This is a genomic window from Symbiobacterium ostreiconchae, from assembly GCF_055396975.1.
This window is the reverse complement of the sequence record NZ_AP042454.1, coordinates 735712-793382: the sequence shown is the minus strand read 5'-3', so window position 1 is coordinate 793382 and position 57671 is coordinate 735712. Positions and strand designations below refer to the sequence as shown.

Below are 57671 nucleotides of genomic sequence, written 5' to 3'. Positions count from 1 at the left end.
TGACCCGAGCGGACCCGTCCGGGTCCATGCGCGCAGACCCCCATTTGGTGCTACGCCGCCACCCCCCCGCGCCCGATGGCTGGGGTGCCGGATTCCGGGTATGATGAACCTGACGCAAACTCGGGAGGCGAAGTGTCTGATGACGGCCAGTCCCCCTGTGCTCTCGATCGTGGGATGCGGGAAGTGCGGCAAGACCACCCTGGTGGAGCGGCTGGTCGCGGAGCTGACCCGCCGCGGGTGGCAGGTGGGAACGCTGAAGCACGATGTTCACGGCTTCCAGATGGACCATGAAGGAAAGGACACCTGGAGGCACCGGCAGGCCGGCGCCAAGGCTGTGTGCATCGTCGGCCCCGGGCAGATCGGGCTGGTGCGGTCGGTGCCGGACGGGGGCTTCACCACCGCGGATGCCATCGCGCTCCTGGGCCCGGTGGATCTGGTGATCACCGAGGGTTTCAAGCGGGAGCGGTTCCCCAAGATCGAGATTTTCAGCAGCGTCCGGAACGAGGGCCGGCTGCTCTGCGGGGACGATCCCACCCTGATGGCCGTTGCGGGGGACCTGCCTGTGGAGACCAGCCTGCCCCGGTTTGACTGGAACGACATCGCAGCGATCGCGGATTTCGTGGAGGAGCGGTTGCTCCGCCGGCAGGAGGGGTAGCGCATGCTGCAGCGAATCGGGCCGAAGGAACCGCTGAGGGGGGACCGCCATGCTTCGGGTTGAGGAGGCCTTGGCGCTTCTGCTGCACCGCGCGCCGCCCCGGCGGGTGGAGCGGGTCCCGCTGGAAGACGCGCTCGGGCTGATTCTGGCGGAGGACCTGCGGGCGCCCGAACCGCTGCCCGCCTTCCGCCGGTCGGGCATGGATGGCTACGCCGTCCGCTCCGAGGACACCCGGGGCGCGACGCGCGAGCATCCGGTGACCCTCCGGCTGGCCGGGGTGATTCCGGCCGGGCACCCCCAGGAGGCCGAACTGGCCCCGGGCACCACGGCGGCCATTATGACCGGTGGTGCGGTGCCGCCCGGCGCCGACGCGGTCATCCGGCTCGAGGAGGTGCGGGTGACCCCCGAGGGTGTCCGGATCTTCCGCCACGTGCCGCCCATGGAGAACGTCGCGCCGATCGGGGAGGATGTGCGGGAAGGGGAGCTCATCCTGGAGGCCGGCCACCCGGTCCGGCCGCCGGAGATCAACCTCCTGGCCGCCCTGGGCATCCTGGAAGTGCCCGTCTTCGCCCGCCCGAGGGTCGCCATTCTGAGTACGGGCGATGAGCTGGTGCCGCCGCACGAGACACCGGGCCCGGGACAGATCCGCAACTCCAACAGCCCCGGCGTCGCCGCGCTGGTGCGCGCCGCAGGCGGCATCCCCATCCTGCTCGGGGTCGCCCGCGACGCGACGGAGGTCATCGCGGGTACGCTGCGGGAGTCTGCGGGCTGCGACCTGATCCTGACCACCGGCGGCGTGTCGGTGGGCCAGTTCGACGTGGTGCGGGAGGCGCTGACCATCATGGGGGCGGAGCAGCTCTTCTGGCGGGTCAGCATCAAGCCCGGCACCCCGGTGTGCGCCGGCGTGGTGGACGGCCGGCTGCTCATCGGGCTCTCCGGCAACCCGGCGGCGGCGATCACGGACTTCGACCTGCTGGTGCGCCCCCTGCTGGACCACCTGCTGGGCCGGCGCCGCCTGGGCCTGCGGGCCGCGGAAGGCATTCTGGACCAGCCGGTGCTGAAGAAGGCGGGGATCACCCGGTACCTGCGGGCCCGGGCGTACAACGGGCCTGACGGGGAGATCCGGCTCGACACGAGCATGGCCCAGCGGGCCGGCGTGCTGAGCTCGATGACCCGGGCGAACGCCTACGCGGTCATCCCGGCGCACGCGGAGCCCATGCCGGCCGGCACCCGGGTGCGCGCGCTGCTGCAGGACGATGCGGACGTGTTTGTGCCGCCGCCCAGGGGAGACGTCTGAATGCGGGAACCGCTGGAATAAGCCGACTACTTGACGCCGTGCCGCATTCTTTGATAAGCTAAGCTAGCCTCAGATGTTGACCCCATCGTCTAGAGGCCTAGGACACCACCCTTTCACGGTGGCGGCACGGGTTCGAATCCCGTTGGGGTCGCCATTCGGAAGGCGCCCGGCGCTGGCAGCGGCCAGTGCCGGGTGTTCTTCGCGCGCGGGATGGAAAATGTGGGCGGGACTTACAAAATTCTACAGATTCCGACAAGCCCATTGCGCTACACTGGATGCTGCAACATCGCCTGCAGAGGGTGATCGCGTGGCATTCCCATCATCGCCTGACCGTACCGATCCCGCCGGCAGGGGGTGGAGGCGCCTCCCGGAGCGGCTGAAGGGCCGCCTCTCCGGGCTCTGGCATCCGCTGCCCTGGGCCGGGCTGCTCCTTGCGTTTCTGCTGGGCCGGGCGCAGCCCGTCAGCCCCGTGGCTCCGTTCGCCATCGCGTTCTACACGGCGGTCCGGGCAGCCGGGTTCGGCGGATTCGCGTCCGTTCCCGTCGCCCTCGCGCTCCTGGGCGGCGCAGCCCTGGTGCAGCCGCTCTCCGTGTTCGCCACCACGGCCGCGGCCGTCGGCGCGGTCCACGCGCTGGCCGGGTTCACGCAGGTGAGCCGGCCGCACAGTGCGCTCATCGCGGCCGTGCTCGCGGCAGCCGCGGCCGCGGGGCAGGGGCTGTTCCAGGACCCCGCGGTCAGCACCGTGCAGCTGACGTTCTGGGCCAGCCTCACCGGTGTGCTGGCGCTTATCTACACGCTGGCCGTTACGGACCTTGCCCAGGGGCGCTGGAAGGAGAGCACGGCGCTGGATCTGCCGGTCCCCGCCATCATTCTGCTGGCCTCGGCCCTGACCGGCCTGCAGGACCTGACCCTGTGGGGGCGGGTCTCCCTCCACGGCGCCTTCGCCGGGCTGGCCGTGCTGCTCTGCGCCCACGCGGGCGGCATGGGCTGGGGCGCGGCCGCCGGAGCGGTAATCGGCATGTCGTCGTTTCTCGCCGTGCTGGCCAATCCACCCGTCCCGGCGATGTGGACCGGCTCGGCGCTGGCCGACAGCCAGGCGATGGCCTACGTGGTGGCCGGGTTCCTGGGCGGGGCGTTCCGCGACCTGAAGAAGGCGGGCGTGGGCCTGGCGTACGCGCTGGGGTTCCTTTCGTACAGCATGGCGACCCAGGGCCAGGGGGCCGTCCTGGAGGCGCTGGTCCTCTCCGCGGGCGCCGCGACGCTGCTGTTCTGGCTAGTCCCCTCCGCCTGGGTCGAGCGGCTGGCTGCGTCCCTGCAGAGCGGGCGTCCTGAGCCACAGGCCAGGGAGGCCGCTCCGCAGGACGAGGGCGCCGCGGCCGGCGCGCGAGAGCGGCTGTCCGCCATGGCGCAGGTGCTCAGGGAGATCCAGCGCACGTATACCCAGGTCGCCGCGGTGCGCACCGGGCCCGAGCCGGCGGTGGAGCGGCGACTGCGCTCGCTGACCGGGCAGGTCTGCCAGTCATGCTCGATGCGGGCGCAGTGCTGGGAGAAGGATGCGGAGGCGACCCGGGAGCTGATGGGCGAACTCTGGCGGCAGATTGAGGATCAGGGGCCCCTGCCGCTGGCCCCGCTGCCGCCTGCCCTGGAGCAGCGGTGCATCCACCCCGTCCAGGTCGCCGTGACCCTAAACCACCTGTACGACCTGGACCGGACCGACCGTGCGCTCGCCCGCCGCCTGGAGGAGGGCAGGGCCATCGCCGGCGAGTACATCCACAACGTCGCGCGCATGCTGGACCGGATGGCGGAGGAAATCGCGGAGGGGGGGCGGAACCGCCCCGCCCTGCCCGCGGTCTTCCGGGTCACTTCTGCCGTGGCGCGCCTGCCCAAGCGCGGGGGCCACATCTCGGGCGACTCGGCCGTCGCCTGCTCGCTCTCGGGCGGGCGGTACCTGCTGGCCCTGAGCGACGGGATGGGCGTGGGCCGGGAGGCGGCGGTGCAGTCCGGCGAGTCCGTCCGCCTGCTGCAGCAGTTGCTGGACGCCGGGTTCAACGCGGAAGTGGCCGTGAGGACGGTGAACTCTGTCCTCCTGTTGCGGGGGCCGGGAGACACGTTCGCCACCCTGGACCTGGCCCTGCTGGACCTGGCCACGGGCCAGGCCGAGTTCGTCAAGGTCGGGGCAGCGCCCAGCTTCATCAAGCGCGGCCGCGACGTCACGGTCGTGCGGGTCTCCGCCGTGCCCGCGGGCATCGTCACGGAGGTGGAGGTGGATCCCGAGCGGCGCACGCTGGGGGACGGCGACCTGGTCGTGATGGTCAGCGACGGCATCCTGGACGCGGCCCGCGACGATCCGGACAAGGAACGCTGGCTGCTGGATTTCCTGAGCCGGGAGCAGAGCACAGATCCCGAGGAGGTGGCCGAGCGGGTGCTGGCCCGCGCCCTCACGCTGACGCCGGCGCCGGAGGACGACCTTACCGTGGTGGTCGCGCGGATCGCGGTGGCGGACGGCGCGCAGCCGCAGCCGCGGCCGAAGCCGACCGGCGAGTGGGTGCCGGCGCAGCCCGCGCCGCGCGGCGGCGCCGCCGGCAGCCGCTCCAGACGCATGCAGAGGCGGTGAAGGAGGGGCGCGGCCCGGACAGGCCCCGGCGCCTGCGGGCCGCACTCCGCCCGGCCATGGCCGGGCGCGGGGGCAGCAGAAGGGAATCCCCGGCCGGTGTCGAAACGGGAATCGGCACCGGGGCCGGGGATTGGCGTGGGAAGGGGGTGGCCGCATGCCGCTTCTGGATCGGGTGCGCGACTATGTGGTCCGGCACGGAATGCTTGAGCCGGGAGACCGGGTGATCATCGCCGTCTCCGGGGGCGCGGACTCGCTGGCCCTCACCCACGTGCTGCACCGCCTCGCCCCGGAGTGGAGGCTTTCCCTGCACCTGTTCCACATGGAACACGGCCTGCGCGGCGACGCCTCGCGGGCCGACGCGGCGTTCGTGGCCGACCTGGCCCGGGCGCTGTCGCTGCCCCTGACCACGGTGGCGCTGCAGCCGGGCGAGCTGGAGCGCCTGCCGGGGTCGCTGGAGGCCAACGCCCGCCGGAGGCGGTATGCGGAGATGGCGCGCCTGGCGCGCACCATCGGGGCGCAGCGGGCCGCTACAGGCCACAACCGGAACGATCAGGCCGAAACGGTGCTGATGCGGCTCCTCCGCGGCAGCGGCACGACCGGCCTCGCCGGGATTCCGCCGGTGCGGCGGGACGGTGGGCTCGTCATCATCCGGCCGCTGCTCGGGGTTTCCCGGCAGGAGATCCTGGCGTACTGCCGCGCCCACGGGCTCACCCCCCGGCTCGATGCCACGAACCTGGAACCCGACTTCACGCGCAACCGGATCCGGCTGGAGCTGCTGCCCCTCCTGACGGAGCGGTTCGGGGAGGCGGTGGTGGACAACCTCGCCCAGGCGGCCGATGTGCTGCGGGAAGAGGACCGCCTGCTGACGGACCTCGCACGGGAGGCCGCCGCCCGCTGCCGCTGGCAGGAGGTCGAGGCGGCGCCAGGGAATCTGGTGATTGAACTGGACGGGCCGCGGCTGCTGCAGGAGCCGCCGGCCCTGGCCCGGCGGGTGGTCCGCATGGCCGTGCAGCGGGTGAGCGGCTCGCCCTACGGCCCCGGCCTCTCCGCCGTGCTCCGCGCCCTGGAGCTGGCCGGCCGGACGGACGGCACGCACGCACTGGACCTTCCGCAGGGGGTTCGGCTTACCGTGGCCTACGGCCGCTGCCGTTTCGCCCGGGCTTCGGCGCCGGCGGACGCATCGGGCGAGGCGCTGGGGACGCAGGTCTGGCCCGTGGCCGCGCCAGGTGTCACGCCGATTCCCGCCCTGGGATTGACGGTGTCTGTGGAGGTCGCGCCGGCGTCTGCCATGCCCGCACACCTGCCGCCCGACGAGGAATGGTTTGACCGGGACCGGCTGCCGGGGCCGCTCGCGGTGCGCACGCGGCGGCCGGGCGACCGGCTCTGGCCCGTGGGCATGGAGGGTTCGAAGAAACTTCAGGACATCCTGGTAGACGCCAAGGTCCCGCGGGACCAGCGGGATGGTCTGCCGCTCCTCCTCGCGGGCGATACTGTAATCTGGGTGCCCGGAGTGAGGCGGGACCGCCGGTTCAGGGCCGGCGCAAGGACGCGCGCCGCGCTGCGGGTGGTCGTGCGGCGGCCTTCGGCGCCTCCTCATGACGGCTGAACCCCGCTTGCGCAGGTTGCTCCGGTCAGTTGAATATGGTACACTGAACAAGTATCTTTTTCGGCCTTACAGCCGACTCAATGCATGGAAGAGGAGTATCTCTCTTCGCCCTGTGGCGATAGCCCTGCGGAAGGAGGGGCCCGGCAGACTTGAACAAGCTATTTCGCAGTCTTGCCTTTTATATGCTGATTCTGGTCGTCTCGGTGGCGATCGCCGTCCAGCTGGGGGCGACCGGTCAGCAGACCACCCGCCTGGTGTATTCTGACCTGGTCAGCTACATCCAGAGGGGGGAAGTCAAGAGCATAACCCTGAGCGGCTCTTACGCTGAGGGTGAGCTCGTCACTGGCGAGAAGTTCACCGTCGACCTGCCCCAGGGGTCCACGCAGGCGCCGCTGGTGGAGATGCTGCAGGAGCGTCCCGAAATCAAGGTGGACTTCCGGCAGGACAACACGGCAGGCATCTGGTCGCTTCTCCTGCAGACCCTGGTGCCCGTCGTGCTGGTGCTGCTCGCGTTCTTCTTCATCATGCAGCAGACTCAGGGGTCCGGGAACCGGGTGATGCAGTTCGGCAAGAGCCGGGCGCGCCTGGTGACCGACGACCGGAAGCGGGTTACGTTTGACGACGTGGCCGGCATCGAAGAGGTGAAGGAGGAGCTCGCGGAGATCGTCGACTTCCTCAAGCACCCGAAGCGGTACCTGGAGCTGGGCGCCCGCATTCCCAAGGGCGTGCTGCTCTACGGGCCGCCTGGCACCGGCAAGACCCTGCTGGCCAAGGCGGTCGCCGGCGAGGCGGGCGTTCCGTTCTTCTCCATCTCCGGCTCCGACTTCGTGGAGATGTTCGTCGGCGTCGGCGCCAGCCGCGTGCGGGATCTGTTTGAGCAGGCGAAGAAGAACTCGCCGTGCATCGTGTTCATCGACGAGATCGACGCCGTGGGCCGCCAGCGGGGCGCGGGGTACGGCGGCGGGCACGACGAGCGGGAGCAGACGCTGAACCAGCTGCTCGTGGAGATGGATGGGTTCTCGGCCAACGAGGGCATCATCATCATCGCCGCCACCAACCGCCCTGACGTGCTCGATCCGGCCCTGCTCCGGCCGGGCCGCTTCGACCGGCAGATCGTCATCGACCGGCCTGACCTGAAGGGGCGGCTGGCGATCTTCCAGGTGCACGCCAAGGGCAAGCCGCTGGAGCCCGACGTCGACCTGGAGGTCCTGGCCAAGCGCACCCCGGGCTTCACCGGCGCGGACATCGCCAACGTGATGAACGAGGCGGCGCTTCTGGCCGCACGGCGGCGCAAGAAGAAGATCTCCATGCAGGACGTGGAGGACGCCATCGACCGGGTGCTGGCCGGCGGGCCGGAGAAGAAATCCCGGGTCATCTCCGAGAAGGAGAAGCGGGTCACGGCCTATCACGAGGCCGGGCACGCCATCGTCGGCCACATGCTCCCCCACATGGATCCGCTCCACAAGATCACGATCATCCCCCGCGGCCGGGCCATGGGATACACCATGTTCCTGCCGGTGGAGGACCGCTACAATATCTCCAAGTCGGAGGTTCTCGACCGCATGACCATGGCCCTGGGTGGCCGGGCCGCGGAGGAGATCACCTTCGGCGAGATCACCAGCGGTGCGCAGGATGACATCGAGCGCACGACCCAGATGGCCCGCCGGATGGTGACCGAGTGGGGCATGAGCGAGAAGCTCGGCCCGCTCACCTACGGCATGAAGCAGGACGAGGTCTTCCTCGCCCGTGACATGACCCGGCTGCGCAACTACTCCGAGGAAGTCGCCGGGCTGATCGACGAAGAGGTGCGCAAGTTCGTCCACATGGCCTATCAGCGGGCGCTGGACATCCTCACCGAGCACCGGGAAGCCCTGGACAAGGTCTCCGAGGTCCTGATGGAGAAGGAGACCCTGGAGGGAAAGGAGCTGCAGGAACTGCTGGAGCAGGTGCTGCCGCCCCGTCCCAAGCCCGAGCCGGTGAAGCCGCGGGTGGTCGGCGGCGGTACCTCTCAGGTGGCCCCGGCGTTCTGAATGACGCCCCATGCCCCCGCCATGCAGATGGCGGGGGTTTTTCGCAGGAAAGGGGATGAACGATGGGTCGTGCATATGCTGGCTACCCGATGCCTTCCTGCCACGCCCTTATCCGGGAGGGAGACCGGCTGCTCCTGGTGAAGCGCGCCACGCCGCCGCTGAAGGGGTACTGGGGACTGCCGGGCGGCCGGGTGGAGCTGGGCGAGACGGTGGAGCAGGCCCTCCTGCGGGAGGTGCGGGAGGAGACCGGGCTGGAGGTGGCCGTCGAGCGCTACCTGGGCTACATCGACGCGATCGATCGGGACGAGGCCGGGCGGGTGCGCTATCACTATGTCGTGCACTACTTTGCCGCAAGTCCCGCCGGGGGCCGGCTCGCCGCGGCGGACGATGCGGCCGACGCCCGCTGGGTGGCGCTGTCGGAGCTGGGCGGGCTGCCCGTCACCGATGCGGTGCAGCGCTGCCTGGAATGGGACCGGCAGGAAGCGCCGCCCCGCGCCGGGGCAGACTAGGGTGTGGAAGGAGGGTTCCCTTTGGCGGATCACTTCACCCGCTTCCCCCTGCAGGACGGTGTGAACCTCTACGTGCAGCCGACGACGAAGTTCAAGACCACCACGGTCTACATCTACTTCCACATGCCCCTGGAGCCGGTGACGGCCACCTACAACGCGCTGCTGCCGATGGTGCTGGCGCGGGCCTCGTCCGACTTCCCCAGCACGGCGGCGCTTTCCCGGCACCTGGACGAGCTTTACGGCGCCGCCTTCAGTGTGGACGTCGCCCGCCGGGGGGAGGTCCAGTCGATCGTCTTCCGGCTGGAGGTAGCGGCCGACCAGCACATCCCGGGGGAGGACGGGCTGCTGCTGCGCGGCCTGGACGTGCTGGCCAGCGTCATCACCCGCCCGCTGGTCGTCGGCGATGGGTTCCGGCCCGACTACGTCGAGCAGGAGCGGACCAACCTGCGGCAGATGATCGAGGGCCTGATCAATGACAAGCGGCGCTACGCGATGGTGCGCTGCACGGCCGAGATGTGCGCGGGCGAGCCCTTCGCCCTGCACCGGCTCGGGCGGGTGGAGGACCTCGAAGGGGTCACGCCGCAGCGCCTCCTCGACCACCACCGGCGGGTCCTGACGGAGGCGCCGGTGGACATCTTCATCCTGGGCAACGTCGATCCCGCGCAGCTGGCGGAGGAGGTGCCCCGGCGGCTCCCGATTCCGGCCGGGGAGCGCCGGTTCCCCGACACCCTGGTGAAGCGGCGGCCGGCCGGGCCGGTGCGGGAGGTGGTCGACCGGATGGACGTCAACCAGGGGGTCGTGGTCATCGGGTTCCGCACCGGGATCACGCTGCGGGACGAACTCTACTTCCCCATGCTGGTGGCCAACGGCGTGCTCGGCGGCTTCTCCCACTCCAAGCTCTTCCAGGAGGTGCGGGAGAAGCACTCGCTGGCCTACTTCGCGTACTCGGCCATCGAGACGGTCAAGGGCGTCGGGTACATGTACGCCGGCGTGGAGTTCGCTGATGCCGAGCGCTGCCGGGCGATCATGCTGGAGCAGCTGAAGGCGCTTCAGGAAGGGGCGCTGACGGAGGCGGAGCTGGAGATGACCAAGGCCACGCTGGTGAACGACATGCTGAGCGCGGCGGACAGCCCCGGGGCCATGGCAGAGCTGGCGGTGGACCAGGTCTTCTCCGGCCGCGATCTCTCCATCGACGAGCGGGTGGCGCGGTACCGGCAGGTCACGCGGGAGCAGGTGGCGGAGGCAGCCCGCCACTTCACGCCCGACACGGTCTACCTGCTCACCAGGAAGGAAGGGGGCGAGTAAGCGGTGGAGAAGCAGTTCGACCCCATCCTGCAGGACGAGCTGTACATCGAGCGGCTGGAGAACGGCCTCACCGTCGCTGTGCTCGTGAAGCCCGGTTTCCGGCAGTCCACCGCCCGGGCAGCGGTGCACTACGGCTCCGTCGACAGCTGTTTCGTCGATCCGCAGTCGGGCCGTCAGGTGCAGGTGCCGGATGGCATCGCGCACTTCCTGGAGCACAAGCTCTTCGAAGGGCCGGAAGGCAACGTGGCCGACCGGTTCGCGGAGCTGGGGGCGGACGTCAACGCCTACACGACGCACACCCACACCGTGTACTACTTCACGACGACCGGCCACTTCGAGGCCTGCCTCGACCTGCTGCTGAACTTCGTGCAGGAGCCCTGGTTCACCCCGGAGTCGGTGGCCCGGGAGCAGGGGATCATCGAACAGGAGATCCGGATGTACCTGGACGATCCCGGCTGGCGCTCCAGCGCCAACCTGATGGAGGCCCTGTACGTCCGGCACCCGGTGCGGCTCGACATTGCCGGCACGGTGGCGTCGATCCGCCAGATCAACCCGGAGCTGCTCTACCTGTGCCACCGGATCTTCTACCACCCCTCCAACATGGTGCTCTTCGCCGCCGGCGACCTGGACCCCCGGGCGGTGGTCGACCAGGTCCGCGCGGCCTGCGCCCGCCGCGACTACCCCGTCCAGCCGGCGATCGTGCGCTGCCTGCCCGAGGAGCCCCAGGCCATCGCCGCGCGGCGGCGGGTTCAGGAGCTGGTGGTCAGCCAGCCGATCTTCCGCCTGGGGTTCAAGGAGAAGGAGGTCGGCTTGACGGGGCGGCCCTTGCTGGAGCGGGATCTGCTGACCGCCATGCTGCTGGACATCCTGGTGGGCAGGGGTTCGCCGCTCTATACCCGGCTCTACGAAAGCGGGCTGATCGACCAGCGCTTCGGATTCGGACACGCGCCGGAGGTCACGTTCGGCTACACCTACCTGGCGGGACCCACGCCGGACCCGGAGCGGCTGGAGGCCGAACTCCTGGCCGGGCTGGCCGAGGCGCAGGCGGCGGGCGTGGATGAGGCCGACTTCGAGCGCGCGCGCCGCAAGCTGATGGGCCGCCTCCTCAACCTGATGAACGACCTGGAGGGGATCTCCTACCTGTTCATCGACGGGTTCTTCAAGGACATCGCGTTCTTCGACGGGATCCCTGTCCTCCAGTCGCTGACGCCGGACGCGGCCAACCGCCGCCTCCGTGAGCATTTCGATCCTGCCCTGGCGGCGACTTCGATCATCGCACCGCGCCAGTAGGCGGGCTCCGCGGCGGGCGGGGATGTAGAGCACAGACGGGGGATGGTCGGCTGTGCCGCGTAGTCCCAGGCGTAGACTATTAGAGTCCGAAGGTTGGATTTTCAATTGTTTGCTTGTGGGGTATTCTCTAAGCGTAGGCGATCACTTGGGTCGGCTGAGGCCAAGTTCAGCGGTTGACCCCCCAATCAGCCGCTGGCGACGCAGTAGTCGACCTGGATAGATTGCAGCTACCGATTCAGTCGGTCGACCCGAGGATCACCCACCGCTCACCCTCCTTTGTTCCGGTCCTCAGCCTGCCCCCACGGGTTGAGGACAACCCTCCCCTTTGCCGTAGCCAGCGTCCTCCCCCCACGGGACGCTGGCTCCCTTTTTTGTTGTCCTTGACTGGTTTAAAGCGACAGCGTAGTCGTTTGCCTCCCGGGATTAGCGGTTCCTATAATGAGAGCAGGCTAATGCGGGAGGTTCACTGCATGGATACGGTTGAACTCGGCGCCCACTTGACCCTCCCGGAAGTCGTGGCTGTCGCCCGGCACGGCGCGCGCGTCGCGCTTCCGCCGGAGGTGCGGCAGCAGGTAGCCAGGGGGAGCGAGATGGTGGAGCGGCTGGCGCGCGAGCGCCGGCCGGTTTATGGCATCACCACTGGCTTTGGGAAGTTCAGTGATGTTCCCATTTCGGCTGAACAGACAGCGGCCCTCCAGCGCAATCTACTGATGAGCCACGCCTGCGCCGTCGGCGAGCCGCTCGCGCCCGAAGTGGTGCGGGCCATGCTTCTGCTGCGCGCGCAGGCGCTTGCGCGCGGCCACTCGGGCATCCGGGTGGAGACGCTGGAGATGCTGGTCGCCTTCCTCAACCTGGGCCTCATCCCCGTCGTGCCGCAGCAGGGCTCCCTGGGCGCGAGCGGCGACCTCGCGCCGCTCGCGCATATGTGTCTTCCGCTGATCGGCCTGGGCGAGGCGATCGTGGGGGGCGAGCGGCTGCCGGGGGCGGAGGCCCTGCAGCGGGTGGGGCTGCGCCCGCTCACGCTGACGGCCAAAGAAGGGCTCGCCCTGATCAACGGCACGCAGGCGATGACCGCCCTGGGCAGCCTCGGCCTGCACGACGCACAGGTGCTGCTGAAGACGGCCGACATCGCCGCGGCCATGACGGCCGAGGCGCTCGGAGCCATTCCGTCGGCCTGGGACCCGCGCGTGCAGTCGCTGCGGCTGCACCCGGGGCAGCAGGCCGCGGCCCGCAACCTGCGCCGCCTGACCCAGGGCTCCCGCCTCACCACCCGGCCCGGGCAGATGCGCACCCAGGATCCGTACACCCTGCGCTGCCTTCCGCAGGTGCACGGCGCCAGCCGCACCGCGATCGAACACGTCGCCCAGGTGCTGGACTGGGAGATGAACGCCGTAACCGACAACCCGCTGCTGTTCCCCGAGGATGACGAGGTGATCTCCGGCGGCAACTTCCACGGGCAGCCGGTCGCGCTGGCCATGGACTACCTGGCGATCGCCGTCGCCGAGCTGGGCGACATCGCGGAGCGGCGCATCGAGCGGCTGGTCAACCCGCAGCTTTCCGGGCTGCCGGCCTTCCTCACCCGCAACGGCGGGGTCCACTCGGGGCTGATGATCACCCAGTACACGGCGGCGTCGCTGGTGAGCGAGAACAAGGTGCTCGCGCACCCGGCCAGCGTGGATTCCATTCCGTCCAGCGCCAACCAGGAGGACCACGTCTCGATGGGAACCACGGCCGCCCGCAAGGCGCGGCAGGTGGTGACCAACGTGCGCCGTGTGCTGGCCATCGAACTGCTCTGCGCCGCCCAGGCGCTGGAGTTCGTCGGCCCGGACCGGCTGGCCCCGGCCACCCGCGCCGCCTACGACGCGGTGCGTGAGCGCGTGGCGCCGCTCAGCGGCGACCGGGTGCTGGCGCCGGACATTGAGGCCCTCGCGGACCTTGTGCACAGCGGGGAACTGGTCGCCGCCGTGGAGGCGGTGGTGGGAACCCTGGAGTAGAGCAGTCATCGAGCAACGAGGGGGTATGGAGATGACCCGGACGGTTCGCGCCCCGCGCGGCACGCAGCTCTCGTGCAAGGGGTGGCAGCAGGAGGCCGCCCTGCGGATGCTCATGAACAACCTGGACCCTGAGGTGGCGGAGCGGCCGGAGGATCTGGTGGTGTACGGCGGCCGCGGCAAGGCCGCCCGCTCCTGGGAAGCCTTCGACGCCATCGTCAGGGCGCTGCGCAGCCTGGAGGACGACGAGACGCTCCTGATTCAGTCCGGCAAACCCGTCGCGATCTTCCGCACCCACCGCATGGCCCCGCGCGTCCTGATCGCCAACTCCAACCTGGTCGGCCGCTGGGCCACCTGGGAGCATTTCTGGGAGCTGGAGCGCAAGGGGCTGATGATGTTCGGCCAGATGACCGCCGGCTCGTGGATCTACATCGGGACGCAGGGCATCCTGCAGGGCACCTACGAGACGTTCGCCGAGGCCGCCCGGCAGCACTTCGGCGGCAGCCTGAAGGGACGGCTGGCCCTCACCGCGGGCCTGGGCGGCATGGGCGGCGCCCAGCCGCTGGCGGTGACGATGAACGAGGGCGTCGCCATCATCGTGGAGGTGGACGAGGCGCGCATCCAGCGCCGTCTGGATCACCGCTACCTGGACCGCATGACCCGCAGCCTGGACGAGGCCCTGACGTGGGCCCGGGAAGCGCAGGCCAAGGGCGAGCCGCTCTCCATCGGCCTGCTGGGCAACGCCGCGGAGGTCTACCCGGAGCTGGTCCGCCGCGGGGTGATCCCCGATGTGGTGACCGACCAGACATCGGCCCACGACCCCCTGAACGGCTACGTCCCGGAGGGGCTCTCGGTGCAGGAGGCGGCTGAGCTGCGCAAGACCGATCCGAAGGCGTACATCCGGCGGGCCAAGGCCAGCATCGTGAAGCACGTGCAGGCGATGCTGGACATGCAGAAGGCGGGGGCCGTGGTGTTCGACTACGGCAACAACATCCGGCAGCAGGCGTACGAGGAAGGGCTGAAGGACGCCTTCGCCTTCCCGGGCTTTGTGCCGGCCTTCATCCGGCCGCTGTTCTGCGAGGGCAAGGGCCCCTTCCGGTGGGTGGCGCTCTCCGGCGACCCGGAGGACATCTACAAGACCGACCGGGCGATCATGGAGCTCTTCCCCGAGAACCAGTCGCTGCGCCGGTGGCTGGAGATGGCGCAGAAGAAGGTCCACTTCCAGGGGCTGCCCGCCCGCATCTGCTGGCTCGGGTACGGCGAGCGGGTCAAGGCGGGCCTGAAGTTCAACGAGATGGTCGCGAGCGGCGAGCTGAAGGCGCCCATCGTGATCGGGCGCGACCACCTGGACGCCGGATCGGTGGCCTCGCCCAACCGGGAGACCGAGGCGATGAAGGACGGTTCCGACGCGGTCGCCGACTGGCCGCTGCTGAATGCGCTGGTGAACACGGCCGCGGGCGCGACCTGGGTCTCGATCCACCACGGCGGCGGCGTGGGCATCGGCTACAGCCAGCACGCCGGCATGGTGGTCGTCGCGGACGGCACCGAGGAGGCGCGGACGCGTCTGGAGCGGGTGCTGACCACCGACCCGGGCATGGGCGTGGTGCGCCACGTGGACGCCGGGTACGAGAAGGCGCTCCAGGTCGCCCGGGAGCGGGGCATCCGGCTGCCCATGAACGAGTGACCGTGAGTCCATCCGGGGGAGGAGGCGTTTCCTTGAATCCGAACGCGCTCGTCCAGTGTGTGCCCAACTTCAGCGAGGGACGCCGGCCCGAGGTCATCGAGGCCATTGCCGGGGCCATCGCGGCCCAGGGGGTGAAGGTGCTCTCGGTCTCGGCCGATGCCGACCACAACCGCTGCGTCGTCACCTTCATCGGTTCGCCGGAGGCGGTGGCCCGGGCCGCCCTCCGGGGGGCCGAGGCGGCCATCCGGCTCATCGACCTGAACCACCACAAGGGCAGCCACCCGCGCATGGGCGCGGTGGACGTGATCCCCTTCGTGCCGGTCTCGGGCTGCACCATGGAGGACTGCGTCGCCCTGGCCCGGCAGGTGGGCGAGGCTCTGGGCAACATGGGGGTGCCGGTCTTCCTCTACGAGGAGGCGGCGGCCCGCCCCGAGCGGCGCAACCTCGCCGACGTGCGCCGCGGGGAGTTCGAGGGGCTGCGCGAGCTGATCGGCGCCGACCCGGCGAAAGACCCGGACTTCGGCCCGAAGCGGATCCACCCCACCGCGGGATGCACCGCCGTGGGGGCCCGCATGCCGCTCATCGCCTTCAACGTCAACCTGGGCACCTCCGACCTTTCCATCGCGAGGAAGATCGCCAGGGCCGTACGCGGCTCCAGCGGCGGCCTGGTGCACTGCAAGGCGATCGCCGTGCCCCTCGCCGACCGCAATCAGGTGCAGGTGAGCATGAACATGGTCAACTACAAGGAGACGCCGCTGCACCGGGCGTTTGAGCTGATCAGGCTGGAGGCGGAGCGGTACGGGGTGCCGGTGGTGGGCTCGGAGATCGTCGGGCTGGTGCCCGTCGACGCCCTGGTGGGCGTGGCCCGCCATTACCTGCGGCTCGAGGGTTTCAAGACCGACCAGGTGCTGGAGAAGCGGCTGGTCGAGTGAGGGCGGCTGGCCGGACAAGCGGCCGGGCCCGTGAGCGCCGCCGTCACGGCGACGGCGGCCGTCGGAGCGAAAGCGCGGGGGTGAAATGGCCATGACGCCGGTGGATCTCCTGATCGTGGGCGCAGGCGAGCTGGTGACGATGGCCGGGGGGCCGCGCCGGGGCGACCGGATGAAGGATGCGGGGGTCATCCCCGGCGGCGCGCTGGCCGCACGGGACGGCCGCATCGTCGCCGTGGGGCCGGCGGATGAGGTGCTGGCTGCGGTGGAGACCGGTCCCGGCACCCAGGTGATCGACGCCCGGGGGCGGGCGGTCATCCCGGGCTTCGTCGACCCGCACACGCACCTCTGCTTCGCCGGCGACCGGGCGGAGGAGTTCGCCCTGCGCCTGGGCGGTGCCACCTACCAGGAGCTGGCGGCGCGGGGCGGCGGCATCCTGAAGACCGTGCGGGCCACGCGGGCCGCCAGCCAGGGGGAGCTCGTGGATCTGGGCCTCAGGCGGCTGGATCAGCTGGCCCTGAACGGGACCACCACGGTCGAGGTGAAGTCCGGCTACGGGCTGAACACCGACGACGAGCTGAAGCAGCTGCGGGCGATCCGCGAAATGGGCCGCCGCCATCCGCTGACTGTCGTGCCGACCTTCATGGGCGCGCACGAGGTGCCGCCGGAGTACCGCAGCCGCCGGGAGGGCTACGTCGACCTGCTGGTGGAGGAGATGCTGCCGGCAGTGGCCGCGCAGCCCGGCCTGGCGAGGTACGTCGACGTCTTCACCGAGCAGGGGGTCTTCTCGGTGGCGGAGTCCCGCCGCATCCTGGAGAAGGCGAAAGCGCTGGGGTTCGGCGTGAAGGTGCATGCCGACGAGCTCTCGGACCTGGGCGGGGCCGCGCTGGCGGCGGAGCTCGGGGCCATCAGCGCCGAGCACCTGCTCCACACCACGGACGAGGGGCTTGCCCGGCTGGCCGAGGCGGGGACCGTGGCGGTGTGCCTGCCCGGCACCTCGTTCTGCCTGATGAACGCGCCGTACGCCCGGGCCCGGCGCATGATCGAGCTGGGCTGCACCGTGGCCCTGGCCAGCGACTTCAACCCGGGTTCGTGCCCGGCCTACGCGATGCCGTTCATCATCACGCTGGCGTGCATGCACATGGGGCTGGATCCCAGCGAGGCGCTGGCGGCGGCGACCATCAACGCCGCGGCCGCCATCGGCCTGGAGGCGGAGGTGGGCTCGCTGGAAGTGGGCAAACTGGCTGATGTGGTCATCCTGTCGACGCCGACCCACTGGCACATTCCCTACCACATGGGCATGGGCGTGGTGGAGAAGGTCGTCAAGCAGGGAAAGCTCATCGTGGACGAGGGAAGGGTAGTCAGGAGGTAGTGGCGACGAATGCGCACAGCTGAACAGACGATCGGGGCGTTCTGCGAACAGGTGGCCGCTTCGACCCCGGCCCCCGGCGGCGGGGCGGTGTCCGCGGTGGCCGGGGCGCTGGGCGCCAGCCTGGTCTCGATGGTGGCCGGCCTGACCCGGGGGCGGGAGAAGTACCGGGAGGTGGAGGCCGACATGGCCGCGGCCCAGGAGGCCGGCGGGCGGGAGTCCGCGGCGCTGCTGGACCTGGCGGACCGGGACCAGGCGGCGTTCAACCAGGTGATGGCGGCCTTCGCCCTGCCCAAGGCGACGGCGGAGGAGAAGGCGGAGCGGCGGAAGGCCGTGCAGGCGGCCTACCTGGAGGCCACCCGCACGCCGCTGGAGACGATGGAACGCTGCCTGGAGGTCATGCGGCACGCGCTGGCGGTGGTGGCCAAGGGCAACCCCAACGCCGCCAGCGATGCAGTGGTGGGGCTCCTGATGGCCTCAGCGGGCTTCGAGGGGGCCCTGTGGAACGTGGCGATCAACCTGGGCTCCATCCAGGACGAAGCTTTCCGGCAGGAGGCGACGGCGGCGGTGGAGCGCATGCGCAGAGAGCGGGAGGAGGTGCTGCAGGCCTTTCGCAGCCTGATTCCGGATCCGGTGGTTCGGTTCATGAAGCAGCAGTAGGCAGTGTGGCGACCAGTGGAGGAGGAAGGGACCTTGCTCTCTGACATCGCAATCGCACAGCGTGCACGGCTGGAACCGATTACGAAGGTGGCTGAGCAGATCGGACTGGGCCCCGATGACCTGGAGCTGTACGGCCGTTACAAGGCCAAGGTGGCCGCACACGTGTGGCCGCGCGTGCGGTCCAACCCCGACGGCAAGCTGATTCTGGTCACCGCCATCAGCCCGACCCCCGCAGGCGAGGGCAAGACCACGGTGACAGTGGGGCTGGGCCAGGCGATGTCCCGCATCGGCAAGAAGGCGGTGATCGCCCTGCGGGAGCCCTCCCTGGGACCGGCCTTCGGGGTCAAGGGCGGTGCGGCCGGGGGCGGCTATTCGCAGGTCGTTCCCATGGACGAGATCAACCTGCACTTCACCGGCGACTTCCACGCCGTGACCAGCGCCAACAACCTCCTGGCGGCGATGATCGACAACCACCTGCACCAGGGGAACAAGCTGGGCATCGACCCGCGGCAGATCACGTTCAAGCGGGTGCTGGACATGAACGACCGGGCCCTGCGCTCGGTGGTGGTCGGCCTGGGCGGCAAGAACGGCGGCGTGCCCCGGCAGGAGGAGTTCATGATCACCCCGGCCTCCGAGGTGATGGCCACGCTCTGCCTGGCCGAGGACTTGGCCGACCTGAAGCGGCGCTGCGGCGAGATCATCGTCGGGTATACCTACGAAGGGGACCCGGTGCGCGCGCGGGACCTGAAGGCGGAAGGCGCGATGGCGACGCTGCTGAAGGAGGCCATCAAGCCGAACCTGGTCCAGACGCTGGAAAACACCCCGGCCTTCGTGCACGGCGGGCCCTTCGCGAACATCGCCCACGGCTGCAACACCGTCACGGCGACCCGCCTGGCCCTGAAGCTGGCGGACTACGTGATCACGGAGGCGGGCTTCGGCGCCGACCTGGGGGCGGAGAAGTTCATCGACATCAAGTGCCGGCTCGCGGGGCTGCGGCCTGATGCCGTGGTCATCGTGGCCACCATTCGCTCGCTGAAGATGCACGGCGGGCTGAAGAAGGACGAGCTGGGCCGCGAGGATCTGGAGGCGCTGCGGAAGGGCAGCAGCAACCTGATGCGCCACCTCCACAACGTCACGAAGGTGTTCGGCCTGCCCGCGGTGGTGGCGATCAACCGCTTTGCCGCCGACACCGAGGCGGAGATCGGCCTGCTGCGCGAGCTGGTCGAAGAGGCCGGCGCCACGGCCGTGGTGGCGGACGTCCACGCCCGCGGCGGCGAGGGCGGCGTGGAGCTTGCACACCGGGTGGTGGAGCTGGTCGAGGAACCGAACCGCTTCAGCTTTGTCTACGACGACGACGACAGCCTGAAGACCAAGATCGAGAAGGTCGCCACCCGCATCTACGGGGCCGACGGGGTGGACTTCACCCGGGAGGCCAGCCGCATGCTGCGGAAGCTGGAGAACGAGGGGTTCGGGCGTGCGCCGGTCTGCATCGCGAAGACGCAGTACTCGTTCTCCGACGACCCGAAGAGGTTGGGGGCGCCGACGGGCTGGCGGCTGACGGTGCGGGAGGTGCGGCCCAGCGCCGGCGCGGGCTTCGTGGTGGCGCTCACCGGCGAGATCATGACGATGCCAGGGCTGCCCCCGATTCCCGCCGCGGAGCAGATCGACGTCTCCGAGGACGGGGAGATCGTCGGGCTGTTCTAGGCGAGCCGGGGCGATACGGGCTCCCGCGTGCAGGGAGAAGCGGAGGCCGGGGCGAATCACTCCCCGGCCTTCGTACAGTTTCGATACGAGGTGACTGAGGCGGTGTGGCGGATATCCTGCAGGGGCCGAACGCTGGAACTGGGAAAGCGGTCCGTGATCATGGGCATTCTGAATGTGACGCCGGATTCGTTCTCCGACGGCGGCCGCTGGGCGGAGCCGGAGCAGGCGGTGGCCCGCGCCCTGGAGATGCTGCGGGAGGGCGCGGACATTATCGACATCGGCGGCGAATCCACCCGGCCCGGTTATGCGCCCGTGCCGGCTGAGGAGGAGATGCGCCGGATTCTGCCGGTGGTCGCGGCCCTGCGCAGAGCGGCGCCGGATGCCTTCATCTCCGTGGACACGCAGAAGGCCGCGGTGGCCGAGGCGGCCCTGGAGGCCGGGGCGGACATCCTCAACGACATCTGGGGGCTGCAGGGCGACCCGGACATGGCGCGGGTCGCCGCCCGTCACCAGTGCCCGGTCGTGGTGATGCACAACCAGCACGGCACCGAATACCGGGAGCTGATCGGCGACATCCTGGCCTTCTTCCGCCGGTCCCTGCAGCTGGCCGCGGAGGCGGGGCTGCCTGAGGAACAGGTGATCCTGGATCCGGGCATCGGTTTCGGCAAGACGCCCCTGCAAAACCTGGAGGTCCTCCGGCGGCTGGGCGAGCTGCGGGTCCTGAACCGGCCCCTGCTCCTGGGCGTCAGCCGCAAGTCGACCATCGGGAAGGTGCTGGGCGGCCTGCCGCCGGAGGAGCGGCTGGAGGGGACGGCGGCGGCGGTGGCGATCGGCATCGCGGGCGGCGCCGACATCCTGCGGGTACACGACGTGCGGGCGATGAAGCGGGTGGCGCAGGTGGCTGACGCCATCGTGCGGCCCGGCCGCGGCGGCTTTGAGGGGTGAAACGGGACGTGGATCGGATCGTCATCACGGGCATGCGCTTCTACGCCTACCACGGCGTGCTGCCCGAGGAGACGCGCCTGGGGCAGGAGTTCCTGGTGGACGCGGAGCTCTACCTGGACCTGCAGGGCGCCGGCAGGGACGACGACATACGGCAGACGGTGAACTACGGGAAGGTCTACCGCACGGTGAAGGCGATCGTGGAGGGCAGCACCTTCAAGCTGATCGAGGCCGTGGCGGAGCGGGTGGCCGCCGAGGTCCTGGCCCAGTATGCGAACGTGCAGGCCGTGACCATCCGGGTGCACAAGCCGCGCGCGCCGATTCCCGGCGCCCTGGGCGGCGTGATGGTGGAGATTCAGCGGAGGCGGGAAGCGTGACCCGTGCCTACCTGTCGCTCGGGGCGAACATCGGCGATCCGGAGGGGCAGCTCATCGAGGCCCTGAGGCGGCTGGCCGCCAGCCCGGGAAACCGGCTGCTCGCGGTGAGCAGCCTGTACCGCACGGCCCCGCAGGGGCTCACGGATCAGCCGGACTTCCTCAACTGCGCGGCCCTGCTGGAGACGGACCTGGACCCATACGCCCTGCTGGCGCTGACCCAGTCCATCGAGACGGCCCTTGGGCGGGTGCGGTTGGTGCGCTGGGGGCCGCGCACCATCGACATCGACATCCTGCTCCACGGCGAGACGAGGCTGGACGAGCCGCGCCTCACGCTGCCGCACCCGCGCATGTTCGAGCGCGCCTTCGTGCTGGCGCCGCTCCTGGAGATCTGGCCGGCGGAGGAGGCCGTGGCCGGGATCCGCCGCGGGCGGCTGCAGGCCCGGCTCGACGGCCTGCCGGACCAGGCGGTGCTCCGGGTTCGGGACGGGGCCTCTTTGCTCAAGCAGATTCAAGGGGTACAATAAGACAGATGGGCAAGACACGCCGGCGCAGCCGGAACGTGAAGACGAGGAGGTCTGCTGAATGACCCTGAACCCAATTGCCGTCGAGGAATTGGTGCGCAGGGCCCTCATGGAGGACGTGGGTCCCGGCGACCTGACCACGTCTGCCGTCGTGCCGGCAGATGCCAGGTGTACCGCTCGGATCGTCGCAGGGGCGGCGGGCATTCTGTGCGGGCACCCTGTGGCCCGGGTGGCCTTCCTGGCACTTGACCCGACGCTGGTCTACGAGCCCCTGGCGCCCGAGGGAAGCGAGATCGAGGCCGGCGCGCCGGTCGCGACGATCTCCGGTCTGGCGCGGCCGATCCTGACCGCGGAGCGCATGGCGCTCAACCTGCTGCAGAGGATGAGCGGCATCGCGAGCGAGACCCGGCGCCTGGCGGACGCGATCAAGTACTACCACGCGCGCCTGGTGGCCGGCTGGGAGACGACCCCAGGCCTCAGGCTGATCGAGCAGTATGCCGTGCGGACCGGGGGTGGGCAGAATCTGCCCCACGGGCTGGCTGACGCCATCCTGATCCGGTCCGGCCACCTGGCCCTGGCGGGCGGCGTGCGCGAGGCGGTGGTCGCCGCCCGGAAGAGCGCGCCGCCGACCAGCCGCGTCGCGGTACAGGTGGACTCGCTGCAGCAGGTGCAGGAGGCGCTCGATGCCGGCGCGGACATCCTCAGGCTGGTCGGCATGGACCCCGACACGCTGAAAAAGGCCGTGGAACTGGCCTCCGGGAAGGCCGTGACCGAGGCCTGCGGCTCCGCGGACACCGCTCACCTCATCGAGATCGCGAAGACGGGCGTGGACATCATCAGCGTGTGCGACCTCACCCATACGGCAAGACCCCTGCCCTTCGGTCTAGCGGTGGGCGACTAAAGTGCTGGAAGAAGAAACCTGAAGATTGAGTGGTCAGTGGGGCTGACCATCGATTATAATAAAGGCACAGGAAGGGACCGAACCCCCAGGCGGGACGGCGGCGGGCCTTACCCGCAGAGAATCAGACGGGCCGCCAGGGGGGAGGAGGGGACTTCCGAGTCGGTTCCCGTGGAGGTGCTGGGGTTATCGACTCCGAACTGCATAGCGGTTGGCATGCGGCCCGGGTCGTTGACCCGGGCCGCACGCAGTCGTGCTATAATCGTGCATGAGTTTTTGTAGGGCTGGACCCGCGCAGTGCGGGCCGGCCACTGAGGAGGTCTTGCACGGTTGCTGCTCACCGTCGACGTCGGGAACACGTTCATGGTGGCGGGCGTGTTCGAGGGGCAGGATCTGCTCGCGGAGTGGACCCTCACCACTGACCCGAACCGGACCCAGGACGAATACGGCATGCTGTTCACTCAGCTCATGGTGCGCGCCGGCTTCTCACCCGGACAGGTCGCCGCTGCCGCGATCGCGTCGTCCGTCCCGCCGCTGATCCCGACACTGGAGTGGATGTGTCAGAAGTACTTCAACCTGAAGCCGCTGGTGGTCGGGCCGGGTGTCCGGACGGGCATGATGATCCGGTACGACAACCCGCGGGAGGTCGGGGCGGACCGGATCGTCGGCGCGGTGGCCGCGTTCGAGAAGTACGGCGGCCCGCTGATCGTGGTGGACTTCGGCACCGCGATCATCCTCGACGCCATCTCCGCCCGGGGGGAATACCTGGGCGGCGTCATCGCGCCCGGCATCGTGGTCTCGGCGGACGCGCTCTTCCAGTTTGCCGCGAAGCTGCCCCGGGTCGAGCTGGTGCGGCCGCGGAGCGCCCTGGCCCGGAACACGGTCCACGCCATGCAGTCGGGCATCATCTTCGGTTTTGCCAGCCTGGTGGACGAGCTGGTGGCGCGCATGGCCCGTGAGCTGGATCCGAAAGGGCAGGGGTGCAAGGTCGTCGCGACCGGCGAGCAGGCCGAACTCCTCCTTGGTGAGTGCGAGAGCATCCAGCACTACGACCCGTTCCTCACGCTGAACGGACTGCGGATCATCTACGAGCGGCATCAGGCCCACGCGCGGGGAGGAAGGTAGCGCCATGCTCCTGGCTGTCGACATCGGGAACACGAACGTCACCGCGGGCCTTTTCCTGGAAGACGAGCTGATCGCCACGTGGCGCATGGCCTCCGACCGGTCCGCGACATCGGATGAGTACGGACTGCGCCTGATCCAGATGCTGGAGCGGGACGGCTACACGCCGGCGGACATTACCTGCGCGGCCATGGCCTCGGTGGTGCCGCCCCTCAACCCGATTCTCGGCCGCGCGGTCCAGCAGTACCTGAAGGTGGAGCTGAAGGAGCTGACCAGCGATCTGCGCAGCCTCCCGGCGATTCGGTACGACAACCCCTCCGCCCTGGGGACCGACCGCCTGGTGAACGCCGTGGCGGGGTGGGAGATCTACGGGCGCCCCCAGGGACGGCCAGTCATCGTCGTGGACTTCGGCACGGCGACCAAGCTGGAATGCGTGAGCGACCGGGGCGAGTACCTCGGCGGCGTCATCGCGCCCGGCATCCGCACGGCCGCGGAGGCGCTGACCCGCCGCACCGCGCTCCTGCAGCGGGTCGAGATCCAGCGGCCGAAGGCGGTGATCGGGCGGAACGTGGTCGTCAGCATGCAGTCGGGCATCGTGTTCGGCTTCGCCGGGCTGGCGGACGGCCTGGTGCGCCGGCTGTCCCGGGAGATGGCGCCGGAGGGTCAGACCCCGGTCGTGGTGGCGACGGGCGGGCTCGCCGCGATGGTGGCGGCGGAGAGCCGGACCATTGAGCTGGTCGACCCCCATCTGACCCTGCAGGGGATCCGGCGGATGTACGAGCTGAACTGGCCGGATGCCTCGGCGGAGGCGTAGGGCCGCCGGGCAGGAATGGGCGAGCGCTCGGGCGAAACAGTGGCGTAGCGGTACACAACGCCATCCTGTCATCGGAGGTACCCCATGATCAAGTTGCGAACGCGGGCGGCCTGTGTGCTCGTCGCCCTGATGCTCATGCTGACCGGCTGTGCCAACAAGACGGCGCCGCAGGAGGAGGCCCCCACGCTGGACAAGCTGCGCGAGCGTGCTGCGGCGGCCTTCGACGGCACCGCTTCGAGCGCACAGCGCCGCACGGCCGCCGAGAACGCCGTGCGCGCGCTGCTGGATCTGCTCAGCCGGCCTGAGTCGTTCGAGATCCCGGATGAGGAGTGGGCGGCCTCCCCGCGGCCGGGCGTGGACGCGATGGTCCGCCATACGGACCTGGGCGCCGGCATCCACCTGTACGCGCTGGCTCTGCCGGGGCGGACCCTGGTGGATGAGATCGACCGGATCGCCGTCCAGGTGCGGTCCGGCAGCACGGCGCGCGCCTTTGAGCTTTCGCCGCTACCCGCCGGCCGGCTGATCGCCGCGCACCTGTACGATGTCCCGGGCACGCGGCAGATCACCCTCGTCCTGCAGGAGGACGAGCGGACCGGCTACCTCGTGCATTTCGCAGGCCCCGCCGGGGGCCCCTTTGAGCTGGTGGCCGACGCCTTCGCCGGAATGGAAGGGACTTACGGCCCGGTCCGGCTCGCGGCGGCGGACGGCGCGCTGCAGGCCACGGTGGAGCAGGGTCGCCTCGAGCCCGTTTTCCATGCGGAGGACGGTTCGCTGCACCTGGCCCCGGAGGTCTTCCTGAAGTGGGACGGCGGGTTCAGGCTGGTGGATGAATCGCGCTTCGACGCGTTTGCGCTCCTGGACATCGCCGCGGATCCGCTGCGGCGGTGCCAGCGGGAGGGCGACTGCCCCGAGGCGGTGACGGCGCTGGTGGGCACCTCCCGCCAGCAGGCGGCGGAGGCGGCGTGGAACCTGGCGAAGGCGAAGCTGACCCGCCAGCTGGAGGCGGGCTGGTCCGAGAGCTTCACCGCGCGCCTTCCGGCCGGTTCCCGGACCCTCGGGGACGAGGGGCGCGGGCTCTCCGTACAGGTGCTGACCCTGCCTGCGCCGGGCGAGTATCTGAAGGGGCGCGTCTTCAACCTGGTCCAGTTCCGGACCGGCGGCGTGCCCATGACCCGGGCCCTGGCCCTGCCGGGCGCGGTGGAAGCGGTGCGGGCCATGGCGCACCGCGGGATTCCGGCGATGCTGCTGGTGGTGGACGAGTCGCTCGGCGAGGAGGAACAGGAGACGGCGAGCCGCACCGTCTACCTGCTCCGGCTGGACGCGGGGAACGACTGGCAGTACGCCGCGGACTGGGTGGGCTACGTGACCCGGGCGCCGTATTGGAACATTGGCGAGGTGGGGCCCGACCGCATCACGATCTCCTGGGAGCGGGAGCTGCACCCGGAGTTTGCCGTCCGGCTGGAGGACGGCGAGGAGCCGCACGTGGCGGTGTGCCAGTCCCCCGACCGGTGCTACCACCTGACGTGGGTGGACGACCGGCTCCACGCACTGCCGCTGCTCACCCATTACATGGGCGAGCTCCGCCGGCCGCACGCGGAGGAGGATCTGGTGTGGGCCGCGGGCCAGCTGGGCGAGTTTCTCAGGCAGGTCGACCCGGCCTCCCTGCCGGGCGGACGCCTGGGCCAGCTGATTGATCCCGACGGGTCGCTGGGCATTCAGGTGTTCGACGTCGGGGAGAACACCCGGCTGATCGCCCTGCCGGCGAGCCCCAACGGCATGCACCTGGCGATGATCCACGCCCCGGGACAGGCCGAGCTGGTGAAGACCTACGACGGGCTTGTGACGCGGTGGGAGGGCGCCCAGATCGTCCAGGCCGGGCAGGAGAAGCGGCTCCTGCTGCTGGGCCGCTCCGACCGGGCGGCGGTGCTGATCGCCTACCGCCAGGAGGGCGGCCGGTGGGTGCCGGTCGACGCGCTGGATGAGCCCGTCAGCCGCAACATGTTCCTGACGCTGCGGGTGACGTACACGCCGGGCGCCGAGCGGCCGGCCCGCGGCCTCGTCGTCCAGAGCGCCGTGGGGCTTTCCGCCTCGCTGACCGGCGGCGGTGCGTCCTTCTGCGAGACGGGGCTCCTCTGCGTCCACTACCGCTACGACGGCGGGTGGACGCTGCGGTAGCGACAAGACAGCCTGCACCGTGCGTGCAGGCTGTTTCTTATCGGTGCGCTATTTTCCCTCGCCGCCGTGCATCCAGTCCGGCCCTTGCTGGCTGCCGACCCAGGCCTCGCCGTCTTCCCAGACCTCTTTCTTCCAGATCGGGACGATCTGCTTCAGCCGCTCGATGGCGTGCCTGCAGGCCTCGAAGGCGTCGGCCCGGTGGGGGGTGGCCACCGCGATCACGACGCTGGCCTCCCCGATGGCCAGCCTGCCGACCCTGTGCACGATCGCGACCCTGGCGCCGGGCCAGCGCTCTGCGATCTCCCGGCCGATCTGCTCCATCTGGGCCACGGCCATTTCGGGATAGGCCTCGTACTCCAGGTGGATCGTTCGCCGGCCCCGGGTCCATTCCCGCACGGTGCCGACGAACACCAGGGTGGCGCCCGAGTGCGGGTTGGTCACCCGGGCGGCGATTTCGTCGGCGGAGAGAGGCTCGGAGGTGATCTCGAACAGCGGGCGTCCGGCTTCCTGGGCGCCGCCGCTGACCGGGGGGATGAGCGCCACCTCGTCGCCGTCGGCTAGCACGCGGTCGGGGGTGGCATACTCACGGTTGACCGCCACGGAGAGCACCGGGACGAGACGGGCCAGGTTCGGGTACTGCTGCGTGAGGAGCTCGAGAAGCTGCGCGGGCGTGAGGCCGGCCCACTCGCCCTCCAGGGTCCGCCGGCCTACGGCATCGGCCGCTGCCGCGAAGAGTTTTACCGTTACCACTGGGAACCCTCCCGGGAATCGCGATGACTTGCCTACAGTATAGACCAGGGGGGAGAGCCCGTCCACCCGGTCGGGGCCCGTACCGGGACCTGCGCTTTCCACGGGAGAGCCGGTGGCGTATACTTGACCTTGGGAAGGGGGGCAGTCCATATGGTTGGCGTGGACCTCATGAGTGTGGCCATGATCGAGGAGACCGCAACCGTCATCCTGGTTCTGCGCGCGGCGGCCCTCAAGCGCCTCCTGGTGATGGAAGTGGGTCTGCTGGAGGGCCGGGCCATCGCGCTGGAAGTCGAAGGGGTCAGGACGCCCCGCCCGCTGACCCACGAGCTCACCCTGCGGGTGATGGAGGCCCTGGGGGCAACGCTGACCCGGGTGGTCATCCGGGACTACCGCGACCGGACGTTTTTCGCCAACCTGGAGCTGCACACTGCAGACGGCCGGGAACTCGTCATTGACGCCCGCCCCAGCGACGCCCTGGCCCTGGCGCTCCGGCTGAAAGTGCCCATCCTGGCCGAAGAGCGGGTACTGGAGGAGGCGGGCCTTGATGAGAACGAACTGTCAGAGCGGGAAGGGCGCCTGCGGCTGCCCGAGGACGATGGTGAAGGAAGCGAGCCCGTCCTGCATTAGCAGGGCGGACCTTCTGTGAAACGAGCCACTTGCGAGGAGGGACCTGGATTGCAACGTATGCTCGGAGAACTGAACCCGCCCGCGCGCCTTCTGATGGGCCCCGGCCCTTCCAACGTGGATCCGCGGATCCTGCGGGCGATGGCCACGCCGGTCATCGGCCATCTGGATCCTGCTTTCCTGGCGATCATGGACGAGACCATGGGCTGGCTGCGGGAGCTTTACGAGACGAAGAACCACCACACGGTGCCCATCTCGGCCACGGGTTCGGCCGGCGTCGAGACGATGATGGTCAACCTGCTGGAGCCGGGCGATGATGTGGTGGTGGGCATCATCGGCTACTTCGGCCAGCGGATGGCCGACGTGGCCTCGCGCACGGGGGCGAACGTGCGGGTGATCGAGGCGCCCTACGGCGAGGCGATTCCCCCCGAGCGGTTCGAGGAGGAGCTGCGGCGCAAGCCTGCCAAGCTGGTGGCCCTGGTGCACGCGGAGACCTCGACCGGAGTGGAGCAGGAGATCGCGCCGGTGGCCGAGATTGCCCACCGGTACGGCGCGCTCATTGCCATCGACTGCGTGACGTCGCTGGGCGGCATGCCGGTGAAGATCGACGAATGGGACGTGGACGCGGCGGCGTCCTGCTCGCAGAAGTGCCTGGGCGCCCCGCCCGGACTCTCGCCGGTCACCTTCAGCCCCCGGGCCATGGAGGTCGTCACCAGCCGGAAGACCAAGTGCCAGTCCTGGTACCTGGATCTGAACCTGCTCTTCGCCTACTGGGGCGACGGCAAGGCCAACACCCGGGTGTTCCATCACACCGGGCCGATCACGATGATCTACGCCATGCGGGAGGCCCTGCGGATCGCCCTGGAGGAGGGGCTGGAGGCCCGCTTCGCCCGGCACCGCAAGGCGCACGAGGCGTTCGTCGCCGGCCTGGAGGCGATGGGGCTCACGCTCTTTGCCCGTGGGAAGCAGCTGCCCATGCTGAACGTGATCAACATCCCCGAGGGCATCGACGACCTGGCGGTTCGCCGCCGGCTGCTGGAGCAGAACATCGAGATCTCCGGCGGCTTCGGCCCGCTGGCCGGCAAGGCGTGGCGCGTGGGCCTGATGGGTGTGAACGCCAACCCTGCGCCGGTCCTGACGCTCCTGGGCGCCCTGGAGGCGGCCCTGGCGGAGCAGGGGTACCGCTGTGAGCGGGGCGCGGCGGTGGCGGCTGCGCGCGAGGTGTACAAGCGGTAGCGCCGGTCCGGAAGGGGTCCACCTTAAGTACTGGTTGTAAACCAAGTCGCGCGTGTCCGGATGATGACGGCTGCGGCTGCTGCCCGTGCGGAACGGGCAGCAGCCGCATTTTTCGCGTGTTTGTCCCTTGGGCGGTTCGTCCCCCCTGACCGAAGACCCCACCGGAACGCGCACAGGCACTTCCTTCGTCCTCCGCCAATCCACCTCTCGGCCCATGCGAAGAATGCTCCCAAATATCCGCAGGATTCCCGGGGCCCTCGAGGGAACCATGCCGAGTAGAAGAACGGCGTGCCGCGGAGAGGAACGAAAGGAGGCGGGAATCCCCAGGACACTGGCGAGTGAACTGTTCCGGCGACACTGAACGGACCCACCAGGAGTCGAGTCCCAAGCAGCTGCAACTCACGTTTGCGAAAGGGAGGTACCAGCATGGCCGCGTCGGTTCAGAAGGACAAGACGCCTGCCTCGACCGGGTCAAGCTCGACGTTCGATCTGAAGAAGGTGTTGATCCTCCTCGCAGCAGTCGCTGTCTACCTGATCATCAGCAACCTCCCCCGACCCGAAGGCCTTTCCCATGAAGCACTGAAATCCATCGCCTTTATCATCTCCGCCGTGATCTTGTGGGTTACGGAAGTTATTCCCTCTGCAGTGGTGACCTGTGCCGCCATCATGCTGATGGGCCTCCTGAAGATCGTCCCGACGAAGGAAGCCCTGTCCAACTTCATGATCGCCACGGTGGTCTTCGTTTTTGCGGCCTTCATCCTGGCGACCGGATTCGTCCAGACGGGCCTCGGCCGGCGCGTGGCGCTGAAGGTCAGCGGCATGTTCGGTACCCGTTCCGACCGGGTGCTGCTCAGCTACATGCTGCCGACCAGCATCATCTCGGCGGTTCTGGCTGACATCCCGACGGCGATCATCTTCGCCGGCATCGCCCATCCGATTCTCCAGCAGAACCACTGCGAACCCGGCAAGTCCAACTTCGGCCGCGCCGTGATGATGGGCATCCCCATCGCGGCGGCGATCGGCGGGTTTGCCACGCCGGCCGGCAGTGGCCTGAACGTGCTGACCATCTCGCTCCTGAAGAGTACGGCCAACGTCGACATTAACTTCCTGCAGTGGACCGCGATCGGGTTCCCTGTGGCGCTGATCCTCACGTTCATCGCCTGGTGGATCGTGCTGAAGTTCTGCCCGCCCGAGATCGACACGGTGAAGGGGCTCGAAGACGTGGCGAAGCAGCGGGACGAGCTCGGCCCGATGACCGTGCGGGAGAAGAAGTTCCTGGCGGTGTTCGCCTGCGCCCTGGTGCTCTGGTTCACGCAGCCGTGGAACAAGATCGACACCGCCGTGGTTGCGATCCTGGCGGCGATGGCTCTGTTCCTCCCGGGCATCGATCTGCTCACCTGGGATGACGTGAAGGGCCGGATCGGCTGGGACGTGCTCTTCCTGATCGGTGGCGCGAACGCCGTGGGAATGGCGCTCTCCTCGACCGGGGCCGCCTCCTGGATCGCCTCCTCGCTCCTGGGCGGCCTGGCCACGGCCGGCGTGTTCGTGACCCTGCTGGTGGTCACGGCCTGGGGCATCTTCTCCCACTACGTCATCCCCGTCGCCAACGCCACGATCGCCGTGTCCATCCCCGTCCTGGCCGCACTGGCGGTGGAGATGGGCATCAACCCGGCGCTGCTCGCGATTCCCATCGGCTTCACGGCTTCCTGCGTGTTCGTGCTGCCGTTGGATCCCATCCCGCTTGTGACGTACAACTACAAGTACTGGACCTTCGGCCAGATGATGAAGCCCGGCCTGGTCATCTCCCTGGTCTGGCTGGTCATTATGGCCTGCGCCATGTACCTCGCCCAGATGATCGGGATTATCTAGGTCAGAAGGCCGGGTGATGCCTGACGGCCCGGTCGGCAGGCATCACCCCCTTCACCGGTGCAACTGGAGGGAAACGCTTGGCTCGAGAACAGTCGATCCTGCAGTCTGTCGACAACGCCCTGCGCGTGTTGGAGTCGTTTTCGGTGACGGAACCCGAACTGGGGATTGCCGAACTGAGCCGGAAGCTGGGGCTGGGCAAGAGCACGGTCTTCCGCCTGGTGTCCACCTTGGCGGCCAGGGGCTTCCTGGCCAAGAACCCGGCCAACGACAAGTATCGCCTGGGAATGAAGGCCCTGTACATCGGGGGACTCGCGCTCCGCCAGATTGACCTCGTCAAGGACTCCCGGCCCTTCCTGGACACGCTCGTCCTGAAGTCCGGCGAGGCCGCGCACCTGGCGATACTCGACGAGGGGCACATCATCTTCATCAACAAGGCGGAGAGCGGCCGGGCGATGAGCATGGGGTCGACGATCGGAGCGCGTATGCCCGCGTACATCACCGCCACAGGCAAGACGCTGCTGGCCCACCTTCCGGACGACGAGCTGGAGGCCTACCTGCGGCAGACCCAGTTCAAGCGGTACACGGCCAACACGATTACCGATCCGGACCAACTTCGCAGCTGTCTGCAGGAGATACGGGCCAGGGGCTACGGCACCGACATGGAGGAAAGCGAGGAAGGCCTCATGTGCATCGCCGCCCCGGTGCGGAACAACCGCGGGCAGGTGATCGCCGCCATGAGCATCTCGGGTTCGGCCGTGCGCATGCACCGCCGGTTCGACGAGTTCCGGCAGCTGGTCATGGAACAGGCCGAGGAGCTTTCCCGGACGCTGGGCTGGAATCCCTCCGTGAAGTGGTAGGTTCCGCGGGTGACATAAGCCTGTGTGTAAGGAGGCTGAAGCATGCTACAGATCAAGTTCTACGGCTTGGGTGGGCAGGGCGTCGTGACTGCCGCCAAGATCCTGGCGCAGGCCATCGTCGTCCACGAAGGAAAATACGCCCAGTCCGTGCCCGCCTACGGTCACGAGCGTCGCGGAGCTCCGGTGTACTCCGACCTGTTCGTCGACGACAAACCCATTCTGCTGAAGTCCTTCGTGTATGAGCCCGACCACGTGCTGGTCTTTGACCTTGCCGTCCTGGACAAGGGCGTTGACGTGCTCCAGGGAGCGCATGCGAACACAGAGTTTCTGGTCAACCACCATGAGGCGCCCACGGACTTCCCGTTCGCCCGCGGTTTCGGCGCCGTCCGGTACGTGAACGCCACGAAGACGGCGCTGGAGACCATCGGGGCGGAGATCCCCAACTCGGCCATGCTGGGCGCGTTTGCGGCGACCGGCGTTGTCAGCATTGACGCGATCTGTGCTGCGCTGAAGGACACGTTCAAAGGAAAGGCGGGAGAGTTGAATGTCGAAGCTGCACGCCAGTGCTACGCAGCCGTCAAGCGGCTATAGGTACGTCTACGGCCCGTGCGCCACCGTGTTCCAGGCGACCAAGACCGGTACCTGGCGCACGCACCGTCCCGTGGTGAACCAGGAGCTGTGCAACCGGTGCAGCAAGTGCGCCCGCTACTGCCCTTCGGACCTCTTCTCCATGGACCGCAAGGACCGGAGCGTCCCCGTCACCATCGACATGGAGTACTGCAAGGGCTGTGGCATCTGCGCCGAGGTGTGCCCGCTCAAGGCGATTGAGATGGTTCCGGAAAGGAGTGTGCGCTGATGTCCGTCCGCAAACTGCTCGACGGTAACGGCGCCGCGGCCGAAGCGATGAGGCTTGCCCGCGTCCAGGTCGTCTCGGCGTACCCGATTACTCCCCAGAGCCCGCTGGCCGAGCGGCTCGCGGATTATGTCGCAGACGGCTCCCTGAAGGCCAAGTACATCCGGGTGGAGTCCGAGCACACCGCGATGTCCGCCGCGGTCGGCGCACAGCTCACGGGCGTCCGCACCGGCACGGCCACCTCGTCGGTGGGCCTCGCCCTGATGCACGAGGTCCTCGGTCTGGCATCCGGCTGCCGGGTTCCGATCGTGATGCCGGTCGTGAACCGCTCCCTGGTCAGCCCGTGGTCCCTGTGGTGCGACCACCAGGACACCATGGCCGAGCGCGACTCCGGCTGGATCCAGCTCTACGTGGAGAACTGCCAGGAAGTGCTCGACACGGTCCTGATGGCCTACCGGCTGGCGGAGGATCCGCGGGTGCTGACGCCGACGATGGTCTGCATGGACGGCTTCTTCCTCTCGCACACCTCGGAGGCCGTCATCGTGCCGGATCAGGCTGAGGTGGACGCGTTCCTGCCTCCCTATAAGAAGCAGAACATGTACCTGGATGTGGAGGATCCGATGTTCGTCAACGACCTGACGCCGCCCGGAGACTTCACCGAGATGCGCTGGCAGCAGAAGGTCGGTTTCGACAACGCCCTGACGGTGCTGGAGGAAGTGCAGGAGGAGTTCGCCCGGAGGTTCGGGCGCCGGTACCACATCCTCGACGCCTACCGGTGCGAGGACGCGGAGGTCGTCCTGGTAGCGATGGGCTCCATGTCCGGCACGGCCAAGTACGTCGTCAACCAGCTGCGCGAGCAGGGCAAGAAAGTCGGCGTGCTGCGGATCGTCTGCTTCCGTCCGTTCCCGGTGGAGCAGCTGCGCGAGGTCCTGCGCAACGTCCCCGTGGTGGGCGTCATGGACCGGACCGCGGGCCTGGGCGCCGAAGTGGGCCCCGTCTGCACCGAGGTGCGCGCCGCCCTGTCGTGCTCCGACACGCCGCACCGCGTGGTCGGCTTCATGGGCGGCCTCGCCGGCCGTGACCTGTCGCCCGCGATCATGAGGAAGGTCTTCAACCAGCTGCTCGATATTGCCGCTGGGGCTCCGGCGCCCACGGCCATGCAGTGGGTGGACGTGCGGCCCGACGCGATGGAGATCCGGGAGGTGAAGCAGCGTGTATGAGCTGAAGTCGGAGGCCAAAGGCCTGGTGGCTCATGGCATCAGCACCTGTCACGGTTGCGGATTGGAGTTGGCGATGCGCACGGTCCTGGGAGCCCTGGGCGAGCGGACCATCCTCGTGATTCCTCCCGGGTGCGCGGCGATGTTCTCGGGCTACGGCAAGGAGACGGCCGTTAAGGTCGCAGGCATCCAGGGGTGCCTGGAAAATACGGCTGCCATCGCGGCCGGCATCCGCGCCGGCCTGGAGGTCCAGGGCATTGAGGACGTGAACGTCGTGGCCTTTGCCGGCGACGGCGGCACGGTCGACATCGGCCTGCAGAGCCTGTCCGGCGCCCTGGAGCGGGGCGACCGCATCATCTACATCTGCTCCGACAACGAGGCGTACATGAACACGGGCATCCAGGGCAGCGGCTCGACGCCGTACGGCGCCCGGACCACCACGACGCCCGCCGGCAAGCGGAACTTCCGCAAGGACATGCTGGCGATCGCGGTGGCCCACCGGATCCCGTACGTCGCCAGCGCCTCCGCCTTCTACCCCGAGGATCTGCGGCGCAAGGTCCTGAAGGCGCGGGACTGTGGCGGACCGGCCTACATCCACATGTTCATGCCCTGCCCGACGGGCTGGGGCTATCCCTCCGAGAAGTCGGTGGAGATCTCGGAACTGGCCGTCAAGACCCGCATCTGGCCGCTGTACGAGGTCGTCAACGGCAAGTACCGCCTGACCGTCACGGTGAACGACCCCGTGCCCGTGGAGCGGTACCTGCGGATGCAGCGCCGGTTCCGGTCCCTGACCGACGAGGACATCGCCGCCATCCAGGCGTTCGTCGATGCCGAGTACGAGAAGCTGCTTGAAAGGGTGAACCACTAGTGGAGGCCAGTTCGCTGCACTCGTTCTTCTACCCCAAGGGCATAGCTGTCGTAGGCGCCTCGAAGAACCCGAACAAGGCCTCGCACCAGATCCTCAGGTCCATGGTAGTCGAGGGGTTCACGGGGAATCTCTACCCCGTGAACCCCGGTGAGACTGAACTGCTGGGCCTGAAGGTTTACCCCTCGCTGGCCGCGGTGCCCGGCGAGTGCGACCTGGTCGTGATCGCCGTGCCGGCGCCGCACGTGCCCGGCGTCATGCGGGAGGCCGCCGCCCGCGGGGACGTGAAGGCCGCCATCATCGTCTCCGCCGGTTTCTCGGAGACCGGCATCCCCGAGCGGGTGGCCCTGGAGCGGGAGACGCTGGAGATCGCCAAACAGGCCGGGATCCGGGTGATGGGCCCCAACTGCGTCGGTGTCATCAACACCGAGAACAATCTGGTTACCAGCTTCCACCCCGGCCTCAAGATGGTGAAGGGGAACATCGCCGTGTTTACCCAGAGCGGCGCGGCCGGCGGGACGATCCTGATGGCCGGTCACGCCGAGCCGGCCCCGATGGGCTTCGCCAAGTGGGGCCACGTGGGCAACATGAGCGATGTGACCAACCTCGAGCTCCTCGAGTATTTCGGTGAGGATCCCACCGTGAAGGTGATCGCCGGCTACGTCGAGAGCGTGCGCGACGGCCGGGAGCTGATGCGGCTGGCCGATCGCATCACCCGCAAGAAGCCCATCCTGCTTCTGAAGGTGGGCCGCACGGAGCTGGGCTCCAAGGCCGCCCTCTCGCACACCGGCGCCCTGGCGGGCTCCGACCGGGTGTACGACGCGGCGCTGGCGCAGTGCGGCATCATCCGCGTGCAGACGATGACCGAGCTTGTCGACGCCGCGCGCGCGATCTCCATGCTGCCCATGCCGAAGGGCAACCGGGTCTGCATCCTCACCGAGGCCGGCGGACCGGGCATCATCGCCATGGACGAGCTGGGCGCCGACGGCAGCGTGACCCTTGCCCCGCTCACGCAGGAGACGCAGGAGAAGCTGGCGAAGGTCCTGCCGCCGATGGCCATGATCGCCAAGCCGAACGGCTACGTGGACATGACCGCCGCCGCCATGGAGAAGCAGCACGCCGAGGCGCTCCGCATCGTCCTGGAGGATCCCAACGTCGACTCGGTCATCCTGATTAGCGTTCCGCCGACCTTCCTGCCGGCCGAGTGGGTGGCCAGGGAGGTGGCGAAGGTGGCCAAGACGTACGACAAGCCCGTCGTCATCAACTTCATGATGGGCGAGTCGATGGCCGCCGCCCGCCGCCACCTGGAGGAGAACGGGCTGCCCACGTTCGAAACGCCTGAGCGCGCGGCCCGGGCCTTGATCAACCTCACCAAGGCCGCAGCGCGCCTGGCCCCCGGGGCCGCCGCGGAGGCGGCTGCAGCGGGCGCGGTGGAGATCGACGCGACCGAGGTCCACCCCGCCGTGCGGGAGGCCATCCGGCAGGAGCGCAACCTCCTGGAGCACGAGGCGGTCCACCTGCTCAGCGACGCCGGGGTGAAGACGCACCCGTGCCTGTTCGCCCGCAACCGCGAGGCGGCAATGGAGGCCGCCGACTCGATCGGCTACCCGGTGGTCATTAAGGTCGTCTCGCCGCAGATCCTCCACAAGAGCGATTACGGCGGCGTGCGGCTGAACCTGAAGGACCGGGAGGCTGTGGGCCGGGCCTACGATGAGATGATGCAGGGCGTGCGGGCCAAGGCCCCCGACGCGGAGATCCTGGGTGCGGTGGTGACCCCGTTCGTCACCGGCGGCGCAGAGGTCATCGTCGGGATGACGCGCGACCCGCAGTTCGGCCCGGTGATCATGTTCGGCATGGGCGGTATCTTCGTCGAGGTCTTCAAGGACGTCAGCTTCCGGGTGGCCCCGTTCACGCGCCAGGAGGCGCTGGCCATGATCGACGAGACGAAGGCCTCCGCCGTTCTGCGGGGCGCCCGCGGCGCCGCGCCGAAGGACGTGGAAGCCCTGGCCGATCTTCTGGTGAGGGTGGGCAACATCGCCGTGGCCAACCCGCAGATCCGGGAGATGGACCTCAATCCGGTGCTCGTTCAGGAGCACGGGCTGGCCGTGCTGGACGCCCGGGTCATCGTGCAGGGCGCCAAGTAGGTGTACAACCCGAAAACGGTCTTCAACGGGCACTTCAGGCGCCGGCAGCATCTGCTGCCGGCGCCGGGCTTTGTGCGCCCGGCATGGGCGCTGACTTGGCGGTGAGAGTCCGCTGCGGGCGAGGCAGCACGAGCCCGCTAGCCAAAGGCAAGGGTGTCCGTCGCGAGGCGGAATCTGGAGGAAGCCGGAGGCAAAGCCACGACCCGAGGAACACGAACCTCATACGAGGCTGTGCCGCCTGGGTGAGCTGGCGAACCACAGCAAAACCCGAGGCTGCCAAAGGGCGGTGCAGTAGATGGGGCGGGTGCGGGGCGAAGGTCAGCGTCCTTACCCGGGGAGGTCTGCCGGGAACGCCAGCAACGCTGGTAACCCGGGCCGAGAGGCCCGGCTGAACCGGCAGAAGTCAGCAAAGCAGTCCTGTAATGATGTAGGACGGCGTTGAGAAAAGTAAAGGCCTCCTGATACGGTAGGGTGTGAAAGGTAATCACCACTCGTAACAGGAGGTCACGGAACGCAATGCAATTGAAGCAGCGAGCCAGGAAATTGGCCCTGGTCCGAGGTGAACCCACGGTGGTGGTCGGTATCGACATCGCCAAGCGGAAGCACTGGGCCTGGGTGGTCGACGGAGTGACCGAGGTGCCCGTGGGCAGCCCCTTCCATTTCCAGAATAGCAGGGAAGGGTTCGACCGTCTACTGGGAAAGATCGCACGAGCGAAGGAGAAGGCTGGCGCTACCCGCGTGGTGGTGGGGATGGAACCGACCGGGCACTACTGGAAGCCGCTGGCGTGGTATCTCCAGCAGGCGGGCTTCACGGTGGTCATCGTCAACCCGGCCCATGTCAAGGCGAGCAAGGAACTGGACGATAACTCGCCCACGAAGAACGACCGTAAAGACGCCTGGCTCAACGCCCAGTTGGTCCTGCAAGGCCGGTTCTCCGTGCCGTATCTGCCAGACGGGGTCTATGCAGAACTGCGGATCCTAACCCAGGCCCGGCAGCAACACCGGCGGAAGCTGAACGCCGCCCTGAACCAGCTGCAGGCGCTCCTGGACGAGTACTTCCCGGAGTACACGGAGGTGTTTGCCGACCCGCTCGGTCAGGCGTCGCTGTATGTGCTGCAGTACCGGCCGTTTCCACAGGATGTGCTGGCGGTGCCAGTGACTCAGCTGGCGGCGGAACTCCGGGCTGCCAGCAACCGGCGGGTTGGGCTCCGGCGGGCCCAGGACCTGCAGGAAGCGGCTCGGCGGTCTATAGGGGTGCCGTACGGGCTGGACGCCGCCCGGCTCCAGCTGCGGCAGATCCTCCAAGAAGTGATCTTCTGGAAGGAACGGTTGGCGGAGACGGAGGCGGCAATGGCCGAGGCGTTGGAGAAGACGGGCCTCGCCCGGTACCTGCTGAGCGTGCCTGGGGTCGGTGTGGTGACCGCTGCTGCCTTCCTAGGCGAGGTAGGCGACCTGCGCCGGTATGCGGACTGGCGGCAACTCCGCAAGCTGGCAGGCTACAACCTGACAGAGAACACGTCGGGGCAGCGGGACCGCAGCCGGACGCCCATCAGCAAGCGCGGCCGGCCTGGACTGCGCCACGTGCTGTACCAGATGGCGATGACGGCGGCCGCCAAGAACCGGGAGTTTCGAGCGCTGTACGAGCACTTCAGGACTCGCCAGCAGAACCCGCTCAAGGGCAAGCAGGCCCTGGTGGCGCTGGCGTGCAAGCTGTTGCGGGTGCTGTTCACCCTGGTCAGGAAGCAGTGTAGCTATGATCCGGCCAGGGCCTTGGGGGCCTGGCGGGCGGAGCAGTTAGGTCTCGCCGCCTGAGAGGGCGGTGTGCCGATAGATGTGCCGCTTTGGGTGGGGGAAGCCAACTATGGCTGGAAGGGCATGACCCTGCAGCAAAGTACTAGCGCCCCACCCGCCCCCATTTAGGCAGGACGAAGGACTTTGAGGGCAAGGACCCCGGGAGACATGATAGGGTGGCCGGGGGCGGAGTACGTGGGACCCGTCCAGGCGGCAGCATACAGGGCATGTCTGAAGAGTCGCACGGGGCTCTTCTCTGCCACCCCGCGTTTGTCTCGCACCAGAAGTCAGAGTCTTTCGTCCAATGGGTGTGTCTGAGCCAAGTGGCAGGACGCGAAATGGTGCGAACCAGCGAGATTGAGAGAGTTTGAGTGCATAACATCGAGATAGGCCATAGTACCGGCAGGGGGACGCCCCGACCGGGAAGGGCCGAACGTCAGGAGAGGGGTGAACCCGTTGCGTTCGAGCAGCCCGCGACAAACGCAGAAAACCCCGCACGGGGCCTACTCGCCGGAGGTAGCGGTGAAGCCGCAAGGGACGGCGGGAGGGCGGAGTGGGCAGCCGGCACAAGGCGGAGCGTCACCCCGCGGGGAGCAAGGCAAGCTGATGGAGCAGGTGGTGGCCAGGGAGAACATGCTGGCCGCCCTGAAACGGGTGGAGCGGAACGGAGGCGCCCCAGGCGAGGACGGTGTCCCCACCGAACGGCTGCGGGACCAGATCCGCGCGGAGTGGGAGCGCATCCGTGAGGAACTGCTCCGGGGGACCTACAGACCGCAGCCAGTCCGCCGGATCGAAATCCCGAAACCGGGCGGCGGCAAGCGGATGTTGGGTATTCCCACCGTGATGGACCGCCTGATCCAGCAGGCACTCCTGCAAGTACTGACGCCAATCTTTGACCCGACATTCTCCGAATCCAGCTACGGCTTCCGGCCGGGGCGGCGGGGTCATGACGCGGTCAGGAAGGCACGTCAGTACGTGGAGGAAGGGTACGACTGGGTCGTGGACATGGACCTGGAGAAGTTCTTCGACCGGGTCAACCACGACGTGCTGATGGCCCGCGTGGCACGGCGGGTAACGGACAAGCGAGTGCTGCGGCTGATCCGGCGATACTTACAGGCTGGGGTCATGCTGAACGGGGTAGTCATGGCGACGGAGGAAGGGACGCCGCAGGGCGGTCCGCTGAGCCCGCTGCTGGCGAACATCCTGCTGGATGACCTCGACAAGGAGCTGGAGCGCCGCGGGCACCACTTCGTCCGGTACGCCGATGACTGCGCGGGCCGAAGGCCCGTGTGTCTTGTGAGCTGAGATGTGCTCACCCCGGGAATTCCCAGTTCGCCGGGTAGTTTGGGGTCCGCTGTAGGCGGGTAACTGCCTGCGGCGAAGCGACCCGACAAAGGTCCTCGCACCCAGCCAAGGGACTGAAACGAACCTGCAGGCCGTAACGAAAGTGAACGCGGATTAGCATCGTCAGCGTAGCTCTGGCGGGTATCGCTGGGAGAGCCAGGGTTTTGAGGTTGCCGAGCCTCTAGTCGTCGGGCGAAGGCTGTCACTGCAGCACGAGTAACTGGGCGATGACTGTTGCGGGACCTCCGGTGTGAAAGCGACGGCATGCAGGGAAAGCACACGGGAGAAACGGTCGAGACCCTGCCGCATCCCGGCATCCCACCGGGTAACCGAGGACATAAGGGAGGCCCCCGAAAGTTCAGGCGGAATGTGCGGCCAGGGAGTCGGAGGAGGCCATGGTAGCGATGACCCTGCGGACAACACAACCGCAGACAGCGACGGGCCTCTGCTTCAGCAACGCTTCTTAAGGAGGAAGGGCTGCGTGATTGCCCGACCGGCTATAAACACGCCACAAGAAAAGGTCCGCGTACTCCAGCGGAAGCTCTACACGGCGGCCAAGGCGGATAAGAGCAGGAAGTTCGGGGTTCTGTACGACAAGGTTTACCGCCGAGACGTGTTATGGGTAGCATGGACCCGGGTCAAGGCCAACAAAGGTGGGCCCGGAGTCGATGAACGAACCATAGAGGAAATCGAGCAGAGTGGAGTCGGCCCCTTCCTGGCCGAGATACAGAAGGAGCTGTACACGAAGACGTACAGGCCGGCACCGGTGCGGAGGAAGTACATCCCGAAGAAGAACGGGAAGTTGCGGCCCCTGGGCATACCGACCGTGAAGGATCGGGTAATCCAGACCGCAGTGAAGATCCTGATTGAGCCTATCTTCGAGGCAGACTTTCTTCCGTACTCGTATGGCTTCCGACCTAAGCGGAGCCAGCATGACGCACTCAGAGAGATCCAGAAATGGGTAACCTGGGGATGCAGAAAGGTAATTGATGCCGACCTGAGCAGCTACTTCGATACCATTCCGCACGACAAACTCGTGGATCTCGTAGCCCAGCGAATTACGGACAAGTGGATCCTGCGGCTCATTCGAGCATGGCTCAAGGCTGGCGTGCTGGAGGAGAGCGAAATCTCCTACTCAGAAGTGGGCACACCGCAAGGAGGGAGTATCTCTCCACTCCTCGCGAACCTCTACCTGCACCACGTCCTTGACAGGCTCTGGGAGCGGTACAACCTAGCCGGGCGCAAATATGACGCCCACTTGGTACGGTACTGCGACGACTTTGTGGTACTCTGCGGCAAGAACCCGCAGCGGATCATGGAGGGGCTGAAGAGGGTCCTGGCCGAATGGGGACTAAAGCTGAATGAGGAGAAGACCCGCGTAGTGGACGCCCAGGAAGGGTTCGACTTTCTCGGAATGCACTTCCGGATGAAGCGGACCAAGAAAGGGCGCTGGTTCTGCTACCGGTGGCCCTCGCTGAAGTCCATGCAGAACATCCGTGACAGGGTCAGAAAGGTCATGGCCACGGGCGGCACTTTCCCGTCCCTGGAAGACAAGATTGCATGCCTCAACCCGGTCCTGCGCGGCTGGTGCCAATACTTCGCTGCCGGCAATTCGCTACGACACTTTATAAAGGTGGACTCCTACGTCTACACGAGCCTCTGTGCATACCTGCGAAAGAAGCACAAACGGCGAGGCAAGGGGTACAGGGACTACCCACCCAGCTTCTTCTACAAAGAACTGGGTCTTTACCGCCTATTTGGAAAGGTAAGGCGCCAACCGTTCGTGTACCGCTGAATGCTTCCGTGTGAACGCTGTCGGAAAGCCGGATGACGGAAAACGTCACGTCCGGTTTGATGAGGGGGAGCTGGAAACCGGGACATGGCAAGGCTAGTGAGACACTGCAAGGGGGAAACCCGCAGAAACCGAGTAGGCCAAGCCTACAGCCACGGCGCCAGTTCTCTACTCTACGCAACATCTACGTCCGCAGCAAACGGGCGGGAGAACGGGTCTACAGGAACGTGCGCCACTTCCTGCAGGAGCGGTTACGGCTGAAGGTCAACGAGGAGAAGAGCGCAGTGGACCGGCCGTGGAAGCGGCAGTTCCTCGGGTTTAGCTTCTACAAGCACCGGGGAGTGCGCATCCGGCTGGCCCCGAAGAGCCTGAAGCGCGTGAAGGACAAGCTCCGCACGCTGACGGACCGCAACCGCAGCCAGAGCATGGAGGACCGAATCCGGCGCCTGAATGCTTACTTGCGGGGCTGGGTTGGGTACTATGCGCTCTCCGATGCCAGGTCAGCCTTTGAAAGACTCGAAGGATGGCTGAAGCGTCGGCTGCGAGCATGCGTATGGAAGCAGTGGAAGCGTGTACGCACGCGCTTTCGGGAGTTGCGCGCCCTCGGTTTGCCCGAATGGGTAGTCTACCAACTCGCCAACAGCCGCAAAGGCCCGTGGCGAATGGCAGGTGGCCCACTAAACAGCGCCCTGGGCAACGCCTACTGGCGTGCCCAGGGGCTGATAAGCCTGACCGAATGCTATGAAGCGACTCGTCAATCCTGGCGAACCGCCGGATGCGGACCCGCATGTCCGGTGGTGTGAGAGGACGGGGGTTAGCCGCCCCCTCCTACTCGATTCCTCAGGCGGCGATGGAAGCGGTGGGCTGTGAGCCGTGGGTCGTGGGGGTGGTGGCGGCGATGAAGGCGGTGATCCGTGAGAAGTGGGCTGTGACAGCAGTGAACCGGTGAGGAATGGGCGGTGAGAGCGGTGCACAGTCGGGAAGTAGGCGGCGCAGGCCGCACCGGCGGGCGGATCAACCAGGACCGGGACGCCTGCGGGACGAGGCCCGCCCAACCCTCAACTTGAGCCTGGCCTGCCTTGTCACCCTCCTCTAGCTCAAGTTTCACGCGAACAACTCGACATTCGTGGTGTTAAAAGGGCGTATGGGTAGGGAGTGGCCCGGTTCAGGGTAATCTCAGCTCCAGCCAGGGGAGTACCCCGGCTGAACACCAACCGCAGCGTGTCGCCGAGGCACCGAATGGTTGCTCGGCACCGGGCCGCTACTCGTACCAAGAGTCGACTCCCCGCCTCGGCCAGTTTGGGCGAGTTCGTGCTCAGAAACCGCCAAGCCCAGCGCACCAGGTTGAAGGCGAACAAGACCAGCTGCGTGAAGGCGGCGTTGGCCTCATACTTCCGCATCCGAGGAGTACCAAAGTGGAACGTTCCCTTCCACTCCTGGAACCCGGCTTCGATGGTCTGCCGTCCATGGTAGAGCTTGACGACCTCTGTCGTGGTGAGCTCCTCAGGCTGGAGCGTAGTCAGGATGACGCTGCGGACCTCCCGGCCATCGGCGTCCCAGCGGCGCATGGCGACCAGTCGCACCGGATACGGTGCGAGCAAAGTGGGGCCAGGTACGGTAACGGCTTCGGAGGCAAACCGGTTCTTCTCGACTTCAACCCAGCCCTCCGCCGGCACGGCGTCGAAGAGGCGCTTGTAGGCGGGATTGCTTCCGGAGTAGGACTTGATGGTGAACTCGTATCCCAGCTCCAGCAGCCGCTGGATCACCTCCGGCGTGCCAAAGGCGCTGTCGGCTCGCAGCACGATCCGGAGGGGAGCCGGGTTCGTCCGATTCTCCTGCCGGTACTGCCGGAGTCGCTGGTTCACTTCACGGAGGTGCTGAACCTCCTCCTGGAACTCACGCTGCAGCTTCTGCTTCCGGCGGGCGCTGCCCTTGCCTGATACCGTCTGCAGTTGCTGATACAGCTGCCTGACCCGAGCCTTCTGCTGAGCCAGGCATGCCTCGACCCATTCGACTCGCCGCAGGGGACGACCAATCCGGGCTTCGATCCTGGGAATCAGTTCGAGCAGGCAGGCGCCGGAACGGCTGTTGGCCTTGCCGGACTTGAGAAGGCCGTCGATGGCAAAGCGCTGCTGCTTCCCGCTGAGGAAGGCGGCTGCGATCTGATAGCCTCGGGCCAACTTCCCCTGGATGTAGCCGAAGTCGGTACCGGTGTACTGCCTGGTCTCGCCCCGAACCTTCTGGCCGGTGAGGTCGATGTCCACGATGACCATTCCGGACCGGTCTGGGCCCGCCACCGCCGCAACCTCCTGCTGAAGCAGGGGAGCCTGGATCTCCGCCAGTGCATCGGAAAGTTGTTGAACGTTTTCCTCCGTTAGTTTGCTAAAGGTCGCACAGACGGTGGAGAAGTGAGCAAAGCGTTCCTGCCCCCAGGCTTGAGCTACGGCAGGGTCGGCGACCAGCGGCTCGGGATCGAAGTTCAGGTCCTTCATGTAGCGGCAGTTGCCGAGAATGGCAACCAACGCCTCGACTACCTTGTCGACCGGCGTATGGGTGTAGGTCTTCTGATTGATCCGCAGGTGCCGGTTCAACACGTCAACCAGGTTCAGCCTTTGCGCTACCCAACCAAGAGCGACAAGAAAACCATGCCGGGTGGTGGATTTGATGGCTTGCGCAGTGACTTCGGGCGTCGTACCATGAGACTGCATCAGTCGAACCTCCACATGGTGGTTTAAGAGGGGCAAATCCCACCATGTATCATTGGTTCAGACTGATGCTTTTTCAATGGGTTTCCATTGTACGGAGTGCGGGTTATTCACGCGAAACTTGAGCTAGTTCTCGTTGCATTTCCAGACCCCGGTCAGCCGAACTGGGCGGCCAGGGCCACATCACCCTGGGCCATGAGACCGTCCGCTACCCTCAAAGCCACGACGATTCGCTCCTTCACGCCTGACGCAGAGAACGTGGAGGCGAAGGTAAGAAGCGCGTTCTGAGATGCCGTCCATAACCTTCTTCGTACTGGAGGCCCCGACGAAGCGTGATACAACAGGCGCGCGAAGGGCTGGCTCTCTTCTTCGGGGGGGCGCCTCCCTTTATCTGGATGACCCAAGTACGTTACCCCATCCGGAAAGCGCCGCCTGGTCTGCAGAATGCGCTGCTACATAGACGTCGGGCTCCTGAAGAGCAGCACCGTCTCCGTCAAATCCATGTTCATCCCCGGTACGATGAACTACGGACAGCGACCCAGCAGACTAGAAGCATCGCGGTCAACCCGCTCCCGCGGAGTTCAATATGCGACAGAGGCACCCTCGGTCAGGGTGCCTCGCTTCGGGTTCCGATCTGATCCTAGAACCTGAGCGGCGGCTTGCGGCTCCCGGGTTAAGGCACCCGGCCTGAAGCTCACGGGAAACAACTCACAGCTCACAACTGACAGCGCCTGTCCTCCCCACCCCCAACTCAGTGCTCACTGCCCACAGCCCACAGCCTTCCGTTCACCGCTTATTGCTCACGGCTCACCCCCCACCCCCCACCCCCGCCTACGTCAACTCAATGTGCAGCGCCCGCCGCAGCCGCAGCGCTTCCTGGCTGGCCGCGGTCAGGGCGTGCAGGAGATCGCGAAACACGTCGGGGGCAGGGGTGAACGCAAACTGCGCCTCGGCCACCTCCGGCCGGCCGGCGACGAAGGCCCGGTGCCAGCGGGTGACGGGCGGAAGCGCCGGCAGCGCCGGCAGGTCCACGGGGGAGCCGGAGCCCCCCATCTCCGGCGTTCTGAGCCCCTGGACGCCGTCCGGTGTGAACCGGAGCGCAGAGAAGAAGCAGGCGAACCACCCGCGCTCCAGGTCCGGCGTGGACCGGAACCCCACGGGGGGCGGGAACTGGCGCACCGCGATGCGGATGCCCCTCGGGGTGAGGGAGATGCGGGCGAGGTCGGACCGGGCGATCTCCGTCTCCCCCTCCCCGCCGAAGAGCGCGCCCAGGACCGCCTCTGCGGCCGAGCGAAAGGTGAGCGTGGGCAGGCGGTGGTCGGCGATCCGCTGGGCCATGCGCCCGGTTTCGTCGAGCAGCACCCCGGCCCGGACCGGCTGAAGCCGGGTCAGGTCCGCGGCGCCCAGCCGCATCAGGAGGGGAAACTCCTCGGCTCCGGCAGCCGCAATCGCTTCCTGCAACCGGGTGACCTGCGCAAGCGGAATCAGGTGTTCCGTCCCGCCGGAGACGAACAGGCGCAGTCGGTCAAACAAGCCATTCCCTCCCCTTATAGAAAAGCAAGTGGGCCGAAATAAGGCCCATGAATAGCACGTACCCGCGTCGCGCGCGGAGGCAGCGCACCTGGAGATCCCGCGGCCGAACGCGCACAAGGATCGTGCAGAATTGCACAAACAGGCAGGCGAGTGATAAGCGTTGCTTATTCCCGCGATTGTTTCCAGCAATAGTCTTTCAGAACGTTGACAGTACTTTGTACGCAGGACTACAATGGGGCCGTCTAGTGCTTGTGGTACGTTCGAACTAGAACGTGTGATGCGAACGGGCTGGGCCCAGTATGGTTTGGACGGGGCATCCTGACAAGACCAAGTGGGGGAAGGAGCGTACCAGGGAATGCGAGAGTTCGTGAGACGCCATCATTTCCTGCTCCGGCGGCTTCACTCGCTCGCCGGTGTTGTGCCCGTGGGCCTCTTCCTGGTGTTCCATCTGTTCGAGAACTCGCGGGCCATCCAGGGGGCAGCTGCGTACAACGAGGTCGTGCTGTCGATCAACTCGCTGCCCTTCATCCTGTTCATTGAGATCTTCGGCATTTTCCTGCCACTTTATTTTCATGCCATCTACGGTATTTATATCGCAGCAGACGCACGGCACAACGTCTCGCAGTACAGCTACGGCCGCAACTGGGCTTTCCTGTGGCAGCGCATCACGGGCCTGATCACGCTCTTGTTCGTTACGTACCACATCTGGCACTTCCGCGTCCAGAAGGCGCTGGGCGTCTACGACGCGAACCCCGAGCTGCCGGGCCTGCCCAGCTATAACATCGTGGCTGACGCCTTCGCGAGTCCTGCAGCCAAGGTGTTCTACTTCATCGGCATCGTGGCCGCGGCGTACCACTTCGCCAACGGCCTGTACACCTTCCTCATCACCTGGGGGATCACGATTGGCCCCCGCAGCCAGCGGGTCTCCAGCCTGGTCACGAACCTGCTGTTCGTGCTCATCTCGGCCATGGGCCTCACCGCCCTGTTCGCATTCCGCTTGTAGGAGGGAACGGTTGTGCGACGCAATCTCATTGTCGTTGGCGGCGGTCTCGCTGGACTGATGGCGGTCATCAAGGCTGCCGAGGCGGGGTTCCATGTCGATCTGATCTCGCTGGTCCCCGTCAAGCGTTCCCACTCTGTGTGCGCGCAGGGAGGCATCAACGGCGCGGTCAACACCAAGGGCGAGGGCGACTCCCCCTGGATCCACTTCGACGACACCATCTACGGCGGCGACTTCCTGGCCGACCAGCCGCCGGTCAAGGCGATGTGCGAGGCCGCCCCGGGCATCATCTACCTCTTCGACCGGATGGGCGTGCCCTTCAACCGCACGCCCGAGGGGCTGATCGACTTCCGGCGCTTCGGCGGCACGCTGTATCACCGCACCGCGTTCTCCGGCGGCTCCACCGGGCAGCAGCTGCTCTACGCCCTGGATGAGCAGGTGCGCCGCCACGAGGTGGACGGCAAGGTCACCAAATGGGAGGGCTGGGACTTCACCGGCCTCGTGCTGCACGAGGGCCGCGTGGTCGGCTGCACGGCGCAGAACCTGCGCACCATGGAGTTCCGGGCCTTCAAGGCCGACGCGGTCATCATGGCCACCGGCGGCATCGGCATGATCTTCGGCAAGTCCACCAACTCGGTGATCAACACCGGTTCCGCCGCGGCCATCGTCTACCAGCAGGGCGCCTGGTACGCCAACGGCGAGATGATCCAGGTGCATCCCACCGCCATTCCCGGCGACGACAAGCTGCGGCTCATGTCGGAGTCGATCCGCGGCGAGGGCGGCCGCGTCTGGACGTACAAGGACGGCAAGCCCTGGTACTTCCTCGAGGAGAAGTACCCGAAGTACGGCAACCTGGTGCCGCGCGACATCGCCACCCGCGAGATCTTCGACGTCTGCGTCAACCAGAAGCTGGGCGTCGACGGCAAGAACATGGTCTACCTGGATGTGAGCCACATCCCGGCTGAGACCCTGCGCCGGCGCATCGGCAACCTGATCGACCTGTACAAGAAGTTCGTCGGCGACGACGCCACCAAGGTGCCGATGAAGATCTTCCCCGGCGTCCATTACACCATGGGCGGCCTCTGGGCGGGCTACGAGAAGAAGGCCAACAACGACATGGACATCGAGAGCCCGAAGAGCTTCATGACCAACATCCCCGGGCTCTACGCCGCGGGCGAGGCCTCGTTCCAGCACCACGGCGCCAACCGGCTCGGCGCCAACTCCCTGGTCTCCTGCGTCTTCGACGGCATGGTGACCGGCCCGGCGGCGGTGAAGTACATCCTGGGGCTGAACACCACCCCGGCGGAGGAGCTGCCCGAGTCCATCTTCGAGGCGGCGGTGCGCGAGGCTGAGGCCAAGTACCAGCGCATCCTGCGCATGGACGGTCCCGAGAACCCCTACGTGCTGGCCGACGAGCTGGGCAAGGTCATGACCGACAACGTCACCGTGGTCCGCTACAACGCCAAGCTGGAAGAGACCCTGGTGAAGCTCAGCGAGCTGAAGGAGCGTTACGAGCGGATCGGCGTGCCCGACACCGGCAGCCACTCCAACCAGCCGGCCGTGTTCACCCGGTGGCTGCACGGCATGCTGGTGCTGGCGGAGGTCATCACCAAGGGCGCCCTGGCCCGGAACGAATCCCGCGGGGCGCACTACAAGCCTGAGTTCCCCGAGCGCGACGACGTGAACTGGCTGAAGACCACCATCGCACGCCACACCGAGTCGGGGCCCGAGCTCACCTACAGGCCGGTGGACATCACCCACATCCAGCCCCGCAAGCGGGACTACACGAAGAAGTAAGGGGGTACGGGAACCGTGGCCGATCAGAAGAGGTTCATCGAACTGCGCATCAGGCGCCAGGAGGCACCGGAGAAGCCTTTCTACTGGGAGGACTTCCGGATCCCGTACCGTCCTGGGATGAACGTCATCGCCTGCCTGATGGAGATTCAGCGCAACCCGGTGAACGCGGAGGGCAAGCGCACCACGCCGGTGGTCTGGGATTCCAACTGCCTGGAGGAGGTCTGCGGCGCCTGCTCGATGGTGATCAACGGCAAGGCCCGGCAGGCCTGCTCGGCCCTGGTGGACGACCTCAAGCAGCCGATCGTCCTCGAACCGCTGAAGTCGTTCCCCCTGGTGCGGGACCTCATGGTGGACCGCTCCAGGATGTTCGAGGCCCTGAAGCGGGTGAAGGCGTGGATTCCCATCGACGGCACCCACGACCTGGGCCCCGGGCCCCGTCAGTCGCCCGCTGACCAGGAGTGGATGTATAAGCTGTCGGAGTGCATGACTTGCGGCTGCTGCATGGAGGCGTGCCCCAACTACAACGACAAGACCGACTTCATCGGCCCGGCGCCGATCTCCCAGGTGCGCCTCTTCAACGCCCACCCCACCGGCAAGATGCACGCCCACGAGCGGCTGGAAGCGCTCATGGGCCCCGGCGGCGTGATGGAGTGCGGCAGCGCCCAGAACTGCGTGCGGGCGTGCCCGAAGGGCATTCCGCTCACCACCTCGATCGCCGAGATCCAGCGGCAGCTCACGGTCTACTCGCTCAAGAAGGCGCTTTGGGAATAAGAGCAAAGCGGGTTCGCCGACCCCATGCCGGGCGGCGAACCCGCTTCTTACAGCCCCGCGAGGCTGCTCCAGTTGAGGTAGAGCAGGGGGAGGTTCCACGGCAGCGTGGCGGTGAGCACAAGGCCCAGGGAACGGGCCCGGGAGAGGCCCGAGATGCGGTGCACCCCTGCCGTTTGGGCGGCCACGCGCCAGATGAGGAACGGGAACGAGAACAGGAGCACGAGCGCGTCCCGCTGCGTGAGGTAGGGGATGAAGGTGACGATGTCCTCAGCCAGGAAGAGCACCCAGATGAGCCCCGTATACTTCGCCGCCTCCTGAAGCTGGATCTGCCACCCAAAGAGCCGGCTGCTCCAGTACAGCAGCGCCGCCTGGATGACGAAGAGCATCAGCAGCAGGTTGAGGAGGTTGAAGAGAAGCGCCCCGGCCGGCACCGACGGCACGGCCGAGCGGATGGCCGGATGGTAGAGCAGCATGACCGCCTCAACCGTGAAGACCGAGAGCAGAATCCAGAGGTACGCGTAGCGCATGTGCGTCTGCGCCTGGGCAAAGGTCTCAGCCGGGCGAAGCAGCATGCCGCGGACCCAGTCAGGCAGCGCCAATGTCAACCCTCTCCTTTATCAGTCATAGGGCAGCGGCTCCCGTCGTGCAGCCACGCTCTGGACCAGGCCGATGGCGGCCATGTTGGCGAGCAGGGCGGTGGGGCCGTAGCTCACGAAGGGCAGCGGAATGCCGGTGACCGGCATGAGCCCCATGGTCATCCCGACGTTCTCCAGCACATGGGCGCCGAACAGGGCGGCCACGCCCACCACGAGCAGCGTGCCGTATCGGTCGTTGGCGGAGAACGCGATGAGCGCCAGCCGCAGGAACAGGAGCGCGTACAGGCCCAGCAGCACGGCGCCGCCGACGAACCCCCACTCCTCGACCAGCGCGGCGAAGACGAAGTCGGTGTGGGGGAAGGGAAGCCAGCCGTTCTGCTGGTACTGACCCTGCCCGTAGCCCTTGCCCCAGATGTCGCCGCTGGCGATGGCCATCTTGGACTGCAGGACCTGCCAGCCGGCCCCCTGGGGGTCCTTCTCCGGGTACAGGAAGGCGTCGATGCGGTCCCACTGGCCCGGGTTGATGTTCAGCGGAAAGACGGTGCCGTACGTGTAGTGGCTCCAGACCGAGCCGACCACCAGCCCGGCCAGCAGCACAAAGGCGGCCAGGAGCTTCCGGCCGGGAAAGCCGCGCCCGTAGACCATGACGACGGCGATCGCGGCAAACACCAGGGCCGTGCCCAGGTCCTTCTGCAGGACGACGGCGCCCAGCACGGGCAGCACGTGGAGGATCGGGGGCGTCAGATGCCACCAGGCCTCCAGCCGTTCCATGCCGTCGAGCTGCCTGGCCAGCGTGATGATCAGGAGCACCTTGCCCAGTTCCGAGGGCTGGACCATGATCACGCCCAGGTCCAGCCAGTTCTTGTTGCCCATGACCTCGACGCCGAAGGCGACCACGGCCAGCAGCATGAGCACGTTGAAACCGTAGATCCACCAGTAGAGGGTCCGCAGCTCGTTGTAGTCCAGGAGCAGCAGGATCACCCAGGCGACCATGCCCATCACGAGGGCGGCCGCCTGTTTGATGAGATCTGCCCTGACCTCGTAGCTCGGCGCGGCGCTGGAGATCACGACGAAGCCGATGGCGGTGATGGCGAGGACGATGGCGAAGAGCGGCCAATCGATCATTCTCCAGAAGCGGCCGTGCCAGTACAGTGCGAACACCCCCTTACAGCCCTATACCATTCGGTTGGACCGGGTCAATCCCCTCTTGGTTTCTTCTTGGCCCGGACGCACAAAATGGGAGGGGCGGAATCGCCCCCCAGCCCAAAAAAAGTGCCACCCGCAGGTGGCACGGTTATCGTCGAGTGGTTACGGCTGCACCTTCTTGGGCGTCGGCAGGCCCAGGCTGCCCCTGCCATCGCGCGGCCGCGCCTCGTTGACGGTGAGGGGGCGCCCCGCCCACTCTGCGCCGTTCAGGGCATCGATGACCAGCTGAGCCGCCTCATCGGGCACCTCGACAAACCCGAACCCGCGACTGCGACCGGTCTCGCGGTCTGTGACGATGCGAGCGGAGATGACCTCGCAGTATTGCGAGACGGCGTTGTGCAGGTCGTCGCTGGTGGCTGCCCACGGCAGGTTACCGAAATAAAGGGTCTTGGCCATCTGCTCTCGTACTCCCGTCTCTGTGAATTTCTCGCAGCCGATGCCCTGGGGCAACGTCGCGATGCTTTTTTCAGTTTACACGTAGGGCTGGCCCGGTTTCAAGAGGGTTTGACCGCCGGTGTGCCTTTGGTTAAAGTAAAATCACCCGAAAGGGAGGGAGTGCCTTGGTGCCCAGACTGGTCGCGGCACTACTCGGTCTCATGCTTCTCGTCAGCTGTTCTGCACCGCACGCGGGTTCCGGCACTGGGCCTGCCGGAAGCGGCGCGGACGGCGCCGATCCACCCGGGCTGCAGGCGGACGACCCGCCCGCGGTGGAGGTCACGCCAACAGCATATGAACTGGTGATCGTCGGGGGCACCATTGTGGACGGCACGGGCGCGCCCCGCTACCGGGGCGACGTGGCGATCGACGGCGACCGGATCGCCGCGGTGGGCGACATTGGCCCCTACACCGCGCAGCGGGTCATCGACGCCGCGGGCCTGGTGGTTGCTCCCGGCTTCATCAACCCCCATTCACACACGCACGACGACCTGCTGAACCCGTTCATCGAGCGGGACGCCAAGGCCTCGCTGATGCAGGGCATCACCGCCGAGATCGGCGGGGTGGACGGCCGGTCGCCGGTGGACATCGGCGCGTTCCTCTCGCAGCTGGAAGAGGAGGGCACGGGCGTCAACTACGGCACGTACCTGGGGCAGGGATCCGTGCGCGGGCACGTGATGGGCTGGGCGCAGGGGCCGGCCGGCGAGTGGCAGCTGGAGGAGATGAAGCGGCTGGTGCGCGAGGGCATGGAGGACGGGGCCTTCGGCCTCTCCACCGGGCTGGAGTACCAGCCGGGCTCCTTTGCGCCGACCGACGAGGTGGCGGCCCTGGTGCGGGAAACCGCGCCCTACGGCGGCATCTACGCCACCCACGTGCGCAGCGAGGGCGATGCGGTGGTGGAGGCGGTGCAGGAAGCCCTGGAGATCGGCCGGAAGGCCGGGGTGCCCGTGAACCTCTCCCACCTGAAGATCGTGCACTACCGGAACTGGGCGAAGGAGGACGAGGTCGTCCGCCTGATCGAGGAGGCACGGGATGCCGGGCAGCGGGTCTTCGCGGACGTCTACCCGTACCTGGCCCCCGATTACGCGGTGAACCGGCCGCTCTCGGAGTGGGCGTCTGCGCTGCCGCCGGAGCACCTGCTGATCGTCGACGGCGTGCCGGAGGAGCTGCAGGGGCTGACCGTCGCGGAAGCCGCCGCGGCCCTGGGCTTGCCGGAGGCCGGCGCTGCCCGGGAGCTGCTGGCGCGGCATCCCTCCACCCGGATCGTCGCGCTGGTCTCGAGCGAGAGCGCAATGCACCGTTTCTTGAAGGAGGACTGGTCACTGGTCTCCACGGACGGCGAAGCCCAGCCGAAGCTGGCCACGGCTGCGGAGGCCCGCAGCTACGCGTTCCACCGGCGTTCGTACGGCACGTACCCGCAGTTGTTTGAAGAGCTGGTGCGCAGGCGCGGGCTGCTCACCCTGGAGCAGGCCGTGCGCAAGTCCACCGGCCAGGTGGCGGACGAGCTGGGCCTCAAGAGCCGGGGCTACCTGAAGCCCGGGCAGTACGCGGACATCGTCGTTTTTGATCCCGAGACCATCGCCGACCGGACCACCTGGCTGAGCCCCCAGGAATACCCGGAGGGCATCCATTACGTGCTGGTCAACGGGCACGTGGTGGTGGACGGCGGCGAGTGGATCGGCGGGCGCCACGGCCGGATCATCCGGCGGGGTGAGGACTGAGGGCCGGCCGCCGGGGTGGCCTGTGCGGCGCACGACAGCGGGCGGAGAGGAGGACACCGCGATGGCCTATTGGCTGATGAAGACCGAACCGGACGTGTACAGCTATGATGACCTGGAGCGGGCGGGGCGCGACCTGTGGGACGGCGTGCGCAACGCGGCCGCGGCCAAGCACATGCGCGCGATGCGGCCCGGCGACCTGTTCCTCTTCTACCACACGGGCGACGAGCGGAGGGTCGTGGGCGTGGGGCGCATCGTGAGCGAACCCTACCCCGATCCCACCGACGCGGAGGGGCGGTGGGTCGCCGTGGACGTGGAGCCCGTCTACCGGTTCCGGGCGCCGGTGACCCTGGCCGCGGTCAAGGCCGATGCCCGCTTCGCCGACTGGGCCCTGGTGCGCCAGTCGCGCCTCTCGGTCATGCCCGTCACGCCGCAGCAGTGGGCGTGGCTGCACGAGATGGGCGAGACGGCGCCGCAGGAGGCATGAACTCGGGCGCGGAGGCTGAGCACAAGAGCGGGAACCTGCCGGGAGAGGGAGTCCCTCTCCCGGTGATTTTTCTGTCGCTTTCCGGTGCCCCCTGAAACGGGAGCCGCGCCCCGAATCGTCTGTATTGACGGTAAGCGGTGTGACCAGAGAGGAGGGGTTTCCATGCGAATGCGCAGGCTGCTCAGCCTCATTCTCGCATTCGTCCTGCTGCTGGGCGCGGCTCCGGCTTCAGCAGCGCCAAAAGGCATCGGATTGGGTTTAGGCATCGGTTTCGGGTTCCTGGACGTTCCCGACAACGACTGGGCCTGGCCCTACGTGGTGGAGATGCACGCCAAGGGCCTGATGAAGGGCGTGGGGAACGGCCTCTTCCAGCCCAACAAGCCGCTCACCCGGGCCGAGGCGGTCACGGTGGCCGTCAGGCTGATGGGTCTGGAGGATGAGGCGGAAAGGCTGAGCGAGAGCCGGATCCGCGACTTGCTGCCCTACAGCGACCGCGACGAGATTCCGCAGTGGGCCCGGCCGTATATCGCCGTGGCGGTGGATTACGACATCATGCCCATCGCCGAGGACGGCCTGCTGCGGGCCGGCGAGAAGGCGACCCGGCTGTGGGTCTCCGTGCTCCTGGTGCGGGCCCTGGGATACGAGGCTGAGGCGCAGGCCAAGATGACGGCCGACCTGCCGTTCAAGGACAGCCACTTGATCCCGGCGCCGCTGGTGGGGTACGTGGCCGCCGCGGTGGACCATGAGCTGGTGCAGGGCTTCCCCGACGGCAGCTTCCGGCCCAACGACCCGCTCACCCGCGCCCAGGCGGCGGCGCTGCTCTCCCGCACCGACCGGCAGCTGGGCGAGCAGGGCCGGTTCCGCCCGGGTTACCTGGTGGGTGACCTGGTGTCGGCCAGCGAGCGGAACCGCACGATCACCCTGACGGTGCAGGGCCGCGACCGGACGCTCTCGGTGGCTCAGGATGCGCCCGTCTTCCTGGACGAGCGGCGGGCGCGCCTGGAGGACCTGCCGCGGGGCGCCCGCGTGTCGGTGGTGCTGGACGGCGACGAGCGGGTGCTGATGGTCATCGCGCACTCGCCGGTCAGCCTGCCCGGCGTCAGCGACGTGACGGGGGAGATCAGCGCGGTCTTCCTGCCGTCGGAGATGCCCGGCGGGCTCGGGCTGGTGGTGCTGAAGCGGGGCAGCCGGGAGCAGACGTACCCGTTGGCGCCGCAGGTGACCGCCACCTACAACGGCCGCTCCATCCCGCTGGAGCAGCTCCGCGTGGGCGATAAGGTGCGGCTCGACGTGGTCGCCGGCGTGGTCATCGCCATCCAGGTGACCGAGCGCGGCTCGGGCTCCGGCGCCCAGAACCAGGTCAAGGGCACGATCGTCGCCGTCAAGCCCTACGGGATTTCGTTCCTGGCGACGATCGACCTGAAGGTCGGAAACAGCACCCGCACCATTACGGTGGCGCCCGGGGCGGTCATCACCCGGGAGGGCAACCAGGTCGACCTCACGGATCTCGAGCCGGGCGATGAGGTGACGGTGCGGCTGGCCGGCGGCATCGCCATCCGCATCACGGTCGACAAGCCCGCCCGCACTGAGGAGACCGTCCGCGGCGAGATCCTGACCATTCACCCGGCGACGAAGAACAGCGAGGCGCGCCTGCGCATTCGCACCGACGACGGCCGCACCCGCACGGTGACCCTGGCCAAGAACGCGGTCATCCGGCACGGCAACAGCAGGCTGACGGTGGCCGACCTGCGGGCGGGCGATGAGGTGCAGGTCCGACTGGTCAACGGCGCCGCCGAGGAGGTGCGCGTCCTCTCGCGGGGGCCGCTGGTCGAAGAGGTGACGGGCACGATCGAGCAGATCGTGCCGGCCACCCGGACCTCGGGCCCGAAGGTCACCCTCAGCATCGGCAGGACGACCCGCACCGTGACGCTCGCGACCGACGTCGTGATCCGCCACGGCCGCCAGCAGCTGAAGGTGGATGACCTGCGCATCGGCGACGAGGTCACCATCACCGTGGTGGACGGCATCGGCACCGAGATCACCGTCGGGACCCGCGGCCCGCTGGTCGAGGAGGTCCGCGGCATCCTGGAGAAGGTCGAGCCGGCCAGCCGGAACCAGAAGGCGCGGCTGGTGGTGAAGACCGACGGGGGCAGCCGGCGGATCAGCCTGGCCGACGACGTCTCGATCCGGTACGGAAACACCCGTCTCCGCCTGGAGGATCTGCGCCCGGGCGACGAGCTGGCGATCCGGACCGAGGACGGCATCGGCACCGAGATCCGGGTGGAGTCCCGCGGCCCGCTTGTCGAACAGGTGACGGGGACGATCGAGCAGATCCACGCCGTGTCGATCGACTTCACCTCGCGCATCGTCGTGAAGAGCGGCCGGGAGAGCCGCACCATCCCGTTGGCCCCTGACGTGAAGATCAGCCACGGGCGCCAGCAGCTGGAGGACCTGCGGATCGGCGATCAGGTGACCGTCATGGTGGTGGACGGCGTCGGCACCGAGGTCTCCGTGACCGAGCGGGGTCCGGCGACCGAGGAGATCACCGGGCGCATCGTCGAGATCTACCCGTTCTCCATCACGTTCCAGTCCAGCATCGACGTGGAGACGGAGTCCGGCATCCGGAACATCCCGCTGGCCTCCGACGTGTCCATCCGGCGCGGCGAGCGGCGCATCCGGCTGGACGACCTGCAGAAGGGCGATCTGGTGACCGTCACCGTGGTGGAGGGGCAGGCCACGGCCATCCAGGCGCTGGAGACCGAGCCCGAGGAGGTGACCGGCCAGCTTCTGGCGGTCTACCAGGTCTCCATAGACTTCCAGCCCAGCCTGCTGGTGTACACCGGCGAAGGGGAGCGGCGGATCCGGCTGGATGACAACACCGCCTACAGCCGCGGCGGCCGGCGCGTCGACCTGGACGACCTGCAGGCGGGCGACAGGCTGCGCATCCAGGTGGTGGGCGGTGTCGCGGACCGGGTGCTGGTGGAGGAGCGGCCCCGCACCTCGCAGCTCACGGGTACCCTGGAGGCCGTCGACGGGCGGGAGATCACGGTCCGCGTCAGCGCCCGGCAGGAGCGGACGCTGCTCCTGGCCGAAGAGGCCGTGCTCACCATGAGCGGCGAGAAGATCGGGCTGGATGCGCTGCGCACCGGCGACCGGGTGGAGCTGAAGGTCCGCGGCGACGTGGTCATCGAGCTGAACGTGCGCCAGTCCCCCAACGGCCGTTAGCGGCCAACCCGGGCAGGTGCACGAGCGGCAGCCGGGACAGAGAAGGAGCAGGGCGTGCGGTCACGCCCTGCTCCTTTGTCATGCCTGTGCAGTTGTTGCCAGCGGTTCTGCTGCGCTAGTCGGCCGAGGTGACCTCCATCCTGGCCAGGTGCTCGTACCGGCGCCACCTGGCCTCCACGGACTCCTGGGCCTGCCGGAGCAGCTCCTCCGCAGCCTCCGGATTGAACTTGCGGAGCTGCGCGTAGCGGGTCTCGTTGTAGATGTACTGCTCCAGCGGCACCTTGGGCGCCGGGCAGTCGAGCTGGAACGGGTTCTTGCCCTCGGCGATGAGCCGCGGGTCGTACCGGTACACGGGCCAGTGGCC

46 protein-coding genes, 1 tRNA gene and 2 pseudogenes (2 of these 49 only partly in view) are annotated in these 57671 nt (G+C 67.8%); 42 read left to right on the top strand and 7 right to left on the bottom strand.

Annotated features, from left to right (window positions below; all coding sequences use genetic code 11):
• The 23 genes from ACZ5UM_RS03865 to ACZ5UM_RS03755 form a co-directional block, all read left to right on the top strand.
• Positions 1–3, top strand: partial view of an ABC transporter permease gene (locus ACZ5UM_RS03865; RefSeq protein ID WP_464847048.1) — the 3' end only. Its footprint begins 807 nt before the window's first position; the window shows 3 of its 810 coding nt (coding positions 808–810); its start codon lies beyond the left edge, outside the window; it ends in the stop codon at positions 1–3.
• A gap of 136 nt (positions 4–139) precedes the next feature.
• Complete coding sequence (mobB, locus tag ACZ5UM_RS03860; protein WP_464847047.1) at positions 140–655, top strand: molybdopterin-guanine dinucleotide biosynthesis protein B; 516 nt, start codon at positions 140–142, stop codon at positions 653–655.
• Positions 656–704: 49 nt separating this feature from the next.
• Entirely contained in the window at positions 705–1952 is a 1248-nt protein-coding gene (locus tag ACZ5UM_RS03855) for a molybdopterin molybdotransferase MoeA (RefSeq protein ID WP_464847046.1), read from the top strand.
• Between the two features lie 78 nt (positions 1953–2030).
• Positions 2031–2106 (top strand) — tRNA-Glu (locus ACZ5UM_RS03850).
• 153 nt (positions 2107–2259) lie between these two features.
• Entirely contained in the window at positions 2260–4566 is a 2307-nt protein-coding gene (locus ACZ5UM_RS03845) for a SpoIIE family protein phosphatase (protein WP_464847045.1), read from the top strand.
• 154 nt (positions 4567–4720) lie between these two features.
• Positions 4721–6172, top strand: coding sequence for a tRNA lysidine(34) synthetase TilS (tilS, locus tag ACZ5UM_RS03840; protein WP_464847044.1), 1452 nt, complete (start codon positions 4721–4723; stop codon positions 6170–6172).
• Positions 6173–6321: 149 nt separating this feature from the next.
• The gene (gene ftsH, locus ACZ5UM_RS03835) at positions 6322–8202 is read left to right on the top strand and encodes an ATP-dependent zinc metalloprotease FtsH (protein WP_464847043.1); all 1881 of its coding nucleotides are present in this window, start codon (positions 6322–6324) and stop codon (positions 8200–8202) included.
• A 62-nt stretch (positions 8203–8264) separates the two neighbouring features.
• Positions 8265–8711 (top strand): NUDIX hydrolase, encoded by a 447-nt coding sequence (locus ACZ5UM_RS03830; protein WP_464847042.1) that lies wholly within the window; start codon positions 8265–8267, stop codon positions 8709–8711.
• Between the two features lie 21 nt (positions 8712–8732).
• The gene (gene yfmF, locus ACZ5UM_RS03825; protein WP_464847041.1) at positions 8733–10016 is read left to right on the top strand and encodes an EF-P 5-aminopentanol modification-associated protein YfmF; all 1284 of its coding nucleotides are present in this window, start codon (positions 8733–8735) and stop codon (positions 10014–10016) included.
• A 3-nt stretch (positions 10017–10019) separates the two neighbouring features.
• Positions 10020–11306, top strand: coding sequence for an EF-P 5-aminopentanol modification-associated protein YfmH (yfmH, locus tag ACZ5UM_RS03820; protein ID WP_464847040.1), 1287 nt, complete (start codon positions 10020–10022; stop codon positions 11304–11306).
• Between the two features lie 470 nt (positions 11307–11776).
• Positions 11777–13300 carry a histidine ammonia-lyase gene (gene hutH, locus ACZ5UM_RS03815; RefSeq protein ID WP_464847039.1) on the top strand — a complete coding sequence of 508 codons (1524 nt, stop codon included), beginning with the start codon at positions 11777–11779 and terminating at the stop codon, positions 13298–13300.
• 25 nt (positions 13301–13325) lie between these two features.
• Positions 13326–14981, top strand: coding sequence for a urocanate hydratase (hutU, locus tag ACZ5UM_RS03810; protein ID WP_464847038.1), 1656 nt, complete (start codon positions 13326–13328; stop codon positions 14979–14981).
• Between the two features lie 32 nt (positions 14982–15013).
• Positions 15014–15913, top strand: coding sequence for a glutamate formimidoyltransferase (ftcD, locus tag ACZ5UM_RS03805; protein ID WP_464847037.1), 900 nt, complete (start codon positions 15014–15016; stop codon positions 15911–15913).
• A 91-nt stretch (positions 15914–16004) separates the two neighbouring features.
• Positions 16005–17282, top strand: a complete 1278-nt coding sequence (gene hutI, locus ACZ5UM_RS03800) for an imidazolonepropionase (protein ID WP_464847036.1) — start codon at positions 16005–16007, stop codon at positions 17280–17282.
• Positions 17283–17291: 9 nt separating this feature from the next.
• Entirely contained in the window at positions 17292–17939 is a 648-nt protein-coding gene (locus ACZ5UM_RS03795) for a cyclodeaminase/cyclohydrolase family protein (protein WP_464847035.1), read from the top strand.
• Positions 17940–17972: 33 nt separating this feature from the next.
• Positions 17973–19643 carry a formate--tetrahydrofolate ligase gene (locus tag ACZ5UM_RS03790; protein ID WP_464847034.1) on the top strand — a complete coding sequence of 557 codons (1671 nt, stop codon included), beginning with the start codon at positions 17973–17975 and terminating at the stop codon, positions 19641–19643.
• A gap of 159 nt (positions 19644–19802) precedes the next feature.
• Complete coding sequence (gene folP / locus ACZ5UM_RS03785; RefSeq protein WP_464847033.1) at positions 19803–20588, top strand: dihydropteroate synthase; 786 nt, start codon at positions 19803–19805, stop codon at positions 20586–20588.
• Positions 20589–20596: 8 nt separating this feature from the next.
• Positions 20597–20962: a dihydroneopterin aldolase gene (gene folB, locus ACZ5UM_RS03780; protein WP_464847032.1), complete on the top strand. Its 366-nt coding sequence runs from the start codon at positions 20597–20599 to the stop codon at positions 20960–20962.
• On the top strand, positions 20959–21486 hold the full coding sequence (folK, locus tag ACZ5UM_RS03775; RefSeq protein ID WP_464847031.1) for a 2-amino-4-hydroxy-6-hydroxymethyldihydropteridine diphosphokinase: 528 nt from the start codon (positions 20959–20961) through the stop codon (positions 21484–21486). The genes folB and folK overlap by 4 nt, the downstream gene beginning before the upstream one ends.
• Positions 21487–21544: 58 nt before the next feature.
• A complete protein-coding gene (gene nadC / locus ACZ5UM_RS03770) occupies positions 21545–22384 on the top strand; it encodes a carboxylating nicotinate-nucleotide diphosphorylase (RefSeq protein WP_464847030.1) in 840 nt (279 codons plus the stop codon).
• A gap of 327 nt (positions 22385–22711) precedes the next feature.
• Entirely contained in the window at positions 22712–23506 is a 795-nt protein-coding gene (locus ACZ5UM_RS03765) for a type III pantothenate kinase (protein ID WP_464847028.1), read from the top strand.
• A gap of 4 nt (positions 23507–23510) precedes the next feature.
• On the top strand, positions 23511–24317 hold the full coding sequence (locus ACZ5UM_RS03760) for a type III pantothenate kinase (protein ID WP_464847027.1): 807 nt from the start codon (positions 23511–23513) through the stop codon (positions 24315–24317).
• A gap of 84 nt (positions 24318–24401) precedes the next feature.
• Entirely contained in the window at positions 24402–26492 is a 2091-nt protein-coding gene (locus tag ACZ5UM_RS03755) for a hypothetical protein (RefSeq protein WP_464847025.1), read from the top strand.
• Between the two features lie 48 nt (positions 26493–26540).
• Here ACZ5UM_RS03755 and ACZ5UM_RS03750 read toward each other — a convergent pair whose 3' ends face one another.
• The gene (locus ACZ5UM_RS03750; RefSeq protein ID WP_464847024.1) at positions 26541–27242 is read right to left on the bottom strand and encodes a molybdenum cofactor biosynthesis protein; all 702 of its coding nucleotides are present in this window, start codon (positions 27240–27242) and stop codon (positions 26541–26543) included.
• Between the two features lie 150 nt (positions 27243–27392).
• Between ACZ5UM_RS03750 and ACZ5UM_RS03745 the strand changes: the two genes are divergently transcribed.
• The 13 genes and pseudogenes from ACZ5UM_RS03745 to ACZ5UM_RS03685 all read left to right on the top strand — a co-directional run.
• Positions 27393–27869 (top strand): bifunctional nuclease family protein, encoded by a 477-nt coding sequence (locus ACZ5UM_RS03745; protein ID WP_464847023.1) that lies wholly within the window; start codon positions 27393–27395, stop codon positions 27867–27869.
• Positions 27870–27926: 57 nt separating this feature from the next.
• Positions 27927–29102, top strand: a complete 1176-nt coding sequence (locus ACZ5UM_RS03740; protein WP_464848269.1) for a pyridoxal-phosphate-dependent aminotransferase family protein — start codon at positions 27927–27929, stop codon at positions 29100–29102.
• Positions 29103–29528: 426 nt separating this feature from the next.
• The gene (locus tag ACZ5UM_RS03735; protein ID WP_464847022.1) at positions 29529–30971 is read left to right on the top strand and encodes an SLC13 family permease; all 1443 of its coding nucleotides are present in this window, start codon (positions 29529–29531) and stop codon (positions 30969–30971) included.
• A gap of 77 nt (positions 30972–31048) precedes the next feature.
• Positions 31049–31828 carry an IclR family transcriptional regulator gene (locus ACZ5UM_RS03730; protein WP_464847021.1) on the top strand — a complete coding sequence of 260 codons (780 nt, stop codon included), beginning with the start codon at positions 31049–31051 and terminating at the stop codon, positions 31826–31828.
• A gap of 42 nt (positions 31829–31870) precedes the next feature.
• Entirely contained in the window at positions 31871–32419 is a 549-nt protein-coding gene (locus tag ACZ5UM_RS03725) for a 2-oxoacid:acceptor oxidoreductase family protein (RefSeq protein WP_464847020.1), read from the top strand.
• Positions 32373–32684: a 4Fe-4S binding protein gene (locus ACZ5UM_RS03720; RefSeq protein ID WP_464847019.1), complete on the top strand. Its 312-nt coding sequence runs from the start codon at positions 32373–32375 to the stop codon at positions 32682–32684. The genes ACZ5UM_RS03725 and ACZ5UM_RS03720 overlap by 47 nt, the downstream gene beginning before the upstream one ends.
• Complete coding sequence (locus ACZ5UM_RS03715) at positions 32684–33901, top strand: transketolase C-terminal domain-containing protein (RefSeq protein ID WP_464847017.1); 1218 nt, start codon at positions 32684–32686, stop codon at positions 33899–33901. Before ACZ5UM_RS03720 ends, ACZ5UM_RS03715 begins: the two co-directional genes overlap by 1 nt.
• On the top strand, positions 33894–34766 hold the full coding sequence (locus ACZ5UM_RS03710; RefSeq protein ID WP_464847015.1) for a thiamine pyrophosphate-dependent enzyme: 873 nt from the start codon (positions 33894–33896) through the stop codon (positions 34764–34766). The genes ACZ5UM_RS03715 and ACZ5UM_RS03710 overlap by 8 nt, the downstream gene beginning before the upstream one ends.
• Positions 34766–36907 (top strand): acetate--CoA ligase family protein, encoded by a 2142-nt coding sequence (locus ACZ5UM_RS03705; protein WP_464847014.1) that lies wholly within the window; start codon positions 34766–34768, stop codon positions 36905–36907. Before ACZ5UM_RS03710 ends, ACZ5UM_RS03705 begins: the two co-directional genes overlap by 1 nt.
• A 516-nt stretch (positions 36908–37423) precedes the next feature.
• Positions 37424–38719, top strand: coding sequence for an IS110 family RNA-guided transposase (locus ACZ5UM_RS03700; RefSeq protein WP_464847013.1), 1296 nt, complete (start codon positions 37424–37426; stop codon positions 38717–38719).
• A 585-nt stretch (positions 38720–39304) separates the two neighbouring features.
• A pseudogene (ltrA, locus tag ACZ5UM_RS03695) lies at positions 39305–39970 on the top strand (group II intron reverse transcriptase/maturase); the annotation flags it as partial.
• 553 nt (positions 39971–40523) lie between these two features.
• Entirely contained in the window at positions 40524–41837 is a 1314-nt protein-coding gene (gene ltrA / locus ACZ5UM_RS03690) for a group II intron reverse transcriptase/maturase (RefSeq protein ID WP_273381634.1), read from the top strand.
• A 176-nt stretch (positions 41838–42013) separates the two neighbouring features.
• Positions 42014–42637: pseudogene (locus ACZ5UM_RS03685) on the top strand (group II intron maturase-specific domain-containing protein); the annotation flags it as partial.
• Positions 42638–42931: 294 nt separating this feature from the next.
• On the opposite strand, the gene ACZ5UM_RS03680 reads toward ACZ5UM_RS03685, so the two are convergent.
• Positions 42932–44542, bottom strand: a complete 1611-nt coding sequence (locus ACZ5UM_RS03680; protein ID WP_011196386.1) for a transposase — start codon at positions 44540–44542, stop codon at positions 42932–42934.
• 828 nt (positions 44543–45370) lie between these two features.
• Positions 45371–46072 (bottom strand): hypothetical protein, encoded by a 702-nt coding sequence (locus ACZ5UM_RS03675; RefSeq protein WP_464847011.1) that lies wholly within the window; start codon positions 46070–46072, stop codon positions 45371–45373.
• Between the two features lie 355 nt (positions 46073–46427).
• On the opposite strand from ACZ5UM_RS03675, the gene ACZ5UM_RS03670 reads away from it, so the two are divergent.
• The 3 genes from ACZ5UM_RS03670 to sdhB are packed head-to-tail and all read left to right on the top strand — an operon-like array spanning position 46428 to position 49640.
• On the top strand, positions 46428–47075 hold the full coding sequence (locus ACZ5UM_RS03670; protein ID WP_464847010.1) for a succinate dehydrogenase cytochrome b558 subunit: 648 nt from the start codon (positions 46428–46430) through the stop codon (positions 47073–47075).
• Positions 47076–47087: 12 nt separating this feature from the next.
• Complete coding sequence (gene sdhA / locus ACZ5UM_RS03665) at positions 47088–48869, top strand: succinate dehydrogenase flavoprotein subunit (RefSeq protein ID WP_464847009.1); 1782 nt, start codon at positions 47088–47090, stop codon at positions 48867–48869.
• Positions 48870–48884: 15 nt separating this feature from the next.
• Entirely contained in the window at positions 48885–49640 is a 756-nt protein-coding gene (gene sdhB / locus ACZ5UM_RS03660) for a succinate dehydrogenase iron-sulfur subunit (RefSeq protein WP_464847008.1), read from the top strand.
• A gap of 47 nt (positions 49641–49687) precedes the next feature.
• Here sdhB and ACZ5UM_RS03655 read toward each other — a convergent pair whose 3' ends face one another.
• The 3 genes from ACZ5UM_RS03655 to ACZ5UM_RS03645 form a co-directional block, all read right to left on the bottom strand.
• A complete protein-coding gene (locus ACZ5UM_RS03655; protein ID WP_464847007.1) occupies positions 49688–50239 on the bottom strand; it encodes a hypothetical protein in 552 nt (183 codons plus the stop codon).
• 18 nt (positions 50240–50257) lie between these two features.
• Complete coding sequence (gene rodA / locus ACZ5UM_RS03650) at positions 50258–51361, bottom strand: rod shape-determining protein RodA (RefSeq protein WP_464847006.1); 1104 nt, start codon at positions 51359–51361, stop codon at positions 50258–50260.
• A 183-nt stretch (positions 51362–51544) separates the two neighbouring features.
• Positions 51545–51838 carry an RNA recognition motif domain-containing protein gene (locus ACZ5UM_RS03645; protein ID WP_273380254.1) on the bottom strand — a complete coding sequence of 98 codons (294 nt, stop codon included), beginning with the start codon at positions 51836–51838 and terminating at the stop codon, positions 51545–51547.
• 167 nt (positions 51839–52005) lie between these two features.
• Between ACZ5UM_RS03645 and ACZ5UM_RS03640 the strand changes: the two genes are divergently transcribed.
• The 3 genes from ACZ5UM_RS03640 (at position 52006) to ACZ5UM_RS03630 (ending at position 57307) form a co-directional block, all read left to right on the top strand.
• The gene (locus tag ACZ5UM_RS03640) at positions 52006–53598 is read left to right on the top strand and encodes an N-acyl-D-amino-acid deacylase family protein (protein WP_464848268.1); all 1593 of its coding nucleotides are present in this window, start codon (positions 52006–52008) and stop codon (positions 53596–53598) included.
• A gap of 61 nt (positions 53599–53659) precedes the next feature.
• Positions 53660–54082, top strand: a complete 423-nt coding sequence (locus tag ACZ5UM_RS03635; RefSeq protein ID WP_464847005.1) for an EVE domain-containing protein — start codon at positions 53660–53662, stop codon at positions 54080–54082.
• Positions 54083–54244: 162 nt separating this feature from the next.
• Positions 54245–57307, top strand: coding sequence for an S-layer homology domain-containing protein (locus ACZ5UM_RS03630; protein ID WP_464847004.1), 3063 nt, complete (start codon positions 54245–54247; stop codon positions 57305–57307).
• Positions 57308–57422: 115 nt separating this feature from the next.
• Here the strand turns inward: ACZ5UM_RS03630 and nifJ are convergent, their stop codons facing one another.
• Positions 57423–57671 carry the 3' end of a pyruvate:ferredoxin (flavodoxin) oxidoreductase gene (gene nifJ / locus ACZ5UM_RS03625; RefSeq protein ID WP_464847003.1) on the bottom strand. 3303 nt of this gene lie beyond the right edge of the window, so the window shows 249 of its 3552 coding nt (coding positions 3304–3552); its start codon lies beyond the right edge, outside the window — the gene reads right to left on this strand; its stop codon occupies positions 57423–57425.

What these genes read in the sequence shown, in the direction of transcription:
- mobB (WP_464847047.1), top strand. Translation starts at nt 140, where the DNA reads ATGACGGCCAGTCCCCCTGTGCTCTCGATCGTGGGATGCGGGAAGTGC.
- ACZ5UM_RS03855 (WP_464847046.1), top strand. Translation starts at nt 705, where the DNA reads ATGCTTCGGGTTGAGGAGGCCTTGGCGCTTCTGCTGCACCGCGCGCCG.
- tilS (WP_464847044.1), top strand. Translation starts at nt 4,721, where the DNA reads ATGCCGCTTCTGGATCGGGTGCGCGACTATGTGGTCCGGCACGGAATG.
- ACZ5UM_RS03830 (WP_464847042.1), top strand. Translation starts at nt 8,265, where the DNA reads ATGGGTCGTGCATATGCTGGCTACCCGATGCCTTCCTGCCACGCCCTT.
- hutH (WP_464847039.1), top strand. Translation starts at nt 11,777, where the DNA reads ATGGATACGGTTGAACTCGGCGCCCACTTGACCCTCCCGGAAGTCGTG.
- hutU (WP_464847038.1), top strand. Translation starts at nt 13,326, where the DNA reads ATGGAGATGACCCGGACGGTTCGCGCCCCGCGCGGCACGCAGCTCTCG.
- hutI (WP_464847036.1), top strand. Translation starts at nt 16,005, where the DNA reads ATGACGCCGGTGGATCTCCTGATCGTGGGCGCAGGCGAGCTGGTGACG.
- ACZ5UM_RS03795 (WP_464847035.1), top strand. Translation starts at nt 17,292, where the DNA reads ATGCGCACAGCTGAACAGACGATCGGGGCGTTCTGCGAACAGGTGGCC.
- folP (WP_464847033.1), top strand. Translation starts at nt 19,803, where the DNA reads ATGGGCATTCTGAATGTGACGCCGGATTCGTTCTCCGACGGCGGCCGC.
- nadC (WP_464847030.1), top strand. Translation starts at nt 21,545, where the DNA reads ATGACCCTGAACCCAATTGCCGTCGAGGAATTGGTGCGCAGGGCCCTC.
- ACZ5UM_RS03760 (WP_464847027.1), top strand. Translation starts at nt 23,511, where the DNA reads ATGCTCCTGGCTGTCGACATCGGGAACACGAACGTCACCGCGGGCCTT.
- ACZ5UM_RS03755 (WP_464847025.1), top strand. Translation starts at nt 24,402, where the DNA reads ATGATCAAGTTGCGAACGCGGGCGGCCTGTGTGCTCGTCGCCCTGATG.
- ACZ5UM_RS03745 (WP_464847023.1), top strand. Translation starts at nt 27,393, where the DNA reads ATGGTTGGCGTGGACCTCATGAGTGTGGCCATGATCGAGGAGACCGCA.
- ACZ5UM_RS03740 (WP_464848269.1), top strand. Translation starts at nt 27,927, where the DNA reads ATGCTCGGAGAACTGAACCCGCCCGCGCGCCTTCTGATGGGCCCCGGC.
- ACZ5UM_RS03735 (WP_464847022.1), top strand. Translation starts at nt 29,529, where the DNA reads ATGGCCGCGTCGGTTCAGAAGGACAAGACGCCTGCCTCGACCGGGTCA.
- ACZ5UM_RS03725 (WP_464847020.1), top strand. Translation starts at nt 31,871, where the DNA reads ATGCTACAGATCAAGTTCTACGGCTTGGGTGGGCAGGGCGTCGTGACT.
- ACZ5UM_RS03720 (WP_464847019.1), top strand. Translation starts at nt 32,373, where the DNA reads ATGTCGAAGCTGCACGCCAGTGCTACGCAGCCGTCAAGCGGCTATAGG.
- ACZ5UM_RS03715 (WP_464847017.1), top strand. Translation starts at nt 32,684, where the DNA reads ATGTCCGTCCGCAAACTGCTCGACGGTAACGGCGCCGCGGCCGAAGCG.
- ACZ5UM_RS03700 (WP_464847013.1), top strand. Translation starts at nt 37,424, where the DNA reads ATGCAATTGAAGCAGCGAGCCAGGAAATTGGCCCTGGTCCGAGGTGAA.
- ACZ5UM_RS03680 (WP_011196386.1), bottom strand. Translation starts at nt 44,542, where the DNA reads ATGCAGTCTCATGGTACGACGCCCGAAGTCACTGCGCAAGCCATCAAA.
- ACZ5UM_RS03670 (WP_464847010.1), top strand. Translation starts at nt 46,428, where the DNA reads ATGCGAGAGTTCGTGAGACGCCATCATTTCCTGCTCCGGCGGCTTCAC.
- rodA (WP_464847006.1), bottom strand. Translation starts at nt 51,361, where the DNA reads ATGATCGATTGGCCGCTCTTCGCCATCGTCCTCGCCATCACCGCCATC.
- ACZ5UM_RS03645 (WP_273380254.1), bottom strand. Translation starts at nt 51,838, where the DNA reads ATGGCCAAGACCCTTTATTTCGGTAACCTGCCGTGGGCAGCCACCAGC.
- ACZ5UM_RS03635 (WP_464847005.1), top strand. Translation starts at nt 53,660, where the DNA reads ATGGCCTATTGGCTGATGAAGACCGAACCGGACGTGTACAGCTATGAT.
- ACZ5UM_RS03630 (WP_464847004.1), top strand. Translation starts at nt 54,245, where the DNA reads ATGCGAATGCGCAGGCTGCTCAGCCTCATTCTCGCATTCGTCCTGCTG.